This window comes from Micromonospora sp. DT68, assembly GCF_049847245.1.
In the GTDB taxonomy this organism is placed as follows: Bacteria; Actinomycetota; Actinomycetes; order Mycobacteriales; family Micromonosporaceae; genus Micromonospora; species Micromonospora profundi.
In genome coordinates this window covers 1-56,296 of the sequence record NZ_JBNCNZ010000017.1, presented here as the reverse complement: position 1 = coordinate 56,296, position 56,296 = coordinate 1, and the positions used below count along the sequence as shown (strand labels likewise).

Genomic DNA, 56,296 nt, shown 5'->3' with positions numbered 1-56,296 from the left:
AATTTTGAACTAGTGCTATCGTTGGCGTCGTGACAGAGAGCCTGGACAGCACCCGAGCGGCCGCCTGGCGTGCCTACATCGAGGCGAGCCAGCGCCTGTTCACCCAACTGGAAGACGACCTGCGGGCCGACAGCGACCTCAGCTTCGCCGACTACCACGTGCTGGTCCTGCTCTCCGAGGCCCCGGGGCAGCGACTCCGCATGGGTGAGCTGGCCGGCCGGCTGGTCTTCTCCCCCAGCCGCCTCACCTACCAGATCTCCTCCATGCAGCGCCGCGGGCTGGTCAGCAAGGAGGCGTGCCCGGACGACCGGCGCGGCAGCGAGGCCGTGCTCACCGCCGCCGGGCTGCTCGCCCTCGCCAAAGCCGCTCCTCACCACCTGGCGTCGGTGCGTACCCATCTGATGGACGACCTCGACGACGCCGAGGTCGCCTGCCTCACCCGGGTCTTCGAACGGCTCGGGCACCGCCTGCGGGCGGCCCGGTCCACCTCGACCACCCACACCACGAGTCAAGGAGCCACCGATGCCCGCGATCACCGTTGACAACGTCCTCGTCCTGCCACGCCTGCCCCGGCTCGACGAGACCACCGCCTTCCGCAAGGTCCGCACGGTGACCACAGCCCCCAGCGGCTTCGAGGGCGAGGGTTTCCCCGTCCGCCGGGCCTTCGCCGGGGTGTCGACCACCGACCTGGACCCGTTCATCCACCTCGACCAGATGGGTGAGGTCGACTACGCGCCGGGCGAGCCGAGAGGCACCTCGTGGCACCCGCACCGCGGCTTCGAGACCGTCACCTACATCATCGACGGGGTCTTCGACCACCACGACTCGCACGGTGGCGGCGGCACCATCACCAACGGCGACACCCAATGGATGACAGCCGGTAGTGGCCTGCTGCACATTGAGGCACCGCCGGAGCATCTGGTGGTCAGCGGTGGGCTGTTCCACGGCACCCAGCTCTGGGTCAACCTGCCCCGGGCGGCCAAGATGAACCCGCCGCGCTACCAGGACATCCGGGGCCGGGAGTCGGCGCTGCTCACCACGCCGGACGGCGGCGCGCTGATCCGGGTCATCGCCGGTGAGGTGGCCGGGCACCGGGGCCCGGGCACCACCTTCACGCCGATCACCATCACGCACGTCACAGTGCAGCCCGGGGCTCAGGTCGACCTGCCCTGGCAGCCCGACTTCAACGCCCTGGTGTACGTCCTCGGCGGGCGTGGCACCGTCGGCACCGATCGCCGGCCGATCCGCACCGGTCAGCTCGCCGTGCACGGGCCGGGTGACGCGCTGCGCTTCGACGCGAACGCCGAGCAGGACAGCAACACCCCGGCGCTGGACCTCTACATCATGGGCGGCAAGCCGATCCGTGAGCCGGTGGCGCAGTACGGCCCGTTCGTGATGAACACCCGGGACGAGCTGATCCAGGCGTTCGAGGACTTCCAGGCCGGCCGGCTCGGCGTGATCCCCAGCGAGCGGGTGCCGCACACCGACGGCCAGGGCTCACGGCCCTGACCCCGGTCGGCTCCTGAGTTCGGCGCTGGCGCCCGGGACATTCCGGACGCCGGCGCCACCTCAGGAGACCGCGAAGATCCCCGCGACTCCCAGGATCACCATCACCAACACCGCTACCAGCGCGCCCCCTTCGCTCTCCACCGCCGGCTCGCGGTGCTCGGTCACGGGGTTCGTCGTCTCGCGGGGCATGGTGTGGCCTCCTCGGTTGTCGCGTCAACGGATAGCGGCGCGGTCCGGTGGACCGGTCCGTCGGCCCGGCGTGCGTACGCACCACCGGGGTCCTACCGTGAGGACGTTGTCGACCTCGGGGAGGGCTGGACCGTGCCGTTGCAGGACTGGTTCCTCACCGCGCAGGAACGTGCCAACCCGGTCTCTGGGTTACCCGTCTGGACGACGGGAAACCTCGCTGAGCCGCTGATTCACGGTGCCGCGTACTTCGACAGGCTCGTCGACGAGGTACAGGCCCTGACCGCCGGTGACCATCTGTTTTTCACCGACTGGCGGGGCGACCCGGACCAACTGCTGCGCCCGGACGGTCCGACGGTGGCGCAACTCTTCGCTCAGGCCGCCCAGCGTGGCGTGGTGGTCAAGGGGCTGATCTGGCGTTCGCACCTCGACGTGCTTGCCTACAGCGAGGCGGAGAACCGCAATCTCAGCGAGGCGGTCTCCGCAGCCGGCGGCGAGGTCCTGCTGGACCAGCGTGTGCGGCGCGGCGGCTCGCACCACCAGAAGCTCGTGGTGCTGCGACACCCGGACGCCCCGGAGCGCGACATCGCCTTCGCCGGTGGCATCGACCTGTGTCACAGTCGCCGCGACGACGCTGCGCATCACGGCGATCCGCAGCCGGTGCCGATGTCGCCCCGCTACGGTTCCCGCCCGCCCTGGCACGACGTGCAGCTCGCGGTGCGCGGCCCGGTGGTCGGCGCGCTGGACACCGTGTTCCGGGAGCGCTGGACCGACCCGATGCCGCTGGACTCGGAGAACCCGATGGCGTACCTGCGGGACCGGCTGCGCGGCGTGGACCTGAGCCCTGATCCGCTGCCCGCGCAGCCGTCCGACCCGCCCGAGTGCGGGCCGCACCAGATCCAGGTGCTGCGTACCTACCCGGCCGTCCGTCCGCGCTACTCCTTCGCGCCCGACGGCGAGCGCACCGTGGCCCGGGGCTACACCAAGGCGGTACGCCGCGCCCGTCGACTCATCTACCTGGAGGACCAGTACCTCTGGTCGACAGAGGTGGCGAACCTGTTCGCTCAGGCCCTGCGGGACAACCCCGAGTTGCACCTGGTGGCAGTGGTGCCCCGGCATCCGGACGTGGACGGCAGCCTGGCGCTGCCACCGAACATGGTCGGCCGGGAGCAGGCGCTGTCGCTGTGCGAGCGCGCCGCCCCGGACCGGGTGCACGTGTTCGACGTGGAGAACCACGACGGCGGCCCGGTCTACGTGCACGCGAAGGTCTGCGTGGTCGACGACGTCTGGGCAAGCGTCGGCAGCGACAACTTCAACAGGCGGTCCTGGACGCACGACAGCGAGCTGTCCTGCGCGGTGCTCGACGACACGCGCGACCGGCGGGAGCCCACGGATCCGGCGGGCCGGGGCGACGGAGCGCGGGTCTTCGCCCGGGACCTGCGGCTGCGTCTGTGGCGCGAGCACCTCGACCGCGACCCGGACGGCGCGGACGACGCCGACCTGCTCGACCCGGAGACCGCCGTCGCGGCCGTCAGGGCCGGGGCCGACGCGCTGCAACGGTGGTACGACGACGGCCAGGTGGGCGATCGGCCGCCCGGCCGGCTGCGCCCACACCGCCCCGAGCGCCTGCCGTGGTACACCCGCGCCTGGGCGCTGCCCGTGTACCGGTTGGTCTACGACCCCGACGGCAGGCCGCTGCGGGCCAGGCTGGCCGGCACCTGGTGACCCTGCCGCGCCGGCTCGGGCATGCCGGTGCCGCCCGGGTAGACGGTGAACCCGCCGGGGTAGGCGAACGATGAGCGCGGCGAGTAGTAGCCGAAGCCGATGATCAGCGGGTTGGCCGGGCGCAGCGCGTACATGGGGTGCCCGGGCAGGAACTCCACCGACTCGATCTCGAATGGCGCGACGGGCTCCGCCACGTACGGGTAGACCGAGCTGAGGAGTTGACCGTCGCGGCAGGTGAAGTAGCGGTGATGCCCGCTGCTGATGAGGTGGCCGGTCTCCCCCACCCGGCAACGCGTCCGGACCAGCGGCGTCCCGTCGATCTCCGTCTCGGAGAACAGCGCCTCGCCGTCCGCCTCGATCCGGGTCTGGCCGGCGAACGTCGGGGCGCCGCGCGCTGTGGCGTAGTCCCGGACCACCCGGCTGGAGGCCACGTAGTGCGTCCACCAGCCGCCCGGGCTGAGCCCGCCGGGGGCGTCGACGCCGACAAGCGAGACACCGAGGTACGTCAGCGAGTAGGCGCCGAAGCCGGAGGTCTGCGTCTCGTCGTCGACGACGTACTGGTTGAGGAACACCTGGTGGTCCGGGCGCGGGCGCAGCCCGGCCGGCACCAGGGCGGCGACCGCGTCCGGGTCGGCCGGCACCCAGCTGAAGAAGAGCGTGCGGCTGTTCACGACGAGCTGGGGAGCGGCTGGATCGAGCACGGTGCCTCCGAACCGGATGTGTACACCGACGCTACGGCCAGTCCCGTCGACGGGACAACGACGGATAGACGACACTCCTGACCGGATGTCGGATTTCGTGTTGACCGCTCTCGGCGGATCGGGCGAACCGGCCGGGCAGGCAGGAACGGGACGGCCGACTCTCGGCAAGTCCCTCGATTTTCGGGGTAAGAGACATCACGACAGTGCGAACCTCTGTCCGCTTGCGCCCGATTTGTGGTCCAACACACCTTAAGTACATCAGCCTTTCGGCTGGATTTCCGGGAGCCGATCAGGCTAAGGTGAGTCCCGAACGGCCCATTCGAAGCTAAACCAAAGCGTCACGTCTTTTAGTCCGCGGACGAGGTGCAGGGAGGACCACCCATGACCGCGCCAACGATCACCGAGCAGCCGAGCACCGCCGCTGCCGAGCAGACGAGCACCACCAAGCTTGACCCGCGTGCGCTCACCGACAGCGCCGCCGATCTGCTCAACGCCATGGCCGCGCTGCCGGCCAACCACCCGTCGCGCGCCGCACTGCGCGACCGCGCGATCGAGGCCTGGCTGCCACTGGCCAACCACCTCGCCCACCGCTACAGCGGGCGGGGCGAGCCGACCGACGACCTGGCGCAGACCGCCGCCGTCGGCCTGATCAAGGCCATCGACAAGTTCGACCCGTCCCGCGGCGTCGACTTCGCCGGTTACGCCATCCCCACCATCATCGGTGAGCTGAAGCGGCACTTCCGCGACCGCACCTGGGACATCCGGGTGCCGCGTCGCCTCCAGGAGCTGCGGCTGGCCATCTCCGACGCCAACAGCTCGCTCCTGCAGACCCTCGGCCGCTCGCCGACGGTGGCCGACATCGCCGCCCACCTCAAGCTCACCGAGGAAGAGGTCCTGGAGGGCCTGGAGGGCGCCCGCGCGTACAACGCGGTGTCGCTGTCCACCCCGACCGGCGACGGCGACCGGGCCACCGAGCTGGGCGACATGCTCGGCGGTGAGGACAGCGAGTTCGAGCTGGCAGAGCTGCGGGTCGCCCTCGGCCCCGCGCTTGCCACGCTCGACGAGCGGGAGCAGAAGATCCTCACCCTGCGGTTCTACGGCAACCTGACCCAGTCGCAGATCGCCGACCAGATCGGCGTCTCGCAGATGCACGTCTCCCGGCTTCTGGCCCGGGCGCTGACCAAGCTGCGCGGCCAGCTCGACGGCACGTACTGATCGGTTCAACGCGTGAGAGAGGGCCGGGTCCGTGGACCCGGCCCTCTCTCACGTTGACCTCGGCGTACCGCCGGGTCGCTTCCCCGGAGGGCAGCGGCTCGGCCGGTGTCGTCAGCGCCCTGCCGGCTCCCGCCACATCGGCCAGAACGGAGTGCCGTCCGGCACTCGGAACGGCTCGCGGGCCCGGTAGCCGTTGCGGGCGTACAGGTCCCGGCTGCGGGGGTCGCTCGCCTCCAGGTAGGCCGGCATGTCGTTGGCGTCCAGCCAGGCGTGGTGGTGCTTCAGCAGCGCGGTGCCCAACCCGTGCCCCTGCCGGTCCGGCTCGACCGCCAGGAAGGCCAGGTGGTGGTGGTCGTCGTGGGGGTGGTTCGCCGCGAACAGTTCGTCGAGGTGCTGGAAACGGTCGGTCCACTCCCCGCAGGCGGCTGCCAGCCGGGCGTCGTAGTCCGGCGGCGGCGGAGCCGGCTCACCGACCGACGGGAACCAGACCGCGACGGCGGACCGGTCGGCGGTGCCGTACACCAGGCCGTGCCGCATCGCGTGGTCGACAAGGATCTCGAAGTCCCCGGCCAGTACGGACTCGCGCTTGTTCGCGTCCGGGACCAGCCACCTGGTCACCTTCAGTGCGGTGAACGCCCCGGCGATCCGGCCCGCCACCAGGGCGGTGTCCTCCGGCCCGAGCCGCTCGATGGACGCGCTCACCGGATCTCCGCGCCCAGCGGCGCCGGTCGCTGCTCCGCCTGCCGTGCTGCAGCGGCGGCGCTCGCCGCGCCGAGGCCGATCCGGGCATACGTGTCCGGGCGGTTGCGGCGCAGCAGCAGCGCCCACCCGATGCCCAGCGCGGCTGCCACCGGGTAGACGGCGGGCAGCATCCAGCGCAGGTTGGAGTCCGGTGCGACGCCGAGCAGGTTGGCGAAGTTCGACACGGCCAGCCAGATGATCACGGCAAGCGCGAGGGTGGCCAGGCCTGGAGCGATGGCCCGCCGCCACAGCGTCTCGTCACCGCCGGAGCGGGCGAAGTAGGCGATCACCGCCACCGAGGTCGTGGCGATCAACAGCAGCACGCCGAAGCCACCGCTGGTGCCGACCCAGAAGAACAGCTTGACCACCGGATCCCAGCCGTTGACGGCGTAGAGAACGATGACCAGCAGGCCGAGAGCGCTCTGCGCCAGCGAGGCGGCCCGGGGCGCGCCGCTGCGCGGCGAGGTACGCCCGAACACCGCCGGCAGCACCCGCTCCCGGCCCAGCGCGAACGTGTACCGGGCCGTGGTGTTGTGGAACGAGATCATCGCGGCCAGGACCGAGGTCAGGAAGAGCACCTGGCCGATGGTGACAGCGGTGTCGCCCAGCTGCGCGGCGGCCAGGTTGAAGATCAATCCGACGCTCTGCTCGCCGGCCTCCGCGACGATCCGGTCCGACCCGACCGCGACGGTCATGGTCCAGGAGGACAGCGCGTACAGGCCGGCGACGATAGCCACCGACAGGTACGTCGCCAGCGGGACCGTGCGCTTCGGGTCCTTGCTCTCCTCGCTGAAGACCACGGCGGACTCGAAACCGACGAATCCGAGGATGGCGAGCACCAGCACCGCGCCGACCCCGGGCACGAAGAGATTGTCCGGCGAGAATCCGGCGAAGTTGACCTCGCCGCCGGCCGGGTTGCCGAGCTGGCCCAGGTCGAAGATCAGGACGATGACGATCTCGGCGACCAGCAACGTCGCCAGCACCAGGCCGTTGATGTCCACCCGGAGCAGGCCGAGCAGGCCGACAAGCGCCCACGCCACAAGGGCGACGATCGACCAGTGCGGATGTCCGCCGAAGATCCGGTCGAGGACCGGCTCGGCGGCGACGCCGATGGTGCCGTAGAGCCCGACCTGGAGCGCGTTGTACGCCACGAGTGCCATCCAGGCCGCCCCCACGCCGGCCGGGCGGCCCAGGCCACGGGAGACGTAGGCGTAGAACGCACCGGCGTTCTCCACGCGGCGGGACATTGCCACGTAGCCCACCGAGAACAGGGCGAGCACCGCCGCGATCAGCAGGAAGGCCAGCGGGATGCCTGTCACGCCGATGACGCCGTACCCGGTGGTGACGACGCCGGCCACCACCGTCAGCGGCGCGGCGGCGGAGAGCACGAAGAAGATGACCGACGGGACGCCGAGGCGGCCTCGGGCGAGGGCTTCGGAGACGTTGCTGGGTCTGTCGACTGTCGATGTCGATGGCATACGACTACTCCGGATGTCGAGGGAGGTTGGGGGTTACCGGGGGGTCACGGAACGCCGCGCAGCACGGCGGCGCCGACGGCCGCTTCGGTGTGCCCGACGAGTTCCTTCAGAGGAGCCGGCAGCGCGGGGATGAGGACGCTCAACCGGTGGTGCGCACGCGGTCCGGCGCTCCACAGCACCTCGCGGGTCAGCCCGGCGGCCACGACCAGGCCGAGCAGCAGCGCGTCCGGCACGCTCGGCGGTTCCGGCCGGTCCAGCAGGGCCCGCAGCCGCGTGGCCGGCCACGCCACGGCGTTGAGGTCGATGGGCAGGTAGCTGACGGTGGTACGCAGCAGCCGGCGGCTCTCCTGGCGGCGCATCACACCCGCCCGGGCCAGCCGCTCGCCCACCGAGGTCGTAGCGGTCTGCGCCAGGAAGCTGAGCCAGGTGGTGACGGAGTGGTGCTGGGACTCGCCGATCAACTGGTCGAGCACCGTGTGCGCCAGCGCGTCCGCCGGTGGACGGCGGTCGAGGACGGCGACCTGCCCGCCGGAGATGGTGATGTGTCCATAGAGGAGCAGCTCACCGAGCAGCCCACCGGCCAGGCCGAGGCCGGTCGCCGCCGGGTGGAGCTTGGCCTTGCCACGACTGTCGTTGTGAGCGATGAGGAAGAACTCGTCAGCGATGAGCAACGGCCCTCCCCGCACGGCGTCCACAGTGTTCGCGACCGGGAAAGGATGCACCCACAGCTACCGCAATGCAACTCCCAGATTTGAAAGTTGCACTCCGTGCACTCGCGACCTGCGGATCTTGTCGTGTCAGACTCGGAGGGTGACCGCCACCCGCCCACTCCGGCCCGCCGCCAGCCCCACAGTGCGCCGTCGACGCATCGCCCGGGAACTCCGCCAGCTTCGCGAACGCGCGGGAATGACACTTGATGTGGCCGCCCGCCAACTCGACATGTCCAAGAGCAACCTCTCGCGGATCGAGAACGCGCAGATCGGCATCAAACCCCGCGATGTCCGGGCCGCACTCGCGCTCTACGCGGTCACCGGCGCGGACGCCGAGGCGCTCATCGAGATCGCCCGGGGCGCCCAGCAACGCGGCTGGTGGCAGAACTACAGCGACGTGCTGCCGGAGTGGTTCGAGTTCTACGTCGGGTTGGAGGCCGAGGCGGCGGCACTGCGCACGTACGAGGCCGAGTCGGTTCCCGGCCTGTTGCAGACCGAGGCGTACGCCCGGGCCATCTTCCGCCGCACCGCAGGCGAGGACGGCCTGGAGCGCAAGGTCGCGGCCCGGCTGCACCGGCAGGGGGTGCTGCGCCGCGACGAGCCCGTCGAACTGTCGGTGGTGCTGAACGAGGCGGTGCTGCTGCGCCCGGTCGGCGGCCCGACGGTGATGGCCGAGCAACTTACTCACATGATCCAGATCGCACAGCTACCCAACGTGACTATCCAGGTACTTCCGTTCGCGGCCGGCGGGCACCCGGCGATGAGCACCCCGTACGTGATCCTCAACTTCGCCGACGCCGCCGACGCGTCAGTGGTTTACCTGGATAACCTCACGGTTGGGCTGGCTCTGGAAGATGCCGATCATGTGGACGGGTATAGCCTTCTGCACGAGGAGCTGTGCCAGATGGCACTCGATCCGGGGGCATCGATGACCCGTCTTGAGGAGGCTTCTCGTAACTTTGCGTGACCGCATCTGCGGCACGCCGACAGACGAGAGGTACGGCGGATGACGGCGCTCGACCTGACCCGGGCGGACTGGCGCACCAGCACGCGCAGCAGTGGCAACGGAAACTGCGTGGAGGTCGCGACAGTCGACGGTCAGGTCGCCGTCCGGGACAGCAAGGACCGCTCCGGCCCGGTGCTCGCCTTCGGCCCGACGACTTGGCGCCTCTTCCTGCGGGGTCTGGACAAGGCCCACCGAGGCTGAGCCCGCCCGAGCGGGTGCGAGGGCTGCGCCCTCCGAGCCGGCGCGAGGGCTGCGCCCTTGGAGGCCGGTACGAGGGCCCGGCCCTCAGCGCCGGTGCGAGACTGGGCCGTGCTCTCCGACGTAACCCTGGACCTGCCGGTACGCCCGGCGCTGCCGGCGCTTACGGCCGCGCTCGATGCGGCCGGCGCCGCGGTCCTGGTGGCCCCGCCGGGTACCGGTAAGACCACCCTCGCCCCGCTGGCCGTGGCCGACCGGGTCGACGGCCGGGTGGTCATCGCGCAACCCCGCCGGGTGGCGGCGCGCGCCGCGGCCCGCCGGATGGCGGAGCTGCTCGGCGAGCCTGTCGGTGAGCGCGTCGGCTACGCGGTACGCGGCGAGCGCCGGGTCGGCCCTGCGACGCGGATCGAAGTGGTCACCACCGGCCTGCTGGTCCGCCGGCTGCACCACGATCCGGAGTTGCCCGGCACAGGTGCCGTGCTGCTCGACGAGTGCCACGAACGACAGCTCGACGCCGACCTCGCGCTGGCCTTCACTGTGGAGGCGCGGGCCGCTCTCCGGCCGGACCTGTGGCTCCTTGCCATGTCCGCCACCCCGGACACCGACCGGTTCGCCGCGCTGCTCGGCGGCACCGGCGCCGCCCCGGTGGTCCGTGCCGAATCGGCGCTGCATCCGGTACGGCGGATCTGGGCGCCGCCGACCCGGCCGATAGCACCGCCCGGCGCCGGGCCTGTGGACCGCGCGCTGCTCGACCACGTGGCAGCCACCGTTCGCCGGGCACTGCGCGAGCACGACGGTGACGTCCTGGTGTTCCTGCCGGGCGCCGGTGAGATCGCCGCCGTCACCGGCCGGCTCGCCGACCTGCGGGACACCGTCGCGCTGTTGCCGCTGCACGGCCGTCAACGGGCCGCCGAGCAGGACGCGGCCCTGCGACCCCAGGGCGGCGCTGCCGACGACCGGCGGCGCGTCGTGCTTGCCACCGCGCTGGCCGAGACCAGCCTCACCGTGCCGGGCGTGCGGGTGGTGGTGGACGCGGGACTGTCCCGGGTGCCGCGCATCGACCTGGCCCGCGGGCTGGGCGCGCTTGTCACCGTGCCGGTCTCCCGGGCCGCCGCCACCCAGCGCGCCGGGCGAGCAGGCCGGGAGGCACCCGGGTACGTCTACCGCTGCTGGTCGGAGGCCACCCACGAGCGTCTGCCGGCCCGACCGGAGCCGGAGATCGCCACCGCCGACCTGACCGGGTTCGCACTGGAACTGGCCGCCTGGGGCCGCCCCGATGGGGCCGGACTCGCACTGCCCGACCCGCCGCCGGCCGCCGCCATGGCGGTGGCCCGGGACACCCTGGGAACGTTGGGCGCGATCGACGCAGACGGTCGGATCACCGCGCGCGGGCGGGCCATCGCCGCTGCCGGCGCGCACCCACGGCTGGCCCGCGCGCTGCTCGACGGCGCCGGTCGGGTCGGTGCCGACCGGGCGGCCGAGGTGGTGGCCCTGCTGGCCGAGGACAGCGCGGCCGGCCCGGGCGACGACCTGGTGGCCGGCTGGCGCCGGCTGCGCGGCGGCGTCGACGCGGGTGCCACCGCCCGTTGGCGCACCGAGGTACGCCGGCTGCGCGCCGCGCTGCCCTCCGACGCCCCGCGACAGGGGCGAGCCGGCTCGGCGGGCCTCACCGACGATCTGGCCGCCGGGCTGCTTGTCGGTCTCGCGTACCCCGAGCGGTTGGCGCGGGTGCGGCGGCCGGGCGGGTCGGCGTACCTCATGACGGGCGGCACCGCCGCGGAGCTGGCGATCGGGTCGGGGTTGACCGGGTCCGACTGGCTGGCGGTGGCCGTCGCGGACCGCTCCCCCGGCGCTCCGTCGGCGCGGATCCGCCGGGCCGTCCCGCTGGACGAGGCGACAGCCCGCGAGGCCGCCGGCCCGCTGCTGTCCACGCGGCGGGAGGTCGGCTGGGCCGACGGGGACGTGGTGGCGCGGGAGGTGACCCGGTTGGGGGCGATCGAGCTGGTGGCGCGGCGGCTGGACCGTCCGGACCGGGCGGACGTGGCGGCGGCGTTGGTTGCCGGTCTGGGCCAGGAGGGGTTGGGGCTGCTGCCCTGGACGCCGGCGGCGCGGGCACTGCGCGAGCGGATGGCGTTCTGCCGGCACCACCTCGGCGACGAGTGGCCGGACGTCGGCGACGAGGCGCTGCTCGCCGCCGCGCCCACCTGGCTCGGCCCGGAGCTTGCCGCAGCCCGGCGACGCGCCGACCTCGGTCGGATAGACGTGACCTCGGCACTGCGCCGCCTGCTGCCGTGGGCGCAGGCCGCCCGGCTGGACGAGCTGGCCCCGGAGCGCATCGAGGTGCCCAGCGGTTCGCGGATCCGGCTGGACTACGCCGACCCGGCGGCGCCGGTGCTGGCGGTGAAACTCCAGGAGACGTTCGGCTGGCCTGCGGCCCCACGCGTCGCCGGTGGCCGGGTGCCGGTGCTGCTGCACCTGCTCTCCCCCGCCGGCCGGCCGGTGGCGGTCACCGCCGACCTGGCGTCGTTCTGGCGGACCGGCTATCCGCAGGTCCGCTCGGAGTTGCGGGGACGCTACCCGCGCCACCCGTGGCCGGAGGACCCGGGCACCGCGACACCCACACGGCGTGCCGCACCCCGGCGGCGCTGACTGTCGACTATTCCTCGACCACGTCGGCCACCACCACCGTGACGTTGTCCGGCGCGCCCGCGTGCAGCGCCAGGTCGATGAGCTTGCCGGCGCAGGCATCCCGGTCCGGATAGGTGGTGAGCACCTCGGCGAGGGTGTCCGGGCGGACGACGTTGGAGAGGCCGTCGCTGCACAGCAGCCACCGGTCGCCGGCGCGGGGCACCATCGTCGCGTACGACGGGTTGACGTCCTCGCCCTGCAACGCCTGGGTGACGACCGCCCGGCGTGGGTGGCTGCTGGCCTGGTCGGCGGTGATCACACCCTGGTCGACGAGCATCTGGACGAAGGTGTCGTCGCGGGTGACCTGTTTGAGCACACCCTCGCGGAACAGGTAGGCCCGCGAGTCGCCGATGTGTGCCAGGGCCAGGCAGGTGCCGGTACGGGCGAAGAGCAGGGCGGTCAGGGTGGTGCCCATGCCCTGGCGCTCCGGGTCCTCGGCGACTGCCGCCCGGATCCGGGCTGTGGCCAGCGCGATGCCGCCTTCGAGCGCGGCCACCAGAGCATCCTCGGGTGTCTCCACGTCCAGCGGAGCGACCGCGTCGATGGTGAGCGCGCTGGCCAGGTCACCGGCGGCCATTCCGCCCATGCCGTCGGCCACGGCGACGAGCCAGGTGCCGGCGTGCAGGGCGTCCTGGTTTCCGCTGCGGATCAGCCCACGGTCGCTCGTTCCCACGGAACGCAGCTTCAGGGTCATGGGTGGCAGCCTGCCAGGCGAAGGGCGCAGTTGTCTCTAGGAGATCAGGACGACGGCGCGTGGCGCGGTGAATCTCACGTCCGCGCGTCGTCGATTCGCGTCTGCCGGGCCCTCCTGCCGCCCTCGTCGAACGCGACAACCCATCCAGTCAGATCAATTGACAGGAGGTATCACCACTGGAAACATCGAGCCGATACCTGGGAGCGCTCCCAGGTTCTGCCACCACCACCTGCCTCACTCCCGTCCCGGAAGGACTCCCCCGTGACGCCACACCGACGCCGCCTCCTGCTGGCTGCGGCGACCACCCTTGCCCTCACCGGCGCGGGCGCCGGCGCGGCCTACGCCGACCCACCCCCGGATGCCCCCGAACAGATCGAAAACGGCGACTTCAGCGCCGGTGTGAGCCCCTGGTTCTCCTACGGCACCGACGCGCTCACGGTGACCGACGGCCGGCTCTGCACCACCGTCCCCGGTGGGCTGGCCAACCCGTGGGACGCCGGCATCGGCCAGGACGGCGTGCCGCTCATCGCCGGCGCCGAATACACCCTCGGCTTCGACATCTCCGCCACCCCTGGCACCGCCGTCAAGGCGGTGTTGCAGCTCGGCAGCGCCCCCTACACGACGTACGCGGCAGTGGACGCCGCCGCCACCGGCACCGCCCAGCGGTTCGAGCAGACCTTCACCGTCCCGGATGACAACCCCGGCGCTCAGCTGATCTTCCAGGTCGGCGGCAGCGCCGCGGCGCAGACCGTCTGCCTCGACGACGTGTCGCTGCGCGGCGGCGAACCCCCTGAGCCGTACGTGCCGGACACCGGGCCACGGGTACGCGTCAACCAGGTCGGCTACCTGCCCGGCGGGCCGAAGAACGCCACAGTGGTCACGGAGGCCACCGAGCCGCTGCCGTGGCAGCTGCGCTCGGCCGCCGGCGCCGTCCTGGCCAGCGGCACCACCACCGCGCGGGGCGTCGACGAGGCCTCCGGGCAGAACGTGCAGACCCTCGACTTCTCCAGCTACCGCACGCCCGGCAGCGGGCTGACCCTCACCGTGGACGGTGAGACCAGCCACCCGTTCGACATCTCCGGCACCCTCTACAACCAGCTGCGCTCCGACTCGCTGCAGTTCTTCTACGCCCAGCGCAGCGGCATCGCCATCGACGGCGACCTCATCGGCGACGAGTACGCCCGCCCCGCCGGTCACCTCGACGTGGCCCCCAACCAGGGCGACACCAACGTGCCGTGCCAGCCGGGCGTCTGCGACTACTCGCTGGACGTGCGCGGCGGCTGGTACGACGCAGGCGACCACGGCAAGTACGTGGTCAACGGCGGCATCGCCACCTACCAGCTGCTGAACACCTTCGAGCGGACCAAGACGGCGGCCACCGCGGCCGGCGGCGCCGCGCTTGCCGACAGCACGCTGCGGGTGCCTGAGCGCGGCAACGCCGCGCCCGACATCCTCGACGAGGCCCGCTGGGAGCTGGAGTTCCTGCTGCGCATGCAGGTCCCCGCCGGAAAGCCGCTCGCCGGAATGGTCCACCACAAGATCCACGACCGGAACTGGACGGGCCTGCCGCTCGCCCCGGAGGACGACCCGCAGCCGCGCGAGCTGCACGCGCCGTCGACAGCGGCCACCCTCAACCTCGCCGCCACCGCCGCCCAGTGCGCGCGGCTCTACGCCCCCTACGACGCGGCGTTCGCGGCCCGCTGCGGCACCGCCGCGAAGACGGCCTACAGCGCCGCAAAGGCACACCCCGCGGTGTACGCCAGCCCGACCGACGGTACCGGCGGCGGCGCGTACGACGACAGCAACGTCTCCGACGAGTTCTACTGGGCGGCGGCGGAGCTGTACCTCACCACCGGGGCGCAGACCTACCTGACCGACCTGACCGCCTCGCCGCACCACACCGGCGACGTGTTCGACAGCCGTGGCTTCGGCTGGCAGAGCGTCGCCGCGCTGGGCCGCCTCGACCTGGCCACAGTGCCCAACGGGCTGCCCACCGCCGACGTGACCCGGATCCGCGCCTCGGTCACCACCGCCGCCGACGCGTACCTCGCCGAGCTGCGCCGGCAGGCGTACGGGCTGCCGATGCCCGGTGACGCGAACAGCTACTTCTGGGGCGGCAACAGCAACGTCATCAACAACGCCGTGGTGCTGGCCACCGCGTTCGACCTGACCCGTGACGTCAAGTACCGCGACGGCGCCGTGCAGGCGATGGACTACATCTTCGGTCGCAACGCCCTGAACATCTCCTACGTCACCGGCTGGGGCGAGCACGCCGCCCAGAACCAGCACAGCCGGATCTTCGGCCACCAACTCGACCCGAGCATGCCGCGTCCGCCAGCTGGCTCCATCGCCGGTGGCCCGAACGCGGCCCTCCAGGACCCGTTCGTGGCGAAGTTGCTCGCCGGCTGCGAGCCGATGTTCTGCTACGTCGACGACATCAACTCGTACTCCACGAACGAGGTCGCGATCAACTGGAACTCGGCCCTGGCGTGGATCTCGTCGTTCCTCGCCGACCAGGGTGACTCCGGCGCGGTGCCGGCCACCACGTGCTCGGTGCGCTACGACAACTACGGCACCTGGCAGGGCGGCACCGGATTCACCGCGCAGTTGACCATCAAGAACACCGGCACCACGGCGGTCAACGGCTGGAGCGTGCGGTTCGCGTTCACCGGCGACCAGCGCGTCCGTGAGGCGTGGCTGGCCAAGGTCACCCAGGCCGGCGCGACGGTGACCGCGAAGAACGAGTCGCACAACGCCAAGATCGCTCCCGGCGGCACTGTGACGTTCGGCTTCAACGCGACCACCTCGGGCGGGGCCAACCCCAACCCGGGCCTGGTCACCGTCAACGGCGGGGCCTGCTCACTGAGCTGACCCTGACCTGATCGGTACGGCTGGTGGCCGCTCCCCCCGTGGCGGCCACCAGCCCCGCACCGCCAGCCCTGGCTCCTGCTGACGCGGTCGCGCCGACGTGGACGGTCCGCCAAATCCGGTGGACCTCTGCCGACGGCGTACCCGATGGTGGTGGCCATGGACGGCCACGAACTGACCGACGCCGAAAGTCGAGTGTGGGCGGCGGTGCCGGCCGGAACGCGGGCCGCGCTGGCCGGCCTGTCCGGCGCGGACCTGCGTACCCTGCTGCTGGGCGTCGCCCACGACCGCGCGGCGACCGTGCACCCGGCCGACGTGGTTCGCCGCTGGCGCGAGGACCGCTTCGTCCGCCCGGCCCGCGCCGACCCCCGTGCGCTCGCTCAGATCGAAGCGCGAATGTGGCAGCTCCTGCCGGCCGACGTCTCCGGAGTGGAGCTGTCGCCTGTCGTACCGGTGGGCACCTGCGCGGCGGTCACACCGGTCAGCCAGAACAGGATCGTCACCACCATGCGCGCCAGCGAGGTCCTGAGCGACCCCACGAACGCCCTCGCGATCGAGGCGGCCCTACGTCGCCGCCGGGGCGGCGAGGTGCACCTCGCCGCCGCCCACCGGGTGCTGCGGGCACAGGACTTCGGCGGGGACGCGTCAGCGCACTTCCGGCTCTTCGCCCTGGTGTCCAGCGCGCGCGACGCCGGCTCGGGCAGCACACAGGCACGGCTGCTGATCCGGCACCTCACCTACTGGCGGACAGTCCTCGCCGACCTGGCACCAGCGGCCGCACCCCAACTGCACATCACCGTCTTCGACGACGAGGTCATCCGGGAACGGTTGGCCGACACCGTACGACCCGCACTCGAAGGAGGCGTGGTGCCGGCGGGCGACGGGCAGATCCTCGACCAGCCCTCGGTGCCGCTCGTGGACGAGCCGGAGCGGCGACGCGGCCGGGGCTACTACACCGGTTGCGCCATACGGATCACCGTGCGGGGCGGCAGCCTGGAGATCGGTGACGGCGGCCTCACCGACTGGACCGCCCGGCTGAGCGGCGACGCCAAGGAACGCTGCCTCGTCTCCTGCCTCTCCACCGAGCGGCTCGTCGACAGCGGAGCGCGCTGAGCCGACACGACGGCAATCCACAGGCCAACGGCCGGTAAGACGCCCCCTGGGAGCGGGGCCGTGAGAGATTGATCAGTGCGAGTGAGACGCCTTCGCACCCGGGGCCGATGGTGCCCTACGAGCCCATGCCGGCGCCTGAGGACGGCGGGGCCGGCTCGGCAGACCGGGAGGAATCCCGTCGCGGTGACGGCCCCGCCCCGACCGCAACCACCACCGGGACCGCGTATCACCATCGCCGTGCACGATCAGTAGCAACGCCAACATCAGCCACACAATCGTCGCCGCCCGATTCGCGGTCAAGGCGGGCAGACCGAACGACGCGCCGACAACCACCGCGACGAGGCCGCCCGCCAACGGCGACTCCGGGCACCTCGATCTGGCGGCCAGCCACGCTGCCGTCAAGGTGACCAGCAGCAGCGTCTGCAGGACCACCCCGACGATACCGGCCACGACCAGCGCCTCAACCCATCCGTTGTCGTATGGCAGGCGCAGCCCGGCCGCGCCGACACCCGTCCACAGGTCGGTCGATGCCACCACGCCGATGATCTCGGACAGGCTGGACGAGTCCCCGACCCTGCCGGCCGTGTACAAACCCACCAAGTCCTGATCGGTGCCGCTGGCGGGGATGAGCCGGAGGAGGAAGTCCATGCCTTCCCAGCGCGGCAACATGCCCATGTCCGCCGCGACCATCAATGCCGCCCCGGCGACAGCCAATGTGGTGGTGCGGCGCCACCACCCCGTCGACAGGTCGCATAACCTGCCATACGGCGACAGGCAAGCCGACCAGCAGCGCTACCTTCGATACGCACAGCGCTCCGCCGATGGCGAGGATCAGCGACACCACTGCCAGTCGGACGGGCTGACTCCGGTACAGGTAGACGGCGGCGATGAGCGCCACCGAGTACAACAGGCCCGCTTCGGCTGGCTGGTTGAACATTCCCGAGTAGCGGCCCAACTGTTCGGCGCGGTCAGCCACGGACTCCCCATCGCCGCCGAGCCGCCATATGAGTAGGAACCGCGGTGTTCCGGCATCCCCCATGGACGCCACAGCCATGCCAACGTTGATGACCATGGCCCACACCGTCACTCGGCACACCGTCCTCAGCATCACCGCACGATCCGCGCCCAGCCCGGCCAGCATCGCCACGACGGACACCACGGCCAGCGGTAGCAGCAGATTGTCCAGTCCGGCGCTCAGGTCAGCTGGCTTGTGCAGGGTCAGATTCGGCGGCGGCAGTACCACTCCGAGAAGCGCGACTGCCACGATGCCGCCGTGGAGCGCCACCGCGACCAGGCCGGCGCCCGTAAGTCGGATCCCAACCCAGCTACCGGCGGCCAGCAACAACAGGGCTGCAAGATAAACAGCAGTCTGTTCGGTACGGATGCCCGGCGCGAGATAGGGGCCAAACGCAGCTATCGCGATAAAAGCAATGAGTGTCCGCCCCCGCCGGGTCGCAGGAGAAGTGTTGGCGATATCGGCGCGGGTCACATCAGTGTTCAACGAGTGATCTTTGAGGTGGTTGCCTAATCATCGCTGAGGCGTAGGCGCTGCTCAGAGCCTACGTGGCCGCGCCCTCCATCGTCCGACACACGGTGTTTCACCGCCGGGCTATGTGCGGCGCTGTGGCAGTAGTACCGGCGAATGGAATGTTTGGTCGCGCCCCGGCGGGCCAGTTGTCACGGTAAGTGGACTGCTGTCACGTTCCTCGGTGGTAACGGTTGCGGCTGGGATTTGGGTGGGGTCGAGCCAGGCGGTTGGGATGAATTCGGGGCCGCGCCTGAGACGCGAGATCTTGGACAGTTACCGTCCGGAAGCGGAAACTGTCCAAGATCCGCAGCGGTTCAACCTCTTCCGCCCGTGCGGCGGCCCGGGGTTGGGCGGACGAGCCCGAGCTGCACGGCAATCTCCTTGCGTGCGTCAGGAGCCTCGGCGACGCTCGGGCCATGGAGTTCTTCTGCTACCACCGCGATCGTCCCGGTTCGACACCACTGCGGAGCCGGATGGTGGAGCAGCACTGGTCGTACATGGATCGATTCGCCGCCACGATGATCGCCCGCGGTCCCACCTTCACCAGCCACGGAACTCTGACCGGCAGCGTGCACATCCTCGATCTGCCAGATCCCACCGCCGCCCGCGCCTTCGCGTTCGAGGAGCCCGGCTACCAGGCTGGCGCCTACCGCGACGTGCTGCTGCGACGATGGCGCAACTCGCTGGGTCGCCGGATGTGGGACTTCAACGCTGGCCGGCCGGACTACCACCGCTACCTGGTCCTCGGGTTCACGCTGGAAGCCGTGGCGGACGCCGTCGATCCGCCGATCCGCGACGAGCTGATCGCCAGCGGACCGCTCCTTTCCGACGACGGTTCCCTGGTGCTCGGGGCGGCAGTTCTGCTGGAGGCGCCCGACGCAGATGCCGCGCGGCAGGTCCTCTCCGCTGACCGATACACCGGGATCGAAGTGCATCAGTGGCGGTTCGGGGGGCGACCGAACTGAGACGGGTACCCGCGACAGGGCGAGGTCGCGGCGGCGGTGCGCCAGCGATCCGCGCCTGCCCCGGATTCGGCAATCGGCCCAGAGCCGGGCTGTGGTGGGCGACGGTACCGGGGCGCCGGCGTTCGCCGGACCGGTCGAGCCGGTGGCAGTTGTTGTCGCCGCTTCCACCACCCGGCCACCTGCGTACCCTGTCGCTGGCCACCCTCGCCAACACGGTCGGCACTGGGCTGTGGGTGACGGGCGTGGCGCTCTACCTCACCCGCGTCGTCGGGCTGAGTCCGACACAGGTGGGGCTCGGGCTCACCCTCGCCGGCCTGGTCGGGCTGACCGCCAGCGTGCCGCTCGGTGGGCTCGCCGACCGCCGCGACCCACGGACCCTACGGGCGGTCCTGCAACTGGCGCAGGCCGCCGTGGCTGTGGCGTACCTGATGGTGGGTTCGTTTCCGGTCTTTCTGCTGGTGGCCAGTCTGGACGCGCTGCTGGTGGCCGGCAACCTGGCGGTGCGGGCCGCGCTGGTGGCCGCCATCGCCGGCCCCAGGGGGCGGGTGCACGCCTTCGCCACGCTGCGGGCGGTGGCGAACCTGGGCATCGCGATCGGGGCGGGGCTGGCCGGGCTCGCGCTGGCCGCTGACACGCCGCTGGCGTACCAGATCCTGGTGGCCGGCAACGCGACAACCTATCTGGTGTCGGCGGCGCTGCTGATGCGACTGCCTGCCCTTGCCCCGCGACCGTCGACGGCCGCCGCCGTCGCGCGGGGACGGCCGCTGCGCGACGGGCGCTTCCTCGCGGTGAGCGGCGCATCGGCGGTCCTTGCCCTCCATCAGACGGTGCTCACGCTGGTGGTGCCGCTCTGGGCGGTGAACCTGGTCGGGGCTCCCCCGCCCGTCGTGTCGGCGGTGCTGCTGACCAACACGGTGCTCACAGTGCTGCTGGCGGTGCGGCTGAGCCGGGGCGCGGACGCCGCTGCTCCGGCCGCTCGGAAGATGCGCCGAGCCGGCCTGGTGCTGGCTCTGGCGATGCTGCTGTACGCCGCAACCGCCGGTTTGTCCACCGGTGCGGCGGTCGTGCTTCTGCTGGTCGCCACAGTCGTCTACACCGTCGGCGACCTGTGGCACGGCACCGCCGGGGCAGGGCTGGCCTACGACCTGGCGCCGCCGGGTGCGATCGGTGCCTACCAGGGTGCGGATGGGATGCTCGCCGGCCTGGCTCGTGCCGGTGCCCCGGGTCTGCTGACGCTTGTGGTGCTCCACGGCGGTGTGCGCGGCTGGCTGGCCGTCGGAGGGCTCTTCGCCGTGGTGGGCCTGGTCAGCCCCGCGTTGACACGGTGGGCATTGGCCGCCCGACCTTGGTGTAGCACCATGGCGGGCATGCCCAGTCAACAGACCATCGCCATTCGCCCCGGTGGGCCCGAGGACACCGGGGCCGTGCTGCGGCTGCTCGACGGTGCCACCGCCTGGCTTGTCGCGCGTGGCCGTACCGGTCAGTGGGGCACCGCGCCAGCGTCGACGGATCCGCGCCGGATCGCCCAGGCCGACGACTGGGCCTCGGGCGGCGGCCTCTACCTGGCGATGCTCGGCGACAGTCCGGTCGGTGCGCTGGTCGTCGGCGCCGCAAGCGACTACGTACCACCGGCCACCGAGCCGGAACTCTACGTGCGGCTGCTGGTCACCGACCGGGAGCACGCCGGCCTGGGGTTCGGGGCGCGGCTGCTTGAGCACGCGGCCGACCTGGCCCGCGCGCGTGGGCTGGGGCTGCTGCGGGTGGACTGCTACGGCGGCGACGACCGCGCGTTGGTCCGCTTCTATGAGGGCTGCGGCTTCACAGCTACCGACTCGTTCACTGTCACCCGCGAGGGGCTCGACCCGTGGCCTGGGCAGGTCCTCGTCCGCCGGCTCGACTGAGCGCCTCCGAGGTCGACCCGCCGCGCCTGCGGCAGGATTTCCCGCTCGGTGACACCGAGGCCACGACCGGCAGCAGGCTTTCCAGGGGGTACGAGCCTCGGACCCCCTGGGGCGAGCCCGATCAGCCGTTGGTCCGCAACTTCGGCAGCACCTCAGCGCCGAACGTGTCGATGAACCCGCGCTGTTCCTGCCCGACGTGGTGCAGGGCGATCTGGTCGAAGCCCAACTCCACGTACTCCTCGAGCCACCCGACGTGCCGGCCGAGGTCGGCCGAAATGTTCACCACCTCGGCGACCCGTTCGAGCGGCACGTCGGCCGAGACGACGTCGAAGTGCTCGGGGGTGTCCAGGTCCCAGCAGACCGGCGGGGCGAAGACGTTGCTACGCCACTGGTCGCACGCGATCGCCTCCGCCTGCTCCTGCTCCGGCGCCCAGGAGACGTGCACCTGGAGGTGCAGTGGCCCCCGCCCGCCGGCGCCCCGGTACGCGTCGATCATCTCGCGCAGGTGCGCCACCGGCGCGTTCACGGTGATCAGCCCGTCGGCCCACTCGGCGCACCACCGGGCGGTGGCGACGCTGACTGCCGCACCGACAAGGGCGGGCGGCTGCTCGGGGCGGGTCCACAGGCGGGCGCGGTCCACCCGGACCAGGCCGTCGTGGCTGACCTCCTCGCCGGCCAGCAGCGCGCGGATCACGTCCACGCACTCACGCAACCGGGCCGTGCGGATGTCCTTGCGCGGCCATCCGTCGCCGGTGATGTGCTCGTTGCAGGCCTCGCCGGTGCCCAGCGCTGCCCAGAACCGGCCCGGGTACATCGCGCCCAGGGTGCCGATCGCCTGCGCGATGATGGCCGGGTGATAGCGCTGGCCGGGCGCGTTGACCACGCCGAAGGGCAGGCCGGTGGCCTGCAGGGCGGCACCGAGCCAGGACCAGGCGAAGCCGGACTCGCCCTGCCGGGCGCTCCACGGCGCGAAGTGGTCGGAGCACATGGCGGCGTCGAAGCCGGCCCGTTCGGCGTGGATCACCGACTCCAGCAGGGCGCGCGGACCGATCTGTTCATGCGAGGCGTGGAAAGCGAACGACGTCATGCCGGCTCTTCCTACCCAGGCCCGCACCGCCTGATGCCTGCAAGGAGGGGCCCCCTGTTAACGCCTGGCGTTAACAGGGGCCCTTCCTTGCAGGCGGCGAGCTACTCGGCGTGCGCGCCGGCACCCGCGGAGGCCGCGCCCTCGCCCACCCAGACCGTCTTGGTGTTGCAGAACTCCCGCATGCCCAGAGCGGACAGCTCGCGGCCGTAGCCGGAGTTCTTCACGCCGCCGAACGGCAACTCCGGATAGGACGTGGTCATGCCGTTGATGAAGACGTTGCCGGCGTCCAGGTCGGTGGCGAAGCGTTCCTGCTCGGCCTTGTCCCGGGTCCAGGCGTTCGAGCCGAGCCCGAAGCTGGTGCCGTTGGCGACCTCGATGGCCTCCTCGTACGACGACACCCGGTACAGGCCGGCGACCGGGCCGAAGACCTCCTCGGACCACATCCGCATCTGCGGGGTGAGGTCGGTCACCACCGTCGGCGGGTAGAACCACCCGTCGCCGGCCGGCAGCTCCCCGCCGCAGAGGATGGTGGCGCCGTTGTCGGCCGCGTCGCGTACCTGGGCGTGCACCTCGTCTCGACCGCGCTCGCTGGCCAGCGGGCCCACGTCGGTGTCCGGCTCCATGGGGTCGCCGACGCGCAGCGCGGCCATGTTCGCGGCGAACTTCTCGGCGAACGCGTCGAAGACGTCGGTGTGCACGATGAAGCGTTTCGCGGCGATGCAGGACTGCCCGTTGTTCTGGCAGCGGGCGGTGGTGGCCACCTCGGCGGCGCGATCGACGTCGGCCGAGGGCATCACCACGAACGGGTCGCTGCCGCCGAGTTCCAGGACTGTCTTCTTCAGCTCCCGGCCGGCGATCTGGGCGATGGAACGGCCGGCGGCCTCGCTGCCGGTGAGGGTGGCGGCGCGTACCCGGGGGTCGGCGAGGATCCGCTCGACGGCCTCCGAGCCGACCAGCAGGGTGGTGAACGCCCCCTCGGGGAACCCGGCGCGGCGGAACACGTCCTCCAGCAGCAGCGCGGTCTGCGGCACGTTCGAGGCGTGCTTGAGCAGGCCGGTGTTGCCGGCCATCAGCGCCGGTGCGGCGAAGCGCATCACCTGCCAGAGCGGGAAGTTCCACGGCATCACCGCGAGTACCACGCCGATCGGCTGGTAGCGGATGAACGCCCTGGTGGCCTTGACCGCGTCGGAGTCGGCAGGCTCGTCGGCGAGGAACCCGGGCGCCTTGTCGGCGTAGAAGCGGGCGGCCGTGGCGCACTTGGTCACCTCGGCCTGCGCCGCGACGTACGTCTTGCCCATTTCCGTCGTCATGATCCGGGCGATCTCGTCCCGCTCGGCGTCCAGCAGGTCGGCGGCCGCCTTCATCCAGCGCGCACGCTCGTCGACGGTGGTCCCCCGCAGCTGCTGGTACGCCAGGTCGGTGCGCTCGATGGCCGAGTCGATCTGCTCGGTGGACATCGCCTCGTAGGTCTTGAGCACCTGTCCGGTGGCGGGGTTGGTGGTGGCGATATGGGGCATGTCGTCCTCCTGTCACTCGAACAGCGAGTGTCGTACGCCCGGCTCCTCGCGGCGGCGGGCGGCGCGACGGCGCTGGATCACGACCAGGTCGACCACGGCGACAACCGCGAAGATCGCGCAGACGACGCCGAGCCAGGCGATCCCGGCCCAGAACGCCAGCACCGCGAAGAGCACCATGATCACCAGCCCGAAGCTGGCCAGGGTGAGGCGAAGGTTCAACGCACTGTAAGCATGGCCGACCGTGCCACGGGCACGCCGGGGCTGCGATCTCGTCATACCCAACGATCTACCCTCGATCCGGGGCGTTAACCGGGCCCCGAGCGCCGCGCTGGACGGCTGGAGCCCTATAGCATCCCGACGGCCCTGCCGCCGCCACTTCGCCGCATATCCGACAGCGTGTTCCCTCCGCACCACGCCCTGCGCATAGAGTTACCGCGCTGTCGCTCTGTGCTGCGAGACGGGGGTTGTCATGCCTCGACGCTGGGTCGCCGCCCTGGCCTGCCTCGCGGCTCTCGTCGCGCTGGCCTGCGAAGGCGGCACGTCGGCGACACCCCGTCCCACAAAGAGCGCGCCGCAGTCCGGCGGGCCGGGCGGCATCGCCGCGCTCGGCGACTCGATAAGCACCGGTTTCGCCTCCTGCCTGGTGCTCACCTCCTGCGAGCGCAACTCCTGGTCGACAGGCGACGGGCTGCGGGTGCAGAGCCACTACCGGAGGCTGCTCGACCAGAACTCCGCGATCCGCGGCCGGGCGTACAACCATGCCCGGCCCGGCGCCCGCGCCGACGCCCTCGAAGGCCAAGCCCAAGCGGCGGTACGCGACCGCGTCGACTACGTCACCGTGCTGATCGGCGCGAACGACGTCTGCCGGGGCGGGGTGGACGCGATGACGCCGGTGGCGCAGTTCCGGGCCGACGTCGACAGGGGTCTGCGGGTGCTGCGGACCGGCCGACCGAAGGCGCGGGTGCTCGTGGTGAGCATTCCTGACCTGTACCGACTCTGGGAGGTCGGGCACGACGACCCGCGGGCGACCCGCGCCTGGCGGCGGGGCATCTGCCCAGCCCTACTGGCCGACGCCACGTCGACGGCGCCCGCCGACCGCGCCCGCCGGGCGGCCGTGCGAGAGCGGATCGACGCGTACAACGGGCAGTTGGTGGCGGCCTGCCGGGCGTACGGCTCGCGGTGCCGGCACGACGGCGGCGCGGTGCACAAGGTGCGGTTCACCCTGGACCTGCTCAACCCGCTGGACTGGTTCCACCCGAACGCCACGGGGCAGGGCCGGCTCGCCGAGGTGACCTGGCGGGCCTCCGGCCTGGCCAGCTGAGCCACCGGGCCGCCCCGGCCAGCGACTCACCGGTGGCGGCAACAGCGACGGGCGGGCCAACGGCCAGCGGCTCACCCTCGGCGTGGCTCCGGAACGGTGGTGCCGCGCTGCCGGTACAGCGCGCGGGAACGCTGCGCGAGGTCCTTGGTTGCAGACGAGTTGGCCCAGGTGCCGAGGACTATCGCCGCGCCCGGCACGATCTTGGCGACCATGCGCTTGGCGGCCCGGACGCCGGCCATCTGGGCGAGCCGGACGCCGAGTTGCAGCATGACCCGGCCGAGCGGGCGCTGGCCGCCGAGCCCGAACAGCGCGTCGGCGCGCTCCCGGCCGGCGGCCACCCCGAGCGCCAGCCGGGCGCTCTCGGCGACCTTGTGCACCCGTTGCAGCACGAGCAGGTCGGTGGCCCGGTCGTTGTGCAGGGGGTCGACGTCGTACGCGGCGGCGATGTGCAGCACCATCCGCGCCTGGGTCCAGGCCAGCACGCCCACGTCGAGAACAGCGCCGGGCAGCCCGGCCACCCCCGAGACCGCCCCGGAGAGGCGAGCCAGGTTGACGAACTTGCGGGCAGCCTGGTCGGCGAGGGCGTCGGCCGAGACGCCGGGGTGCTCGGCACGGGCCCGGGCGGCCCACTGCGCGGCCTCCGGCCCGAGCCGGCGCACCGCCTCCAGGGCGAGGTGCTCCGGGGCGTACTGCGGATCGTCGCGCATCCGGTCCCACAGCCGTGCCGGCGGACCTTCCGGCGCGGCCGGCGGCGCCTCCGGCGTGTCGGCGGACGGCTCGGGGGTGGGCACGGCGGGCTGACCGCCGGCGGGTGGGGTGTCGGTCACCGGGTCTCCCCAGGGGTCACGGCGGGCAGGACGATCGCTGCGGTCAGCGACGGCGGTTGGACAGCCGCGCCGCCAACCCCTTGAGCTTCTGCTGGTTGCCAGGCTTGGCCAGCTCGCGCCGACCCCGGTCCACCAGCTGCTGGCCCTTGGGGGAGCGCAGGAAAGTGCTGATCCGCTGCATCAGTGACATGACGTCCTCCTGTCGGTGGTCCCTGAGTCATGTGTACTCCGTACCCGCAACGGTTGTACCCGGGACGCGACAGGCTCAACCCCACCGTCCACAGTGGTCGGTAGGCTACTACCCGGCCGGAACGATGGCGTCGACGACCCGGTTGGCCCGCCATTCGTGCTGCTGGTAGTGCTCGGGATAGGCGGAGATCTGCACCGCCTGGGCGGCGTCGGTCAGCCGCATCTGCTGCCAACCGGGCACCTGCTGCAACGCGGCGAGGAACTGGCGGGTGGCGTACGCCGGGTCCATCAACCGGCCGATCGGGCCCCACCCGCTGCTGGAGCGCTGCTGGAACAGCCCCACCGAGTCGTGGTCCCAGCCGACACCCTGGTGCGGATAGTTCTGCGACTCGGGCAGAACCCCGCTGGCGACGTTGTAGAGGTTGCTCTCCTGCATGGCGGTGGCCACCGCGATCACCAGGCCACGCCGCGGTATGCCCATGTCGCGACCGGTCCGGACGATCACCTTGGCGTTGTCCATCTGGTCCTCGTCCAGTCCGGCGACCGGCGCCGGGTCGGTCGGCTTCGCCGTGACGACCTTGCGGGCCCGCGCTGTCGTGTCCGGGTCGGCGGTGGTCGCGGAGGGCGATGGGGTCGCGGCGGGGGTCGTCGGCGCTGCCGAACGGCCGAGACCACGGGAGGCGCTCTGCTGCTCGGCGCGCTGCGCCAGCTCCGAGCTTGCCACGTCGTCGCGGGTCGCCACGCCAGCGTCCCCCTCGCGGGTCTGCACGGCGGCGGCCAGGCCGAGGCAGCAGACCACGCCGGCGGCGAGCGCCACCTGCGCCCGGCGACGTCCGGTCAGGTCACGGGCGTACGCGCGGAGCCGACTCGCGGGGGTTGTCCGTTCGGCTGAGGTGCCATCCTCCATTTCGGCAGTGGGGCTGCTCGGGGCGTTCGGGTCGTCGAGGGTGCCGTCGTCACGCATCAGCCGAGGCTAGGCAGGAGACCTCCCCGATCACGCAGGGTGATCACGTGGTCCTCGCCACAGATTCGGGGTGCCCTGGTGGACGACTGGGGCGGCCGGACGCGCCCGGGGAACGGACCTCGCGTACCGGATGAAGCCGGTGTCGCACGCAGGCCGGCACGGGCGGTGACAGGCCCGGACATCGGTCCCGCCCGCGCCACATGATCGACTAACTCGGCCCTTGAGCCGACCCATCCATCGTCCGAAAGGCGTATTGGGATGGTTGGTCCGATCGTGCCCACCGGCAGGCAACGGATCGCCCGGCGAAGGAATGCACAAGGATGGCGGGTACGTTGCCCGAACCGGGTGCCGTCCGTCGCGTCGGCATTCCGTAGGCACATTTCAGGGAGGTCCGCACCGGTGCTCGACCCACACGAGCTCTACCAGCTCACCGACGATCTGCCCGACCTCGGGCAACCGGTCCTGATCCAGGCCCTCACCGGCTTCGTGGACGCCGGCAACGCCAGCCGGCTGGCCCGCGAGCAGCTGCTCACCTCGCTGGAGAGCAGGCCGATTGCCACCTTCGATGTCGACCAACTCTTCGACTACCGCTCCCGCCGGCCGGTGATGACCTTCGTCGAGGACCACTGGGAGAGCTTCGACGCGCCCGCGTTGGAGCTGCACCTGCTGCACGACGACGACGAGACGCCCTTCCTGCTGCTCACCGGCCCCGAACCGGATCTTCAGTGGGAGCGGTTCACCGCCGCGGTCGCCGGCCTCGCCGCCCGGCTGGACGTGCGGCTCACCGTCGGACTCAACTCGATCCCGATGGCGGTGCCGCACACCCGGCCGACCGGCGTGACCGCGCACGCCACCCGACCGGAGCTGATCGCCGGTTACGAGCCCTGGCTGCAACGGGTCCAGGTGCCCGGCAGCGTCGGTCACCTGCTGGAGTTCCGCCTCGGCGAGCAGGGCCGCGACGCGCTCGGCTTCGCCGCGCACGTGCCGCACTACGTGGCCCAGACCGAGTACCCGGCCGCCGCCGAGGTGCTGCTCACCTCGGTGTCACGCAGCACCGGGCTGCTGCTCCCCGGCGACGGGCTGCGGTCCGCCGCCGAGGTGGTCCGGGTCGAGATCGACAGGCAGGTCGCCCAGACCGAGGACGCCGCCGCCCTGGTCCAGGCCCTGGAGGAGCAGTACGACGCGTTCGCCCGCGGGCGCGGCGAGAAGAACCTGCTCGCCGCGGACGCCGGCCCGCTGCCCACCGCCGACGAGCTCGGCGCGGAGCTGGAACGGTTCCTGGCCGAGCAGACACGCCCCGGCGACACCCCGGGCGGCTGACCCGGCGACGCGGGGGTGGATGGGGCAGGCTGGGGGCATGCGTCTGGCGACCTGGAACGTGAACTCGGTGAAGGCCCGCCTGCCCCGGCTGCTGGAGTGGCTGGCCGGCACCGCCCCCGACGTCGTCTGCCTTCAGGAGACCAAGTGCCCCGACGACGCCTTCCCGGTGGCCGAGGTCGGCGAGCTGGGCTACACGGTGGCCAACCACAGCAACGGCCGGTGGAACGGGGTGGCGATCCTGTCCCGGATCGGCCTGGCCGACGTCCGGGTCGGGTTCGCGGGCGAGCCGGGCTTCCCCGAGCCGGAGGCCCGGGCCGTCTCCGCCACCTGCGACGGGGTGCGGGTCTGGTCGGTGTACGTCCCGAACGGTCGGACGCCGGACGACCCGCACTACGCGTACAAGCTGGCCTGGTTCGCGGCGCTGCGCGACGCCCTGGATGCGGAACTCGCCAGCGGCCTGCCACTTGCCGTCTGCGGGGACTTCAACGTCGCCCCGACCGACGCCGACGTCTGGGACCCGGCGGTCTTCACCCACTCCACGCATGTCACCCCGCCTGAGCGGGCGGCTCTCGCGGCCCTTCGTGACCTGGGGCTCAGCGACGTGGTGCCGACCCCGATGAAGGGGCCACACCCGTTCACCTACTGGGACTACCGGGCCGGGATGTTCCACCAGAACAAGGGCATGCGGATCGACCTGGTGTACGCGTCCGCGCCGTTCGCCCGCGCGGTCCGCTCGGCGTACGTCGACCGGGAGGCCCGCAAGGGCAAGGGCCCCTCCGACCACGCCCCGATCGTGGTCGACGCCGAGCTCGTTCCGGCGGTCGAGACGTTCTGAGCCTCGCTCCCCCGCTGGTGGCTAGGGTGGGCAGATGGCAGTCGTGAAGATCAACGCAATCGAGGTCCCCCCGGGCGCCGGGGACGAACTGGAGAAGCGGTTCGCCGCCCGCGCGGGAACCGTGGAGAACTCCCCCGGATTCCTCGGGTTCGAGCTGCTCCGGCCGGTTGCCGGCGAGACCCGCTATTTCGTGTACACGAAGTGGGAGAGCGAAGAGGCGTACCAGGCCTGGGCCGCCGGGCCGTCCCGCGCCGCCCACGCCACCACACCCGGCGAGAAGCCCAAGCCGCCGGTCGCCAGTGGCGCGAGCCTCCTGGAGTTCGAGGTGGCGCTGCACGTTCCGCAGCCCTGACCTTCGCGCGGGTGCACGGAGATCGAGGTGTCCGGCGTGACGGGATGCCGCAGTTTCCGTGCACCCCGCGTCAGGGCTTGCGGGACGACTGCATGGTGGCGAACGCGATCACGTTGTCGGCGTAGCCGGTCCGGCCGCCGATGAACTGGCCGCCACAGGTGATCAGTCGCAGCCCGGCGGGGCCGTCGTGGCCGTAGATGCGTTCGGCGGGCAGCCTGTCCTTCGGGAAGTGCTCGACGGTGTCGACTTTGAAGACCACCACCGACCGGTCCGCGCGGGCGACCTCGATCAGGTCCCCGGGCTTGAGTTTGCCCAGGTCGTAGAAGACCGACGGGCCGCTCTTGGTGTCCACGTGCCCGACGATCACGGCGGGGCCGGGCTCGCCCGGGGTCGGGCCGCGGTCGTACCAGCCGGTCTCGTTGTGCCGTTCCAACGGCGGTACGGCGATCGAGCCGTCGCGGGCCTGCCCGACGGGCGCCACCGGCGCGGCCACCTTGATCGCCGGCACCGTGAGGCGCACCGGGCGGCTGGCCGACAACCCGACCGTCTCACTGCGGGCGGGACGGTCACCGCCGGCCGGAGCCCAGTCGAGGGGGCCGACCGACCGGCCCAACCCTGCCCCGGTGGCGAACACGCCGGCCAGCACCAGCACCACGGCCAGGGGCACCGACCAGGGGCTGCGCCCGGACGGACGGCTGCGCCGGGGCGCGACGGCCGTGGCCGGGCGCGCGGCCACGGACGGCCGACCCGGGGAAGCCGACGGATCGGCGGAGGCCCGCTCGACGGACGACCGCTCGGCAGCGGACCGCGTACCAGCGGACGGCCGCTCGGCAGACGGGCCCGAACCGGCGGGCGGTCGGGAGCCGGCGGGCGGCGGTGTGGGGCGGAAGATCTCCATGGCGGGCTCAGCGGCGGACAGCGCCACGGACGGTACGCGGTCGACGCAGGGCCAGCACCGCGACGATCAGTCCGGTGATGGTGAGCGCCGCGCCGCCGGGCAGCAGCAGTTTGCCGGTCATGCCGCCGGAGCCACCGCCGAAGCCGGTGGCCGGCCCTCGGCTCGGGTGTTCCGGCACCTTCTTGACCACCTGGAGCATCGTCGAGGCGGTCTCGCCGTCGCGGCACTCAAGCTTGACCCGGTAGTTGCCGGGGCGGGTGCGCTCGCGCACCATCGGTGCGGCGGTGAGGACGCCACGCTGCGGTTGGACGCCGATCGCGCCGAAGGCGTCGGAGACGACAGTGGCGCCCACCGAGTTGTCCCGGCAACTGGCCCGGATGCCGACGAGGTAGCCGGGCTGCACGGTGCTGGGGGTCACCTCGACGAACACGTCGACCGGAGGCGGCGGCTGGGGCGCGGACACCGGCAGGCCAGCCGGCTGGGACGCGTCCGGCCCGGGAGCGGCGTACGCGGGGGCGGCGGCCAGCAGGGGGCCGGCGAGCACTGTCACCACGGCCAGGGTCACGCCGCCACGGGTCACTGTCACGATGCCCCCTCTCGACGCGGTAGGACCGCGCCGGGCAGCGGACCGCCCGGCCTGCCGTACCAGATGGATCCTCTCATTCCCGGTCGCACATCACATCCGATCCGCCGACGGCGTCGCGTACCCTCGGGTGGTTGTGACCGCCACCGACAATGATCCCGCCGCCGTTGCGCCAGTGGGCCACATCCGCACCTTCCACCCCCGTCGTGGCCGGATGAGCGGCCGGCAGACCGACGCGCTCGACCGGCTCTGGTCCCGTTACGGCCTGGACGTGTCGGACGCGCCCGTCGACCTCGCGAAACTGTTCGGCCGTCGGGCACCGGTGGTGCTGGAGATCGGCTCGGGCATGGGGGACAGCACCGCCGCGATGGCCGCCGCTGACCCGGGTCGAGATTATCTGGCGGTCGAGGTGCACACGCCGGGAATCGCGAACCTGCTCGACCTTGTGGAACGCGGTGACCTGGGCAATGTGCGGGTCGCGCGGGGCGATGCGTTGGACCTGGTCAGGGGCCTGCCCGAGGGTGCGCTGGCGGCCGTGCACGTCTATTTCCCGGACCCGTGGCCCAAGGCGCGCCACCACAAGCGGCGGATCATCCAGCCGGCGCACGTGGCACTGCTGCGCTCGCGTCTGGCGGCCGGCGGCACGCTGCACTGCGCGACCGACTGGGCCGAGTACGCCGAGGCGATGCGGGAGACCCTGGACGCCGACCCGGAGCTGGTGGACGCGTACGGCGGTTTCGCGCCTCGCCCGGCCCACCGGCCGGTGACGAAGTTCGAGCGGCGGGCGATCACCGCCGGACGGCCGGTCGCCGACCTGATCTACCGGCGTCGGTGAAACGGAGGCCGGTTGGCGCCGGAGGCCATGATCCAGGCACCATGGACGGGATATGACGCTCACCGCCGCGCTGCCGCCTAGCGCCGACCCCGACACCCTCTTCGACGCGTTCGCCGGTTGGGCGAAGGAGCGCGGCCTCGACCTCTATCCCCATCAGGAGGAGGCGGTCATCGAGATCGTCTCCGGCGCCAACCTGATCATGAACACGCCCACCGGCTCGGGTAAGAGCCTGGTGGCGATCGCCGCGCACTTCGCCGCCCTCGCCGACAGCCGGACGACCTTCTACACAGCGCCCATCAAGGCGCTGGTGTCGGAGAAGTTCTTCGCGCTGTGCGAGGTCTTCGGCGCCGAGAACGTCGGCATGCTCACCGGCGACGCCAGCGTCAACGCCGACGCCCCGATCATCTGCTGCACCGCGGAGATCCTTGCCAATCTGGCGCTGCGCGAGGGCGACCGGGCCGACGTCGGCCAGGTGATCATGGACGAGTTCCACTTCTACGCCGAGCCCGACCGGGGCTGGGCGTGGCAGGTGCCGATCATCGAGCTGCCGCAGGCGCAGTTCGTCCTGATGTCGGCCACCCTGGGGGACACCACCCGGTTCGTCGACGACCTGACCCGGCGTACCGGGCGGCCGACCGCCGTCGTCCGCTCGGCCGAGCGGCCGGTCCCGCTGATCTTCTCGTACGCGATGACGCCGCTGCACGAGACGCTCGAAGAACTGCTGGAGACCAAGCAGGCCCCGGTGTACGTCGTGCACTTCACCCAGGCCGCCGCGCTGGAACGCGCCCAGGCGCTGATGAGCGTCAACGTCTGCACCCGCGCCGAGAAGGACATGATCGCGAGCGCGATCGGTGGTTTCCGGTTCACCTCGGGCTTCGGCAAGACGCTGTCCCGGCTGGTCCGGCACGGCATCGGCGTACACCACGCCGGCATGCTGCCCAAGTACCGCCGGCTCGTGGAGACCCTCGCCCAGGCCGGCCTACTCAAGGTCATCTGCGGCACCGACACCCTCGGCGTCGGCATCAACGTGCCGATCCGCACCGTGCTGTTCACCGGCCTGTCCAAGTACGACGGGGTGCGCACCCGGCTGCTCAAGAACCGGGAGTTCCACCAGATCGCCGGGCGGGCCGGTCGGGCCGGCTACGACACCATCGGCCGCGTCGTGGTGCAGGCGCCCGAGCACGTCATCGACAACGAGAAGGCCCTCGCGAAGGCCGGCGACGACCCGAAGAAGCGCCGCAAGGTGGTCCGCAAGAAGCCGCCGGAGGGCTCGATCGGCTGGGGTCAGCCCACCTTCGACCGGCTGGTCGAGGCCGAGCCGGAACCGCTGACGTCCAGCTTCCAGGTCAGCCACTCGATGCTGCTCAACGTCATCGGCCGCCCCGGGGACGCGTTCACCGCCATGCGGCACCTGCTCACCGACAACCACGAGGAGCCCGCCGCCCAGCGCCGGCACATCCGACGGGCCATCGCCATCTACCGGGCCCTGCGCGCCGGTGGGGTGGTCGAGGAACTGCCCGAGCCGGACGAGACGGGCCGGCGGATCCGGCTCACCGTCGACCTCCAGCTCGACTTCGCCCTCAACCAGCCGCTCTCCCCCCTCGCCCTGGCCACCATCGAGTTGCTCGACGCCGAGTCCCCGTCGTACGCCCTGGACGTGCTCAGCGTCATCGAGTCGATCCTCGACGACCCCCGGCAGATCCTCTCCGCGCAGCAGTTCAAGGCGCGCGGCGAGGCGGTGGCAGCCATGAAGGCCGAGGGCATCGAATACGAGGCCCGCCTCGAACTGCTCGACGAGGTGACCTACCCCAAGCCGCTCGCCGAACTGCTCGGGGCCGCGTACGAGATGTACCGGCAGGGGCACCCCTGGGTCGCCGACCACGAACTCTCCCCCAAGGCCGTCGTCCGCGACATGTACGAGCGGGCCATGACCTTCACCGAGTACGTCCAGTTCTACGGGCTGACCCGCTCGGAGGGGCTCGTCCTGCGCTACCTGGCCGACGCGTACAAGACGCTGCGCCAGACCGTCCCCGAGGACGCCAAGACCGAGGAGCTGATCGACCTCATCGAGTGGCTCGGCGAACTGGTGCGCCAGGTCGACTCCAGCCTGATCGACGAGTGGGAGCGGCTGCGCAACCCGTCGGACGTGGCCGAGGTGGCCCAGGCGCACGCCTCCCTGACCGACCGGCCACCTGCGGTGACCCGCAACGCGCGGGCCTTCCGGGTGCTGGTGCGCAACGCGCTGTTCCGCCGCGTCGAGCTGGCCGCGCTGCGCCGCTGGGATCTGCTCGCCGAACTGGACGCCGGCGACGGCTGGGACTACGACGCGTGGGCCGACGCGCTGGGGCCGTACTTCGAGGCGTACGACTCGATCGGTACCGGGCCGGACGCCCGGGGACCGGCGCTGCTGATGATCGAGCAGGGCCGGGAGAAGTGGACGGTCCGGCAGATCTTCGACGACCCCGACGGCGACCACGACTGGGGTATCAGCGCCGAGGTCGACCTGGTGGCGTCCGACGAGGTCGGCGCGGCGGTCGTCCGGATCACCGACGTCGGCCAGCTCTGACGTCCGCCGTCACCGGGTACCGGCGGTGGCCTTGATCCGGCGTACGGCCTCGGCGGCGCCCTGATTCCACGGGGTGCCGTGGCCGGGGAGGATCCAGGTGGCCCGCAGGTCCTCGATGCGGGCGAGCGAGGCGAGCGCCAGCGCCGGGTCGTCGGTGAACGGCGCCGGCTGCGGACCCGGCTGGCCGGTCAGCACGTGACGGGTGGTGAGCGCGTCGCCGACGAACACGGCGTCGGCGATCGGCACGTGCACGGCGATGCTGCCCGGCGAGTGACCGGGCATGCCGATGATGCGGGGAGCGCCGGGCAAATCGAGCACCTGCCCGTCCTGCACGGCGACCACCTCGGTGAGGTAGGTCGTGCGCAGCCCGCCCTTGCGGCCCGCGTACCAGATGAAGCCTGCCGTCGCTCCGATCTTGAGGGTCCCGAAGGGCGCCTTGGACTTGACCTCGCCGCGGGCGCGGGCGGCGTCCGCTTCGTGCACGTAGACCGGTACGCCGTGGTCGCGCCGGAGCCGTTCGGCGAAACCGATGTGGTCGGTGTCGCCGTGGGTGAGGATCAGACCCTTGACGTCGGCGAGCGAGCGGCCCATGGCGGACAGCTCCGCGACCAGGTCGGACCAGTGGCCGGCGAGGCCGGCGTCCACGACGGTCACGCCCTCCTCGGTGTCGATCAGGTAGGCGGCGACGATGTCGTTGCCGATGCGGTGCAGGTGTGGTCCGAGCTTCATGGCTTCCTCCAGGTGTGGCGTCCCGCTCTGATGGCTACGATACATAGCCATCATGCCTAAGCGCCATAGCTATCATGGTGACGGTCGTCGCCAACCCGGAAGGACCACCCATGCCCACCCCCGACCGGACGTCCCTCGCCGACATCGTCACGGCTGCCCGCGAGATCCTGGAGGCCGAAGGACTGCCCCGCCTGACCATGCAGGCGGTCGCCGAACGGGTCGGCGTACGCGCCCCCTCGCTGTACAAGCGGGTCCGCAACCGTGACGACCTGATCCGGCTCGTCGCCGAGGCGATCGTCCGCGACTTCGGTGAACGGCTCAGCGCCGTCGCCGGCAGCGGCGATCCGGGCCGGGACCTCGCCGAACTGGCCCGCGCCTTCCGCGCGTTCGCCCACGCCCAACCGGCCGGCTACGACCTGATGTTCAGCAACGGCCCCGCCGAGACCCGCCCCAGCCTCGAAAGCCTGACCCTGGCCAGCGCACCAGCGCTCCGCGTCGCCGCCGACCTCGCCGGACCCGAGCACGCGCTGGCGGGCGCCCGCATGCTCACCGCCTGGGCCAACGGCTTCGTCAGCATGGAACTCGCCGGCGCCTTCAACCTCGGCGGCGATCTCGACGAGGCGTTCGAGTTCGGCATCGACCGCCTGATCGCAGCCCTGGCCAACCTGCCCCGACCGACATGACACAGCGGCCCTCCGACCGTCGGCCGACCTCACCCGCGGGGCGGCGCCGTCGAAGCGCGCACGACGACCTCGGTGGGCAGGATCAGCGTCGTACGGGTGAGGGCCGGCCGCAGCAGCATGCGGACGGCCTCGGCACCCTTACGGGCGTGCGGCTGCCGCACTGTGGTCAGGGCCGGCGTGGCGGCTGCCGCCTCCGGTACGTCGTCGAACCCGACGACGGAGAGCCGGTCGGGAACCCCGATGCCACGGCGGGTCGCCTCGGCGACGACGCCGAGCGCCAGCCTGTCGCTCATCGCCAGGATCGCCGTGGGCGGCTCGGCGAGATCCAGCAGAGGTGCCGCCGCGGCGGCGCCGTCGGCCTCCTCGACCCCACGGGCCGCCACGACGACGACCCGGCCACCGTCGGCGAGTACGGGCGCGAGGGTGTCCCGGTAGCCGTCGAGGCGGGCACGGTTGGCGACGTACCCGGTGGGGGCGTCGAGACCGGCGGACACCACGGTCGTCTCCGAGCGCCGGGCCAGGGCGAAGCTGATCACGCCGATGCGGCGGTGGCCCAGGTCGACCAGGTGGGCCGCCGCGGATCGGGCGGCGGCCCGGTCGTCGATGCCGACGTACGGCTCCCCCGGCGCCACCGGGGCGTCGAGCCCGACGACCGGCAGGCGGCGGGCGCGCAGCAGCTCGCGCCGCTCGGGCTCCAGCGGGTCGCAGAAGGCGACGAAGCCGTCCACCAGAGCGTTGGGAACGATGTCCGGGAGGCCCGGTTCGGCGCGGGGGACGAGCACCAGCGAGGAGCCGTGCTCGCCGCATATGCGGGCCACACCAGCCGTTGTCAGTCGGGCCGCCGGGTCCTCGAAGAGGTACTGCAGGGGCTCGTGGATGATCAGCCCGACGGCGCCGGTCCGGCCACGGCGAAACGTGTTCGACAGCGGGTCGGGCCCCGGGTAGCCGAGGGCCTGTGCGGCGTCGAGGATCCGGTCGCGCAGCTCGCGACTGAGCTGGTCGGGCCTGTTGAACGCATTGCTCACAGTGGCCTGACTGACGCCTACCGCCTTCGCGACGTCTCGCATCCGCGGGGGTGGAACGTTGCTCATCTCGGAGACTCCACTGCGTTGAGCCGACTCTCTGATACGTATAAGTTAGCCCCATGGGCGTCGATGTGGCGGACGGCGTGCGCGGCCGGACGAGCAGCGACTGGCTCGTCCCCGCGTCCGCGTTCGCGGTCAACGGCGCACTCTACGGCAGCCTGCTCACCCGCTATCCCGAGATCGCCGACCGGGTGTCCGCAAGCGAGACCCAGTTCGGCGTGGTGCTCTTCGCGGCGGCGATCGGTGGGCTGCTCGGGTCGCTTGTCGCTCCCCTGCTCGCCCGCGCGGTCGGTGAACGATCGGCCACCCTGCTCGCCGGCGCGGGCTATGCGCTGCTTGCCGTGGGCGTGGCGTGGGCACCGCAACTGACCCTGCTCGGCGGGGCACTGCTCCTGCTGGGCGTGCTCGACGGCGCGCACGACGTGGCGATGAACGCCTTCGCGGTCCGGGTGCAGCAGCACCGCGCCACGACGCTGATGGGACGGATGCACGCCACCTGGTCGCTCTCCCTGGCTGCGGCGGGCGTGCTGGGCACCATCGCCGCCGGGCTCCGGGTGCCGGTGGCCCTGCACGTCGGCATCGCCGCCGCGGTCGCACTTGTCGTCCAGGTGGCGATCGCCCTCAGCCGCAGAGGCGTGGTGGCCGGCGGCCCACCGGCACCGGCATCGACCAGCAAACCGGCGCAGCCGCCACGGTCGAGAGGTCGACTGCGGTACGTACTGCCGGTGTTGGGGCTGGCGGCGGTGGCCGCGAGCTACGTCGAGAGCCCCGGGCAGGAGTGGACCGGTCTCCTGCTCAGCCGCGGCTTCGACGCGACACCGCAGGTGGCGGCGGCGGCCCCGGTGCTCTTCGGCGCCGGCCTGCTCGCCTCCCGCCTGCTCCTGGACGCGGCGGTGGCGCGCATCGGTCAGGCGACCGTCGCCACGATCAGCGGCGCCACCATGATGGCGGCGGTCGGCACCGGTCTGCTGTGCACGCTGGCGGACGCGCCGGCGTGGTGGGCGCTGGCCGCTGTGGCAGTCGCCGGCTTCGGAGCCGGCCCGGCGTTCCCCCTGCTGTTCGGCGCGGCGGACCACCTGAGCGTGCGGCACGGCATCGCCCCGGCCCGCACGGCGTCAATGGTGTCGGCGCTGTCCCGCGTCGGCGCGATCTCGGCACCGATCGTGGTGGGGCCGCTTACCGACGCGTTCGGCATGGGGATGGTCTTCGCGATCATGGCGGTCGGTGCCGCACTGGTGCTGGGCGCGCTGCCCCGGGCGGTCCGAGGTAACACCTACGCCGATCCGAGCCGGGCGTACCCGAGCTAATGCAGACGCGGCCCGGACCCGGATGCGACGTACGTGAACGGACAACCTCGATGTCCGGTCCACGTGAAGGTGGCACTAATCGTCGCGCTTGAGCAGTAGCGGTGCCAACTAGGTGCGGACGGCGGAAGCGTTTCCGTCCAGGTTTAGTTGGCACCTTCTTGAGCGGGGTGGCCGAGCGCGGCGACGTCGTCCTCGTCGAGCTTGATCACCACCGATGCCTGGGTCAGTGGACTTGGCCGGGATGCTAGGGCCGGCGGTGTGCAAAGAGGATCGCTCCTGGAAGGCTCTCGTCGAGGCCGAGCAGCATCTGGGCCTTTACCGTGAATCCGGCATCGCGCAGCCAGGTCGCCATCCGGTCCGGCTGACGGCGGTGCACGTAGACCTTCATCGGATGACCGCCGTAGCCTTCCGTCTTCAGCTGTGACCCATCTCCGACGTGAAAGCCGAGCAACAGAGGTCCATCGGGACGCAGCACCCGCCGAAAGTGGCCAAGAACCGCCGGGATCTCGTCGTCGGGGATGTGGATCAACGACCAGAAGGCGAGCAGAGCAGTGATCGAGGCGTCAGCGAGTTGTAGGTCCGTCATCGAACCCACCTCGAACCGCAGGTCGGGGTGCTCCCGCCGAGCGATGTCGATCATCGCGGGTGCCAAATCGACGCCGAAGGCATCGACGCCCAGCTTATGCAGGTGGGCAGTGACATGGCCTGGTCCGCAGCCCACGTCCGCCACCGGGCCACCGCCGGCGGCATGGACCAGGTCGGCGAACAACGCCAACGCCGCGAGCAGATAGGGCTCCCCGGCCAAGGCCACCCGTGTGTAGTCGGAGTAGCTGTCGGCGACCGTGTCGTAGGAGATCCGGATGTCTGCCAACCAGCCGTCCGCTCGCCTGCTCCGTGACCCAGAAGTGCCGCCGCCTTCCAACCGCGTTCCGGCATCCGTCATCGTTCGGCTCCTCCTCATGTGGTGCGGACGCGTAGGTCTCGGAAGCCGCGCACGCTACCAGTCTCCAAGCCAACTTCGGTGAACTGAGCACCCACCTTCGAGGTTTTGACACCGCCCTGGCCGTCACCAGCTACAACGAGACAGACGCCAGATGTCGGAGACCGGAGACCAGTGCCAACACAATCCGGACGGTGCCACCACTGGTGCCAACAACCGTGGACGGTGCCAGCTTCAAGTGGACCGGACACTCGAAGCGTCAGATCCCTGTGGGCAATGTCAGGGGTGTCGATTAGAATGTATGTACTAATCAAGGCTCCTGACCTGGGAGGACGCCCGTGACCGCGCCCGCCTCCACACCCCTCACGCCCTACGCCACTCTGCTCGGCTTCACCCGCTACGTCGACCGCACCGGCCCCACCAAGGCGACCTTCGTGGGTGGCCTGCGCAAGCAGCGCGCCAGCCGCTCCGGCTTCAACCCGCACGGCCAGTTCGTCAAGGCGCTCAAGGCCGACATCGCCTTCCACACCGGCGGCACGCACCTGACCGGGGTTGTCGACGTGGTCAAGCCACGCTGGCGCCCGCTCTACCAGGCCCTGGTGCCCGGTGCCACTGCCTGGCTGCACTCCCTCGGCGACCCAGCCGCCATCGACCTCGCGCAGACGCGCGACGCCCTGGCCATGCTGGGCGACCTTCCCGTCAAGATCAACCCCCATTTCGGCGTACGCCACAACGACGGCCGCGCCGAAGCGGTCCGCCTGCACTTCGACGAGGCACCACCGAGCGAGGAATCAGTGCTCGCGACCCTGCACCTGATGGCCCGACACATGGACGCCGTTCTCCCGCACGCCGAGCCCGTCCTTGTCGACGTCCGGCGCGGCCAAGCCCACCGCATGCCCACCGACGCCAAGCCCGAACAGATCGAACGCTGGCTGGCCGGCGAAGCCGCCGCCTTCCGCGCCATCTGGTCCACCGCCGCCTGACACCACCGACCCGCGCGACCCGCAATCGCCAAGATCCGCGCAACTTCAGGGATCCTGCTGCCTCCCGTCGTCGGGAGGCAGCAAGTCCGGCGAAGTTGCGCGGATCTTGGTCTGGCCGTTGCCGATGGAGGTTATCCACAGGGACTGACCAGGGGCATGTCCGCCGGTCAAGGTGTCATCATGCCTGTTCCCCCACGACGGCCGGCAGCCTTGCAGGGCCGCGTCTTTCGCGGCTCCCGGATCGTCGCCCAAGGTCTGCTGACCCGCACGGAGTTGCGGAGTGCTGCCTGGCGTCCCCTGTTCCGGGATGTCTACGCGGACGCACAGATGCCCCTCACGCACCACATCCGTTGTGCGGCGGCGGCCCGGTGGGTGCTGCCACCGGGCGTGCTGATCGCAGGCCGCAGCGCAGCGGCGCTCTACGGCGCGACGTCGGTTGCCGACCATGAGCCTCTCGACGTGCTCGTGCCCATTGGGCAGCGGTTCGGGCCGGTCTCGGGGCTGACCGTGCACACCGGTGCGATCAGCGCCAGCGATGTCGGGGTCCATTCCGGCGTCGCGCTGACCACGCCGACACGCACCTGCTGGGACCTGGCCCAGTGGCTCCCCACCGAAGAGGCGGTGGCCGTCGTCGATCGCATCGCCGGCCTACGCCTGGTGACGCTCCCCCGGTTGCGTACGGACGCCAGGGCGCGAGTCGGCAGTCGAGGCTGGAAACGGATGCTGCGGGTGACCGAGTTGGCCGACGCCGGCGCGGAGTCGGCCCAGGAATCCCGACTCCGGGTGCGGATCGTGCTCGCCGGGCTTCCAGCGCCTGTCACCCAGTTCGTGGTCGAGCGCGACGGCCGGTTCGTGGCCCGCCTTGACCTGGCCTGGCCGCACCTGAAGGTCGCCGTCGAGTACGACGGCCTGTGGCACCACGATCCGGAACAGTTCCACCGCGACCGGCGCCGCCTCAACCGTCTGCTGGGTGAGGACTGGCTCGTCCTGCACATCACCGCCAAGCGGTTCCGGGAGGACTTCGACGGCTTCCTTGCCGAACTCCGCGCCGCCCTGCGCACCCGCAGTCGCTGACCCATGGACACGCCAAGATCCGCGCAACTTCTCGGATCCTGCTGTCTCACCAACTCGTGAGGCAGCACTTTCCCCGAAGTTGCGCGGATCTTGGGCCAGCAGGGCGGGGCGGGGCGGGGGTTACGCGGCGGGGAGGTACTTGGCCAGGTCGTCGAGGATCTTGTTGGCGGCGCCGACACCGATGCCGGTCATCCAGATCTCGTCGGAGACCGGGTACGCCTTGCCGGCCTTGACGGCGCTGAGGCCCTTCCAGAGGGTGCCGCCACCGACCTTGGCCTGCTCCGCGGCAGCCTTCTCGCCGTACGCGGTCACGAAGATGACGTCACCGTCGACCTCGTTGATCCGCTCGGGGCTGACCAGGTCGAAGCGCTTGTCCTCCTTGTTGGCGAGCATCTGCCGCTCGGGCCGGCTGAGGCCGGTGTCGCCGATGACGATGCCGGAGAAGGAGTCGGGGCCGTACACCCGGATGTTGCCCGGGATGAACCGCACGATGGACACCTTGCGGGCGGCGGGGTCGCCGAGGGTCGCGCCGAAGTCCTTGGCCCGCTTCTCGTACGTGGCGAGGAGGTCCTTGGCCTGCTGCTCACGGCCGAGCGCCTTGCCGTCGAGGAGGAAGTTCTCCTTCCAGGTGATGCCCACCTTCTCGGTGAAGACGGTGGGGGCGATGGCGGCCAACTCGTCGTAGAACTTCTCCTGGCGGAACTTGCTGCCCAGGATGAGGTCCGGCTTCAGCGCGTTGATCGCCTCCAGGTCGGGCTCGGTGAGGACCCCGACCTCCTTGATGCCGGCGAGCTTGTCCTCGCCGAAGTAGGTCGGCCAACTCCTGGCCTCACCGGCGGTGGCGGCGCCGATCGGTGTTACGCCCAACGACAACGCTGTGTCGATCTTGTCGGTGTCGAGCACCACGACGCGCTTGGGTTCCGCCGGGACCTTTGTGGTGCCCATGGCGTGGGTGATCTCCCGGGTCTCCGCGGTGGTGGAGTTGGCGACCGGGTCGCTCTCACCGCAGGCGGTGAGTCCGACGCCGATGGCGACGGCCGCGGCGAGAGCGGCGACGAGACGACGACGCATCAGAGTCCTTTCGAGGGGTACGAGACGGCGAGCGGCTTGACCGCGTCGCCAGCGGGTCGGGCGTCCGGCGTGGACGCACCCGACAGATCAGGGTCGCCAGCGACGGCCGGCACGGGCGCACCGGACGAAGCGCCAGCGGGCGGAGCGCCGGCCGGAGCGGCAGCGGCAGGAGCGGCGGCGGCCGAAGCGGCGAGCGGGGCGGCGGTGCCGCCGGTGTGTGCTGGCACTACCAGGGGTGCCCCGGTGACCGGGCAGGGTACGACCACGCAGGCCAGCCCGAAGACGTCACGGACCAGGTCGACCGTGAGGATCTCCCGGGGCGGTCCGACGGCCACCACCGCGCCGTCGCGCATCGCGACCAGGTGGTCGGCGTAGCGGGCGGCCTGGTTGAGGTCGTGCAGTACGGCGACCACGGTGCGGCCACGCTCGACGCGCAGCCGGTGCAGCAGGTCCAGCACCTCGACCTGGTGTGCCAGGTCGAGGAAGGTGGTGGGTTCGTCCAGCAGGAGGGCGTCGGTGTCCTGGGCGAGGGTCATGGCTATCCAGACCCGCTGCCGCTGGCCGCCGGAGAGGCTGTCCACCGGGCGGTCCGCCAGGTCCGCCACGTCGGCCAGGGCCATCGCCTCGTCGACCGCCGCGCCGTCCTGCGACGACCACTGCCGCCACCACCGCTGGTACGGCTGCCGGCCCCGCCCGACCAGGTCGGCAACTGTGACGCCCTCAGGCACGAGCGGGCTCTGCGGCAGCACGCCGAGCCGGCGGGCGACCTCCCGGGTGGGCAGGTCGCGGATCGCCGTGCCGTCCAGCAGCACCGCGCCGCGTCGCGGGGTGAGCAGCCGGGCCATTGTGCGCAGCAGGGTGGACTTGCCGCACGCGTTGGGCCCGACGATGACTGTGAACGCGTCGGTGGGCAGGTCCAGGTTGAGCCCGTCGAGCACGGTCCGCTCGTCGTAGCCGGCGACCAGGTCGCGGGTGGAGAGCATCGCACCACTCCTTCGAGGCGTCACGGTCTGTTGCGGCGGCACGGTGCTGTGCGACGTCACCGTGCTGGACGACGTCGCGGGCGCTTGCGGCGGCACGGGCTTCTGCGGCGTCACGAGGGCCGCCGCCGTCCACGCAGCAGCAGGAAGATCAGGTACGGGCCGCCGATCGCGGCGGTCAGCACACCGGCCGGCAGTTGGGTGGGCGCGAACAGCCGACGGCCGGCGAGGTCGGCCAGCACCAGCAGCAACGCGCCGAGCAGGGCGGCGCACACCAGCGGCGGCCGTTCGGCGCGTACCAGCCGGCGGGCCAGTTGGGGGGCGACGAGCGCTACGAAGTCGACGGCACCGACCTGGGCGGTGACCATCGCGGCGACGAGCACGCCGGTGCTGGCGAGCCCGATCCGGCGGGCCACCGGGCGCAGCCCGACGCCTCGTGCGGTGTCGTCGTCCAGGGCGGTGCTGTTGAGCGCCCAGCCGGCCCAGGCCAGCACGGGCAGCAGCACCAGCAGGGTGCCGGCGATCCAGGCGGCCTCGGTCCAGCCCTTGCCGGCGAGGGTGCCGATCAGCCAGATCTGCGCGCGCAGCCCGTCGATCGGATCGGCGGTCAGCATGACCACCTCGATCAGCGCCCGGAAGGCGAACGCCACAGCCACCCCGGCGAGCACGAACCGCTGGGCGGCAAGCCCGTGCCGGGCGCCGAGGGCGAACAGCAGGGCTGCCGCGACCAGGCCACCGACGAGCGCGCTGGGTGCTACGAGGACCGCGGCGGCCCCGCTGGTCAGCGCCACTGTCGCGGCGAGGCCGGCGCCCTGGGTGATGCCGATGACGTCGGGGCTCGCGAGGGGGTTGCGGGCCACGCTCTGGATGAGCGTGCCGGCCACGCCGAAGGCCGCGCCGGCCACCGCGGCCAGCAGGATCCGGGGCAACCGAAGATCAAGAACAACGAGGTCGTACGGGGTGCCGGCGCCGGAGAGCGAGCGGATGACGTCGCCCGCGGCGACGTACGGGGTGCCCAGGGACAGGCTCAGCAGCATGGCCAGCAGGAGCAGGACTGTCAGCGCGACGGCGACAAGCACCGCGCGGCGGCGCACCTGGAGGCTGACCGGGCCGATCCGCAGCAGCGACCGCCCGGGCAGCAGCGCGCCACGGGCGCCAGCCGGACCAGAGGAGTCAGCCGGACCGGAAGAGTCAGCCGGGCGGTGGGTGGTGGCGGTCACGCGGTCACCACCCGGGCGCGACGGACCAGGAAGGCCAGCAGCGGCGCGCCGATCAGGGCGGTGACGATTCCGGCCGGTATCTCGCCGGGTGGGGCGACGAGCCGGCCGACGACGTCGGCGCTGAGCAGCAGCGCCGGCCCGAGCAGGGCGGACACGGCGAGCGTCCAGCGGTGGTCCGCGCCGACCAGGGCACGTGCCAGGTGCGGCACGGCGAGCCCGACGAAGGCGATCGGTCCGGCCGCCGCCACCGCCGCCCCGGTCAGCAGCACGGCGGCCAGGCCACCGCCGAGGCGGACCAGGCCGATGCGGTGGCCGAGGCCACGGGCCACGTCGTCGCCGAGGGCCAGCGCGTCCAGTCCACGGGCGACGACGGCGGCCAGCACGAGCCCGACGACGACGAAGGGCAGCAGTTGGGCGGTGACGGTCAGGTCGCGGCCGGCGAGTCCGCCGACCACCCAGAACCGGTACTCCTCGAAGGTGCGGGCGTCGATGCTGAGCAGCGCGTACACCCCGGAGGCGAGACTGGCGTCGAGCGCTGCGCCGACGAGTGCGAGGGTGACCGGACTCGCGCCTTCGCGGGCGCGGGCGGCGATGGCGAAGACCAGCACGCCGGCGAGGAGCGCCCCGGCGATGCCGAACCAGACGTACCCGGCGAGCGTTCCGACTCCGAAGACGGAGATGGCGAGGACCACGCCGAACGACGCGCCGGCGCTGATGCCGAGGATGCGCGGCTCGGCGAGGGGGTTGCGGGTCAGCGCCTGGAACAGCACGCCGGCCATGGCGAGTGCGAGGCCGACGGCGAGCCCGAGGGCGGTACGCGGCATCCGCAGCTCGCGGACGATTACTGTGGCGTCGCCGCTGTCCGGCGCGACGAGGGCGTGCCACACCTGGTCGACGCCGAGTTGCCGGCTGCCGAGCGCGAAGCTGGCCAGTACGGCGAGCAGCAGCACGAGCGCGGCTCCGGCGGTGACTGCCACCCTACGGCCGGTACGGGTGCCGGACCGGCTGCGGGCCATGGCCGGCCGGCTGGCGAGGGTGGTCACGATTCTCCTGCACGTTTCGCGCTTAGGTTCGCCTTACCTTAGCTGAGCGGCTGAGGGGTGCCTAACTGGTACCTGTCGATCCGAAAAGGGCTGACCAGGGCGGACGCCCGCGCGGGAGGACTGGCGCGCCTAGGGTGGGCTCATGCGATTCGACCAGCACACGGTCGTACTCCTGGTCCGGCCGGCGGAGGTCCCCGAGCTGCCGCTGGACGCGGCCGACCGGTTGCGGGACGCCCACCTGGCCCACCAGGCCGGCCTCGTGGAGCAGGGCCTCGTGCTCGCGGCCGGCCCGTTCCTGGCCGGCGACGACGAGCGGTTGCGGGGCTTCGTCGTGCTCTCCATCGGCCCGGACGAGGCCCGCGAGCTGTTCCACAACGATCCGGCGGTACGGGCCGGCCTGCTGGCCGTGCGGGTGATGAGCTGGATGGTGCCGGAGGGCAACGTACGGTTCGAGAGCGTGCCGATGCCCGTGTCGATGCTGGAGGCGGCATCCGGCGACTGAGCGCGCCACCGACGCTCAGACGGGCCGGCCGGATCAGGCGACCGGGGCCACCCGCAGGGCGTCCACCGGCCCGACGATCATCCGCAGCGACGGGAAGTGGTCGCGCAGGACGGCCTGGCACCGCTCGCACGGCGCGACGACCTCGCGGCCCCGGTCGGCGACCGTGACGATCGTCTCCAACTCGGTGACGCCCTGCGTCGCGGCAGTGCCGATGACGACAAGCTCGGCACAGGTCCCGCCGGTCTCGTGGTGGACGTTCACGCCTGTGAAGACCCGCCCGTCGGCGGTACGCGCCGCGGACGCGACGGTGTGGCGCTGGCTGCGGCAACGCAGCTTGGCGACCGCCGAGGCGGCCTGCACCAGCGCACGGTCGGTGTCCCGCAGCTCCATCCCGGCCCCCAGCGCTCGACGTCGGCCGCCAACTCTAGACGGCGGCATGCCGGCCCGACCCGGCCCACCGGGCGACCGGTAACCCGGGGGCGCTGCGCCGCCGCGCTGCCTATTCTTGGGCACGACATGCAGAATCAAGCCGCCGCCGCCGCGACCGATCCGGTCCGCGAGCTGCACCGCCGCCTCACTCCCCTGATGTTCCGCGACCAGCGCCGGCTCCAGCGACGCCTGGACGGTGCCCGCAAGCTGCGTGACCCGCAGCGCCGGGAGGCTGCCCTGGCGGAGATCACCGCCGAGGTGGCAAGGGCCGAGCAGCGACTCGCCGCCCGGCGCGCGGCGGTGCCGGTGATCACGTACCCGGCGGGGTTGCCGGTCAGTGAGCGCAAGGACGACATCGCCGCCGCGATCCGCGATCACCAGGTGGTGATCGTGGCCGGCGAGACCGGCTCCGGCAAGACGACCCAGCTGCCGAAGATCTGCCTGGAGTTGGGGCGTGGCGTGCACGGCCTCATCGGGCACACCCAGCCCCGACGGCTGGCGGCCCGGACGGTGGCCGACCGCATCGCCGACGAGTTGGGCACCGAGCTGGGTGACGTGGTCGGTTACAAGGTGCGCTTCACCGACCAGGTAAGCGAGCGCAGCCTGGTCAAGCTCATGACCGACGGCATCCTGCTGGCCGAGTTGCAGACCGACCGGATGCTGCGCCAGTACGACACGTTGATCATCGACGAGGCGCACGAGCGCAGCCTCAACATCGACTTCATCCTCGGGTACCTGCGGGAGCTGCTGCCCCGGCGACCCGACCTCAAGGTGATCATCACCTCGGCCACCATCGAGACCGACCGTTTCGCCAGGCACTTCGCCGGGCCGCCCACCGCCGACGAACCGGAGGGCGTACCCGCGCCGGTGGTGGAGGTGTCGGGGCGTACCTACCCGGTCGAGGTGCGCTACCGGCCGCTCGTCGAGGTGGCCGAGGGCGAGGAGGACGGCGACGGGGACGAGGAGAACGTCCGCGACCAGATCCAGGCGATCGGCGACGCCGTCGAGGAGCTGGCCGCCGAGGGGCCGGGCGACATCCTGGTCTTCCTCAGCGGCGAACGGGAGATCCGGGACACCGCCGACGCCCTGAGCAAACTGGTGCAGAAGAAACGGTCGCTGCTCGGCACCGAGATCCTTCCCCTGTACGCGCGGCTCTCCAGCGCCGAGCAGCACCGCGTCTTCGCAGCGCACACATCGCGGCGCGTGGTGCTGGCGACCAACGTCGCGGAGACCTCGCTGACAGTGCCCGGCATCAAGTACGTGGTGGACCCGGGCACGGCGCGGATCTCCCGCTACTCCAGCCGGCTCAAGGTGCAGCGGCTGCCCATCGAGCCGGTCTCCCAGGCGTCGGCCAACCAGCGCAAGGGGCGCTGCGGGCGCACCTCGGACGGCATCTGCATCCGCCTCTACGACGAGCAGGATTTCCTGTCGCGGCCGGAGTTCACCGACCCGGAGATCCTGCGCACCAACCTCGCGTCGGTCATCCTCCAGATGACCGCGATCGGGCTCGGCGACCTGGCCGCGTTCCCGTTCATCGACCCGCCGGACAAGCGCAACATCACCGACGGCGTCAACCTGTTGCACGAGTTGGGCGCCCTGGACCCGACCGAGGCCGACCCGGCGAAGCGGCTCACCGCGCTGGGCCGGCGGCTGGCGCAGCTGCCTGTCGATCCGCGACTGGCCCGGATGGTGGTCGAGGGCGAGCGCAACGGCTGCGCCGCCGAGGTCCTGGTGATCACCGCCGCGCTGTCCATCCAGGACCCGCGCGAGCGGCCGGCGGAGAAGCAGGCCCAGGCCGACCAGGCGCACGCCCGGTTCGCCGACAAGGAGTCGGACTTCGTCGCGTACCTCAACCTGTGGCGTTATCTGCGGGAGCAGCAGCGGACGCTGTCGTCAAGCGCGTTCCGTCGGATGTGCAAGGCGGAGTACCTGAACTACCTGCGGGTCCGCGAGTGGCAGGACATCGTCAGTCAACTGCGCCAGGTGCTGCGTACCCCGGCCGAGGGCGAGCGGCGCGGCGGACGGCCGGCGCGGGACACCTCGGGCGAGGCGGACGCCGGCCGGAATCGGCACGCGACCGACCTGCCGGAGGAGATCGACACCCCGAAGGTGCACCAGTCGCTGCTGCCCGGCCTGCTGTCGCACATCGGCCTGAAAGACGCCCAGAAGCACGAGTATCTCGGCGCGCGGGGCGCGAAGTTCGCGCTCTTTCCCGGTTCGGCGCTGTTCAAGAAGCCGCCGCGCTGGGTGATGGCCGCCGAGCTGGTGGAGACGTCGCGGCTGTGGGGTCGGATCGCCGGCCGGGTCGAACCGGAGTGGGTCGAGCCGCTCGCGCAGCACCTGGTCAAGCGCAGCTACAGCGAGCCGCACTGGGAGAAGAAGCAGGCCGCGGTGATGGCCTACGAGAAGGTCACCCTGTACGGCATCCCGCTCGTCACCTCCCGCAAGGTCAACTTCGGGCGGATCGACCCGGCGCTGAGCCGGGAGCTGTTCATCAGGCACGCCCTCGTCGAGGGCGACTGGCAGACCCACCACCATTTCTGGGCCGACAACAAGCGCCTGCTCGGCGAGATCGAGGAGTTGGAGAGCCGCGCCCGACGCCGGGACATCCTTGTCGACGACGAGACCATCTTCGGCTTCTACGACCAGCGGATCCCGGCCGACGTGGTCTCCGGCCGGCACTTCGACACGTGGTGGAAGAAGACCCGTCGGGAGCAGCCCGACCTGCTCACGTTCACCCGCGATCTGCTGGTGAACGACGGCAAGGCGGGGGTGGACGAGGGCGACTATCCGGACGAGTGGCAGGCCGACGGCGTGACCCTGCCGCTGACCTACCGGTTCGAGCCGGGCACCTCCACCGATGGCGTCACAGTGGACATCCCGCTGCCGCTGCTCAACCAGGTGCCGGCGGAGAGCTTCGACTGGCAGGTGCCGGGGCTGCGCGAGGAGCTTGTCATCGCGCTGATCCGCGCGCTGCCCAAGCCGATCCGCCGCAACTTCGTGCCGGTGCCGGACTTCGCGCGGGCCGCGCTTGCCGCGATCACTCCGGGCGAGGAGCCGTTGCTGGACGCGCTCACCCGCCAGCTGCGCCGGATGACAGGGGTGACGGTGCCCCGCGACGCCTGGGAGCCGGCGAAGCTGCCCGCCCACCTGCGTGTCACGTTCCGGGTGCTCGGCGACGACGAGAAGCCGGTCGCCGAGGGCAAGGATCTGCCGGCGCTGCAACGTCAACTCCGCCAGGAGGTACGCCAGGTGGTGGCCGCCGCCGCACCGGAGGTGGCCCGTACCGGGCTGCGCGAGTGGAGCATCGGCACACTGCCACGGACCATCGAGCAGGTCCGCGCCGGCTACGCGGTGACCGCGTATCCGGCGCTCGTCGACGAGGGCGCCACGGTCGGGGTGCGGGTGTTCGACTCCCCCGCCGAGGCGGAGGCGGCGCAGTGGGCGGGCACCCGGCGGCTGCTACGGCTCACGGTGCCCTCCCCGGCCCGGTTCCTCCAGGGCCGGTTGAGCAACGAGGCGAAGCTGGCGCTGAGCCGCAACCCGCACGGCGGTGTGCAGCAACTGATCGAGGACGCGGCGGGCGCGGCCATCGACCGGCTGATCGGCGACGCCGGCGGGCCGGCGTGGGATGCCGAGGGCTTCGCCGCGTTGCGCGAGAAGGTCCGGGCCGACCTGGTCGACACGGTGGTCGAGGTGATGGACCGGGTGCGCAAGGTCCTCGCCGCCGCGTACGCCGTCGAGCAGCGGCTCGGCGCCACCCGCAACCTCGCAGTGGTGGCGGCGTTGGCGGACATCCGCAAACAGCTCGCCGGCCTGGTGCACGCCGGTTTCATCACCGAGACGGGGTACGCCCGCCTGCCCGACCTGCTGCGCTACCTGACCGCCATCGAGCGCCGGATGGACCGCCTCGGCGGCAACCCGCAGCGCGACCGTCAGCAGCAGGACCGGATCGCTGTGGTGCAGAAGGAGTACGACGATCTGCTCGCCGCGCTGCCGCCCGCCCGCCGGCAGGAGGCGGCGGTCCGGCAGATCCGCTGGATGATCGAGGAGTTGCGGGTGAACGTCTTCGCGCAGGCGCTGGGCACCCCGTACCCGGTCTCGGAGCAGCGGATCTACCGGGCCATGGACGACGCCGAGGGCCGTTGACCGGCGCGGGTCAGCGGGGGTCGACGCCCGGCGGCAGGTCGTCGCGGTCGATAGCGGACTGGATGTAGTCGAGCAGGATGCGGCGCAACTCCCGGCCGGCGTGGGTGGGCACCACGTCCCGGCGGCGGGCCACCGCGATGGTCCGCCGCACCCCGGGCGGGGCCAGTGGCGTGATCCGCACCCCGGGGCGGCGGGCCAGCACGATGCCCGGCACCAAAGCGATGCCGAGCCCGGCCTCGACGAAGCTGAGGACGGCGTCCATCTCGCCGCCGTCGACGGCGAAGGTCGGCTCGAAGCCGGCCTCGCGGCACGCCTGGATGGTGGCGTCGCGCAGGTCGTAGCCCTCCCGGAACATCACCATCGGCTGGTCGCGCAGGTCGGTGATGTGCAGCTCGCCGGTCGCCGAGGCGGTCGGTACCTCGTGCACCGAGGCCACCACGAGGCTCTCCCGCAGGATGGGGTCGACGCGCAGGCCCGGGTCGGCGCCCTGGGCCGGCATGATGATCAGCGCCAGGTCGAGGTCGCCGCGGAGCAGGTCGCGGACCAGGTCCTGGGAGCCGCCCTCCTCGACGCGCAGGTCGACTGTGGGGTGGGCGTCCCGGAACCGGCGCAGCACCGGTGGGGCGAGCGAGGTGGCCAGGCTCGGGGTTGCGCCGAGCCGCACGCGGCCCCGCCGGAGCCCGACCAGCTCCTGCACCTCGCGGGTGGCGGTCTCGACGTCGGCGAGGATGCGGGTCGCCAGCGGCAGCAGCACCTCACCGGCCGCGGTCAGCGTGATGTTTCCCCTTACCCGTTCGAAGAGGGGGGCTCCGAGGTCGGTTTCCAGAGCGTGAATTTGCTTACTGAGAGAAGGCTGAGTGATGCCGACGAGGTCGGCGGCTTGGGTGAAATGTCGTACTTCGGCCACCGCGACGAAGTACCGGAGCTGATGGAGCTGCATCTACATAGCTTACGGCTATCAACACTGCGAGTTCGATGCATTGGACGACTGATTGAAGTGCTCCTAGCGTCGGTCACGTGGTCATGACGAAAACTCGGTCGCCCATCCGCACGAACGTCGGTCTCAAGGCCGTCATGGCGGTGACGGGCATTGTGCTGGTGCTGTTCCTTGTCGCGCACATGCTCGGGAACCTGAAGGTCTTCGCGGGGGCAACCTCGTTCGACGGCTACGCGCACTGGCTGCGCGACATCGGCAAGCCGCTGCTGCCCGGTGTGTGGTTCCTGTGGATCATGCGCATCGGGCTGGTGGTGGCCGCCGTCGGTCACATCTGGGCCGCGACGGTGCTGGCGCTGCGGGCCCGCGCCGCCCGCCCGGTGCGCTACGCCCACCGCAAGAAGGTCCGGGGCAGCTACGCCGCCCGCACGATGCGGTGGGGCGGGGTGATCATCCTGCTCTTCGTGATCTACCACCTCCTCGACCTGACCACCGGCACGCTCAACCCGGTCGGCGACCCCACCAAGCCGTTCGGCAACGTCGTCGCCGACTTCGCGCCGGAGCGCTGGTACGTCACGCTCTTCTACACCCTGGCGATCGTCGCGCTGGGCTTCCACCTGCGCCACGGTGCGTTCAGCGCGTTCCGCAGCCTCGGCCAGCAGACGCCGCGAGGTGAGCGTCGGGCGCGCACCGCCGCGCTGGTCTTCGCCGTGGCGCTCTGCGCCGGATACCTGGTGGTCCCGTTCGCCGTACTCACCGGATTGGTGTCCTGACATGGAACTCTTCACCGAGGGCGACCCGATCGCCGACACCAGGGCTCCCGACGGCCCCATCGACAAGCGCTGGGAGACCCGCCGCTTCGAGGCCAAGCTTGTCAACCCGGCCAACCGCCGCAAGATGACGGTGATCGTGGTCGGCACCGGACTGGCCGGCGGATCCGCCGCCGCCACGCTGGCCGAGCAGGGCTACCACGTCAAGTCCTACTGCTACCAGGACAGCCCGCGCCGCGCGCACTCGATCGCGGCGCAGGGCGGCATCAACGCCGCGAAGAACTACCGCAACGACGGCGACTCGGTGCACCGGCTGTTCTACGACACCGTCAAGGGCGGCGACTTCCGCTCCCGCGAGTCGAACGTGCACCGGCTCGCCGAGGTGTCGGTAAACATCATCGACCAGTGCGTCGCCCAGGGCGTGCCGTTCGCCCGCGAGTACGGCGGCCTGCTGGACACCCGCTCCTTCGGTGGCGCCCAGGTGCAGCGCACCTTCTACGCCCGGGGCCAGACGGGCCAGCAGCTGCTGCTCGGCGCGTACCAGGCCCTGGAGCGGCAGATCGGCCTGGGCAACGTGGAGATGAACGCCCGGCACGAGATGCTGGAGCTTGTCGTCATCGACGGCAAGGCCCGGGGCATCGTCGTCCGGGACATGGTCACCGGCGAGATCACCACCGAGATGGCCGACGCCGTCGTGCTCGCCTCCGGCGGTTACGGCAACGTCTTCTACCTCTCCACGAACGCCAAGGGCTGCAACGTCACCGCCACCTGGCGGGCGCACCGCAAGGGCGCGTACTTCGCCAACCCCTGCTACACGCAGATCCACCCGACCTGCATCCCGGTCTCCGGCGACCACCAGTCGAAGCTGACCCTGATGAGCGAGTCGCTGCGCAACGACGGCCGGGTGTGGGTGCCGAAGACAAAGGGCGACGAGCGCAACCCCCGGGACATCCCCGAGAACGAGCGGGACTACTACCTGGAGCGGATCTACCCCTCCTTCGGCAACCTGGTCCCCCGCGACATCGCCTCCCGGGCCGCCAAGAACGTCTGCGACGAGGGCCGGGGCGTGGGGCCGACAAAGCTCGGCGTCTACCTCGACTTCGCCGACGCGATCAACCGCCTGGGCCGCAAGGCCATCGAGGCCAAGTACGGCAACCTCTTCGAGATGTACGAGCGGATCACCGGCGAGGACCCGTACGAGGTGCCGATGCGGATCTACCCCGCCGTGCACTACACGATGGGCGGCCTCTGGGTCGACTACGATCTCCAGTCGAGCATCCCGGGCCTGTTCGTGATCGGCGAGGCGAACTTCTCCGACCACGGCGCGAACCGGCTCGGCGCGTCCGCGCTGATGCAGGGCCTCGCCGACGGCTACTTCGTGCTGCCCACCACGCTCGCCAACTACCTGGCCTCGGGGCCGCTGGAGAAGGTCGACGCCAGCCACCCGGCGGCGGTCGAGGCGCGCACCGACGTCGAGGACCGCATCCAGCGGCTGCTGGGGGTCAACGGCGACCGGACGGTGGACTCGTTCCACCGGGAGCTGGGCCAGATCATGTGGGAGCACTGCGGCATGGAGCGCAGTGAGGCCGGCCTGCGCAAGGCGATCGACGAGATCCGCGCCCTGCGCGAGCAGTTCTGGCAGCGGGTAAAGGTGTCCGGCACCGGCGAGGAGTTCAACCAGTCGCTGGAGAAGGCCGGCCGTGTCGCCGACTTCTTCGAGCTGGCCGAGCTGATGTGCATCGACGCCCTGCACCGCGAGGAGTCCTGCGGCGGCCACTTCCGGGCCGAGCACCAGACGCCCGACGGTGAGGCGCAGCGCGACGACGACCGGTTCGCGTACGTGGCGGCCTGGGAGTTCACCGCCACCGGCGAGCCGTCGGTGCTGCACAAGGAAGACCTGAAGTTCGAATACGTCCACCCCACGCAGCGGAGCTACAAGTGAACCTGACCCTGCGCATCTGGCGCCAGAAGGGCCCTGAGGACAAGGGTCGGATGGTCACCTACCCGGTCAACGACGTGTCCCCGGACATGTCGTTCCTGGAGATGCTCGACGTCCTCAACGAGCGGTTGATCCTCGACGGCGAGGACCCGGTGGCGTTCGACCACGACTGTCGCGAGGGCATCTGCGGCATGTGCGGTCTGATGATCAACGGTGACGCGCACGGACCGCAGCGCGGTACCACTGCCTGTCAGCTGCACATGCGGCAGTTCTCCGACGGCGAGACGATCGACATCGAGCCGTGGCGGGCGAGCGCCTTCCCGGTCATCAAGGACCTGGTGGTCAACCGGGACGCCTTCGACAAGATCATCGCTGCTGGTGGCTACGTCACCGCGCCGACCGGCAGCGCGCCCGAGGCGCACTCCACGCCGGTGGCCAAGGCCAACGCGGACGCCGCCTTCGAGTCGGCCGCCTGCATCGGCTGCGGCGCCTGCGTGGCGGCCTGCCCGAACGGCTCCGGCATGCTCTTCACCGCCGCCAAGCTCACCCAGCTCTCGCTGCTGCCGCAGGGCCAGCCGGAGCGCTACACCCGCGTCATCGGCATGGTCGACGCGCACGACGAGGCCGGCTTCGGCGGCTGCACCAACGCCGGCGAGTGCACTGTGGTCTGCCCGAAGGGCATTCCGCTGAACACGATCGGCCGGCTCAACCGCGACTACCTCGCCGCCACCGCGAAGGGCGCCGGCAACACCCCCGGCTCCTGAAGCTCCACCGCGCCGACCAGGCCGCCGTACCTTCCCGGGTACGGCGGCCTGTGCGTCTGCACGGGGTCGGTCGACTGCCCTGTACGGGGTCAGCCGGCGCGACGCAGCCGTCCCAGCATGCCGCCGAGATCCTGGACGAACAGTTCGTGACGGAAGTAGTGGCCGCCCGGGACCTCCCGCCACTCGTGCGGGATGCCGGCCTGGGCCAGCGCGCCGCGGAACTCGCGTTGGCCCGCCAGGACCTGGGTCTCGTTGACGGTGTCGAACCAGTTGACCGGGTCGGGTGAGGTGCCGGCGGCCAGGAAGATGCGCTTGTTGCGGTAGCTCTCGATGCGCTGCACCGGGTTGTCGGCGCTGACCCGGGCCTCGTCCCACAGGGGTGCGCCGTAGACGGTGCCGCCGCCGAGGTCGAGGGCGGCCGATGTGGCGTTTGCCCAGTGCACGACGAGCCCGAAGTCGCGGCGCAGGCTGGCCGGCCCCGAGTGGGAACTCACCGAGCAGAAATGGCCGTAGTACTTCGCGGCGTACTTGAGAGCGCCGAAGCCGCCCATCGAGAAGCCGGCCACGGCGCGGCCGTTGTACTCGGCGAAGGTCCGGAAGTTGGCATCGATCCAGGGCAGCAACTGGGCGATGTGGAACGTCTCCCAGTTGCGGGGCCCGGTGTTGCTGGTGACCGGGTTGGAATACCAGCCGGTGGAGGCGTCCGGCATGACGACGATGATGTCCCGGCCGGCGGTGAGGTTGATGATGTTGTCCTGCATGTGGAAGGTGCGGAAGTCGGCGTTGCCGCCGTGCAGCAGGTAGAGCACCGGGTATCGCTTGCCGCTGGTGTGGTAGCCGTCCGGCAGCAGCACGTTGACAGCGGGGTCCCACTCGATGGCGTCGGTGGCGAACCGGTAGTACTGCAACCGGCCGCCGTTCTCGTTGCGGGCCACGATGCGCAGGCCGTACCCGTTGCCTGCGGCGCTTGCCAAGGTCGGCGCTGAGAAGGCACCGGCGAGGGCGCCGGCCGCGGCAACGCCGGCGGCGCCGGTGAGGAGTCGTCGCCTGCTCACGGGGTGGTGGTCCATGGATCCTCCTGGCGGTCTGTCGGGATTAGAGGGTGGTTTCGCCGTTGAGGCCGAAGTAGTCGTGCCATTTGGTGCTGGGGGCGAAGGTGGTGCCGGTGGAGAGG

Annotated in this window: 51 protein-coding genes; 26 read left to right on the top strand and 25 right to left on the bottom strand. The window is 71.5% G+C overall.

Going from position 1 to position 56,296, the window contains the following annotated elements:
• Positions 1 to 29 precede the first annotated feature (29 nt).
• Both ACPXB1_RS25175 and ACPXB1_RS25170 read left to right on the top strand, forming a co-directional pair.
• Positions 30 to 542 (top strand): MarR family winged helix-turn-helix transcriptional regulator, encoded by a 513-nt coding sequence (locus ACPXB1_RS25175; protein ID WP_355595674.1) that lies wholly within the window; start codon positions 30 to 32, stop codon positions 540 to 542.
• Positions 523 to 1,509 carry a pirin family protein gene (locus tag ACPXB1_RS25170; RefSeq protein ID WP_355595676.1) on the top strand — a complete coding sequence of 329 codons (987 nt, stop codon included), beginning with the start codon at positions 523 to 525 and terminating at the stop codon, positions 1,507 to 1,509. The genes ACPXB1_RS25175 and ACPXB1_RS25170 overlap by 20 nt, the downstream gene beginning before the upstream one ends.
• A 60-nt stretch (positions 1,510 to 1,569) precedes the next feature.
• Here ACPXB1_RS25170 and ACPXB1_RS25165 read toward each other — a convergent pair whose 3' ends face one another.
• On the bottom strand, positions 1,570 to 1,698 hold the full coding sequence (locus tag ACPXB1_RS25165; RefSeq protein WP_355595678.1) for a hypothetical protein: 129 nt from the start codon (positions 1,696 to 1,698) through the stop codon (positions 1,570 to 1,572).
• Positions 1,699 to 1,830: 132 nt separating this feature from the next.
• On the opposite strand from ACPXB1_RS25165, the gene ACPXB1_RS25160 reads away from it, so the two are divergent.
• A complete protein-coding gene (locus ACPXB1_RS25160) occupies positions 1,831 to 3,420 on the top strand; it encodes a phospholipase D family protein (RefSeq protein WP_355595680.1) in 1,590 nt (529 codons plus the stop codon).
• Here ACPXB1_RS25160 and ACPXB1_RS25155 read toward each other — a convergent pair.
• Entirely contained in the window at positions 3,369 to 4,121 is a 753-nt protein-coding gene (locus ACPXB1_RS25155; protein ID WP_355595682.1) for a hypothetical protein, read from the bottom strand. The two genes, ACPXB1_RS25160 and ACPXB1_RS25155, sit on opposite strands and share 52 nt — an antisense overlap.
• 381 nt (positions 4,122 to 4,502) lie before the next feature.
• On the opposite strand from ACPXB1_RS25155, the gene ACPXB1_RS25150 reads away from it, so the two are divergent.
• Complete coding sequence (locus tag ACPXB1_RS25150; RefSeq protein WP_355595684.1) at positions 4,503 to 5,336, top strand: SigB/SigF/SigG family RNA polymerase sigma factor; 834 nt, start codon at positions 4,503 to 4,505, stop codon at positions 5,334 to 5,336.
• Between the two features lie 111 nt (positions 5,337 to 5,447).
• Here the strand turns inward: ACPXB1_RS25150 and ACPXB1_RS25145 are convergent, their stop codons facing one another.
• The 3 genes from ACPXB1_RS25145 to ACPXB1_RS25135 are packed head-to-tail and all read right to left on the bottom strand — an operon-like array spanning position 5,448 to position 8,226.
• Positions 5,448 to 6,038: a GNAT family N-acetyltransferase gene (locus tag ACPXB1_RS25145; RefSeq protein WP_425735870.1), complete on the bottom strand. Its 591-nt coding sequence runs from the start codon at positions 6,036 to 6,038 to the stop codon at positions 5,448 to 5,450.
• A complete protein-coding gene (locus ACPXB1_RS25140) occupies positions 6,035 to 7,555 on the bottom strand; it encodes an APC family permease (RefSeq protein WP_355595688.1) in 1,521 nt (506 codons plus the stop codon). Before ACPXB1_RS25140 ends, ACPXB1_RS25145 begins: the two co-directional genes overlap by 4 nt.
• Before the next feature lie 44 nt (positions 7,556 to 7,599).
• On the bottom strand, positions 7,600 to 8,226 hold the full coding sequence (locus ACPXB1_RS25135) for a GOLPH3/VPS74 family protein (RefSeq protein ID WP_355595690.1): 627 nt from the start codon (positions 8,224 to 8,226) through the stop codon (positions 7,600 to 7,602).
• A gap of 181 nt (positions 8,227 to 8,407) precedes the next feature.
• On the opposite strand from ACPXB1_RS25135, the gene ACPXB1_RS25130 reads away from it, so the two are divergent.
• The 3 genes from ACPXB1_RS25130 to hrpB all read left to right on the top strand — a co-directional run bounded on the left by ACPXB1_RS25130 (position 8,408) and on the right by hrpB (position 12,118).
• Positions 8,408 to 9,232, top strand: a complete 825-nt coding sequence (locus ACPXB1_RS25130; RefSeq protein WP_355595768.1) for a helix-turn-helix domain-containing protein — start codon at positions 8,408 to 8,410, stop codon at positions 9,230 to 9,232.
• A 39-nt stretch (positions 9,233 to 9,271) separates the two neighbouring features.
• The gene (locus tag ACPXB1_RS25125) at positions 9,272 to 9,472 is read left to right on the top strand and encodes a DUF397 domain-containing protein (protein WP_355595692.1); all 201 of its coding nucleotides are present in this window, start codon (positions 9,272 to 9,274) and stop codon (positions 9,470 to 9,472) included.
• Between the two features lie 108 nt (positions 9,473 to 9,580).
• Complete coding sequence (gene hrpB / locus ACPXB1_RS25120) at positions 9,581 to 12,118, top strand: ATP-dependent helicase HrpB (protein WP_355595694.1); 2,538 nt, start codon at positions 9,581 to 9,583, stop codon at positions 12,116 to 12,118.
• Positions 12,119 to 12,125: 7 nt separating this feature from the next.
• Here hrpB and ACPXB1_RS25115 read toward each other — a convergent pair whose 3' ends face one another.
• A complete protein-coding gene (locus tag ACPXB1_RS25115; protein ID WP_355595696.1) occupies positions 12,126 to 12,851 on the bottom strand; it encodes a PP2C family protein-serine/threonine phosphatase in 726 nt (241 codons plus the stop codon).
• Between the two features lie 261 nt (positions 12,852 to 13,112).
• On the opposite strand from ACPXB1_RS25115, the gene ACPXB1_RS25110 reads away from it, so the two are divergent.
• Together ACPXB1_RS25110 and ACPXB1_RS25105 are read left to right on the top strand one after the other, a co-directional pair.
• Entirely contained in the window at positions 13,113 to 15,722 is a 2,610-nt protein-coding gene (locus ACPXB1_RS25110; protein WP_425735869.1) for a glycoside hydrolase family 9 protein, read from the top strand.
• A 156-nt stretch (positions 15,723 to 15,878) separates the two neighbouring features.
• Positions 15,879 to 16,832: a hypothetical protein gene (locus ACPXB1_RS25105; RefSeq protein WP_425735868.1), complete on the top strand. Its 954-nt coding sequence runs from the start codon at positions 15,879 to 15,881 to the stop codon at positions 16,830 to 16,832.
• Between the two features lie 460 nt (positions 16,833 to 17,292).
• Here the strand turns inward: ACPXB1_RS25105 and ACPXB1_RS25100 are convergent, their stop codons facing one another.
• Positions 17,293 to 18,333, bottom strand: coding sequence for a hypothetical protein (locus ACPXB1_RS25100; protein ID WP_425735867.1), 1,041 nt, complete (start codon positions 18,331 to 18,333; stop codon positions 17,293 to 17,295).
• Positions 18,334 to 18,776: 443 nt separating this feature from the next.
• On the opposite strand from ACPXB1_RS25100, the gene ACPXB1_RS25095 reads away from it, so the two are divergent.
• Positions 18,777 to 19,325 carry a YciI family protein gene (locus ACPXB1_RS25095; RefSeq protein ID WP_355595702.1) on the top strand — a complete coding sequence of 183 codons (549 nt, stop codon included), beginning with the start codon at positions 18,777 to 18,779 and terminating at the stop codon, positions 19,323 to 19,325.
• Positions 19,326 to 19,477: 152 nt separating this feature from the next.
• Positions 19,478 to 21,226 (top strand): MFS transporter, encoded by a 1,749-nt coding sequence (locus ACPXB1_RS25090; RefSeq protein ID WP_425735866.1) that lies wholly within the window; start codon positions 19,478 to 19,480, stop codon positions 21,224 to 21,226.
• 121 nt (positions 21,227 to 21,347) lie between these two features.
• Here ACPXB1_RS25090 and ACPXB1_RS25085 read toward each other — a convergent pair whose 3' ends face one another.
• The 3 genes from ACPXB1_RS25085 to ACPXB1_RS25075 form a co-directional block, all read right to left on the bottom strand.
• Positions 21,348 to 22,313: a TIGR03885 family FMN-dependent LLM class oxidoreductase gene (locus ACPXB1_RS25085; RefSeq protein WP_355595706.1), complete on the bottom strand. Its 966-nt coding sequence runs from the start codon at positions 22,311 to 22,313 to the stop codon at positions 21,348 to 21,350.
• 101 nt (positions 22,314 to 22,414) lie between these two features.
• Positions 22,415 to 23,830 (bottom strand): NADP-dependent succinic semialdehyde dehydrogenase, encoded by a 1,416-nt coding sequence (locus ACPXB1_RS25080; protein WP_355631568.1) that lies wholly within the window; start codon positions 23,828 to 23,830, stop codon positions 22,415 to 22,417.
• 12 nt (positions 23,831 to 23,842) lie between these two features.
• Positions 23,843 to 24,106 carry a DUF6343 family protein gene (locus tag ACPXB1_RS25075; protein ID WP_053653412.1) on the bottom strand — a complete coding sequence of 88 codons (264 nt, stop codon included), beginning with the start codon at positions 24,104 to 24,106 and terminating at the stop codon, positions 23,843 to 23,845.
• Positions 24,107 to 24,299: 193 nt separating this feature from the next.
• Between ACPXB1_RS25075 and ACPXB1_RS25070 the strand changes: the two genes are divergently transcribed.
• Positions 24,300 to 25,151 (top strand): GDSL-type esterase/lipase family protein, encoded by an 852-nt coding sequence (locus ACPXB1_RS25070; protein ID WP_355595710.1) that lies wholly within the window; start codon positions 24,300 to 24,302, stop codon positions 25,149 to 25,151.
• Positions 25,152 to 25,222: 71 nt separating this feature from the next.
• On the opposite strand, the gene ACPXB1_RS25065 is transcribed toward ACPXB1_RS25070, so the two are convergent.
• The 3 genes from ACPXB1_RS25065 to ACPXB1_RS25055 form a co-directional block, all read right to left on the bottom strand.
• Positions 25,223 to 25,978, bottom strand: a complete 756-nt coding sequence (locus tag ACPXB1_RS25065) for an EcsC family protein (protein WP_355631571.1) — start codon at positions 25,976 to 25,978, stop codon at positions 25,223 to 25,225.
• A gap of 43 nt (positions 25,979 to 26,021) precedes the next feature.
• On the bottom strand, positions 26,022 to 26,168 hold the full coding sequence (locus ACPXB1_RS25060; RefSeq protein WP_355595714.1) for a hypothetical protein: 147 nt from the start codon (positions 26,166 to 26,168) through the stop codon (positions 26,022 to 26,024).
• A 108-nt stretch (positions 26,169 to 26,276) separates the two neighbouring features.
• Positions 26,277 to 27,131 (bottom strand): peptidase M23, encoded by an 855-nt coding sequence (locus ACPXB1_RS25055; RefSeq protein ID WP_425735865.1) that lies wholly within the window; start codon positions 27,129 to 27,131, stop codon positions 26,277 to 26,279.
• A gap of 399 nt (positions 27,132 to 27,530) precedes the next feature.
• Here ACPXB1_RS25055 and ACPXB1_RS25050 point away from each other — a divergent pair, with 399 nt between their 5' ends.
• From ACPXB1_RS25050 to ACPXB1_RS25040, 3 genes are read left to right on the top strand one after another with little or no spacing between them, the layout of a single operon-like run.
• Positions 27,531 to 28,451: a proteasome assembly chaperone family protein gene (locus tag ACPXB1_RS25050; RefSeq protein ID WP_355595718.1), complete on the top strand. Its 921-nt coding sequence runs from the start codon at positions 27,531 to 27,533 to the stop codon at positions 28,449 to 28,451.
• A gap of 37 nt (positions 28,452 to 28,488) precedes the next feature.
• Positions 28,489 to 29,286 carry an exodeoxyribonuclease III gene (locus ACPXB1_RS25045; protein WP_355595720.1) on the top strand — a complete coding sequence of 266 codons (798 nt, stop codon included), beginning with the start codon at positions 28,489 to 28,491 and terminating at the stop codon, positions 29,284 to 29,286.
• A gap of 34 nt (positions 29,287 to 29,320) precedes the next feature.
• A complete protein-coding gene (locus ACPXB1_RS25040; RefSeq protein ID WP_355595722.1) occupies positions 29,321 to 29,638 on the top strand; it encodes an antibiotic biosynthesis monooxygenase family protein in 318 nt (105 codons plus the stop codon).
• A gap of 70 nt (positions 29,639 to 29,708) precedes the next feature.
• Here the strand turns inward: ACPXB1_RS25040 and ACPXB1_RS25035 are convergent, their stop codons facing one another.
• Complete coding sequence (locus ACPXB1_RS25035; protein WP_355595769.1) at positions 29,709 to 30,374, bottom strand: class F sortase; 666 nt, start codon at positions 30,372 to 30,374, stop codon at positions 29,709 to 29,711.
• Between the two features lie 169 nt (positions 30,375 to 30,543).
• Positions 30,544 to 31,125, bottom strand: coding sequence for a hypothetical protein (locus ACPXB1_RS25030; protein WP_355595771.1), 582 nt, complete (start codon positions 31,123 to 31,125; stop codon positions 30,544 to 30,546).
• A gap of 130 nt (positions 31,126 to 31,255) precedes the next feature.
• Between ACPXB1_RS25030 and trmB the strand changes: the two genes are divergently transcribed.
• Both trmB and ACPXB1_RS25020 read left to right on the top strand, forming a co-directional pair.
• Positions 31,256 to 31,954, top strand: a complete 699-nt coding sequence (gene trmB / locus ACPXB1_RS25025) for a tRNA (guanosine(46)-N7)-methyltransferase TrmB (RefSeq protein ID WP_425735864.1) — start codon at positions 31,256 to 31,258, stop codon at positions 31,952 to 31,954.
• Between the two features lie 52 nt (positions 31,955 to 32,006).
• A complete protein-coding gene (locus ACPXB1_RS25020; RefSeq protein ID WP_355595724.1) occupies positions 32,007 to 34,520 on the top strand; it encodes a DEAD/DEAH box helicase in 2,514 nt (837 codons plus the stop codon).
• Between the two features lie 9 nt (positions 34,521 to 34,529).
• Here ACPXB1_RS25020 and ACPXB1_RS25015 read toward each other — a convergent pair whose 3' ends face one another.
• Positions 34,530 to 35,249, bottom strand: a complete 720-nt coding sequence (locus tag ACPXB1_RS25015) for an MBL fold metallo-hydrolase (protein WP_425735863.1) — start codon at positions 35,247 to 35,249, stop codon at positions 34,530 to 34,532.
• A gap of 110 nt (positions 35,250 to 35,359) precedes the next feature.
• Here ACPXB1_RS25015 and ACPXB1_RS25010 point away from each other — a divergent pair, with 110 nt between their 5' ends.
• Positions 35,360 to 35,932, top strand: a complete 573-nt coding sequence (locus ACPXB1_RS25010; RefSeq protein WP_355595728.1) for a TetR/AcrR family transcriptional regulator — start codon at positions 35,360 to 35,362, stop codon at positions 35,930 to 35,932.
• Positions 35,933 to 35,961: 29 nt separating this feature from the next.
• Here ACPXB1_RS25010 and ACPXB1_RS25005 read toward each other — a convergent pair whose 3' ends face one another.
• Positions 35,962 to 37,023: a LacI family DNA-binding transcriptional regulator gene (locus ACPXB1_RS25005; protein ID WP_425735862.1), complete on the bottom strand. Its 1,062-nt coding sequence runs from the start codon at positions 37,021 to 37,023 to the stop codon at positions 35,962 to 35,964.
• A 53-nt stretch (positions 37,024 to 37,076) separates the two neighbouring features.
• On the opposite strand from ACPXB1_RS25005, the gene ACPXB1_RS25000 reads away from it, so the two are divergent.
• Positions 37,077 to 38,324 carry an MFS transporter gene (locus ACPXB1_RS25000; protein ID WP_425735861.1) on the top strand — a complete coding sequence of 416 codons (1,248 nt, stop codon included), beginning with the start codon at positions 37,077 to 37,079 and terminating at the stop codon, positions 38,322 to 38,324.
• A 244-nt stretch (positions 38,325 to 38,568) separates the two neighbouring features.
• Here ACPXB1_RS25000 and ACPXB1_RS24995 read toward each other — a convergent pair whose 3' ends face one another.
• Positions 38,569 to 39,267, bottom strand: a complete 699-nt coding sequence (locus ACPXB1_RS24995; RefSeq protein ID WP_425735860.1) for a class I SAM-dependent methyltransferase — start codon at positions 39,265 to 39,267, stop codon at positions 38,569 to 38,571.
• A gap of 335 nt (positions 39,268 to 39,602) precedes the next feature.
• Between ACPXB1_RS24995 and ACPXB1_RS24990 the strand changes: the two genes are divergently transcribed.
• Positions 39,603 to 40,247: a hypothetical protein gene (locus ACPXB1_RS24990; RefSeq protein WP_053653390.1), complete on the top strand. Its 645-nt coding sequence runs from the start codon at positions 39,603 to 39,605 to the stop codon at positions 40,245 to 40,247.
• Positions 40,248 to 40,427: 180 nt separating this feature from the next.
• Positions 40,428 to 41,321: a hypothetical protein gene (locus ACPXB1_RS24985; protein WP_355595736.1), complete on the top strand. Its 894-nt coding sequence runs from the start codon at positions 40,428 to 40,430 to the stop codon at positions 41,319 to 41,321.
• 120 nt (positions 41,322 to 41,441) lie between these two features.
• Here ACPXB1_RS24985 and ACPXB1_RS24980 read toward each other — a convergent pair whose 3' ends face one another.
• The 4 genes from ACPXB1_RS24980 to ACPXB1_RS24965 form a co-directional block, all read right to left on the bottom strand.
• Positions 41,442 to 42,392: an ABC transporter substrate-binding protein gene (locus ACPXB1_RS24980; RefSeq protein WP_355631585.1), complete on the bottom strand. Its 951-nt coding sequence runs from the start codon at positions 42,390 to 42,392 to the stop codon at positions 41,442 to 41,444.
• Entirely contained in the window at positions 42,392 to 43,375 is a 984-nt protein-coding gene (locus tag ACPXB1_RS24975) for an ABC transporter ATP-binding protein (RefSeq protein WP_425735859.1), read from the bottom strand. Before ACPXB1_RS24975 ends, ACPXB1_RS24980 begins: the two co-directional genes overlap by 1 nt.
• Before the next feature lie 110 nt (positions 43,376 to 43,485).
• Entirely contained in the window at positions 43,486 to 44,592 is a 1,107-nt protein-coding gene (locus tag ACPXB1_RS24970; protein ID WP_425735858.1) for a FecCD family ABC transporter permease, read from the bottom strand.
• On the bottom strand, positions 44,589 to 45,635 hold the full coding sequence (locus ACPXB1_RS24965) for a FecCD family ABC transporter permease (RefSeq protein WP_167945062.1): 1,047 nt from the start codon (positions 45,633 to 45,635) through the stop codon (positions 44,589 to 44,591). Before ACPXB1_RS24965 ends, ACPXB1_RS24970 begins: the two co-directional genes overlap by 4 nt.
• 142 nt (positions 45,636 to 45,777) lie before the next feature.
• Between ACPXB1_RS24965 and ACPXB1_RS24960 the strand changes: the two genes are divergently transcribed.
• A complete protein-coding gene (locus tag ACPXB1_RS24960) occupies positions 45,778 to 46,137 on the top strand; it encodes a YciI family protein (protein ID WP_167945064.1) in 360 nt (119 codons plus the stop codon).
• A 33-nt stretch (positions 46,138 to 46,170) separates the two neighbouring features.
• On the opposite strand, the gene ACPXB1_RS24955 is transcribed toward ACPXB1_RS24960, so the two are convergent.
• Positions 46,171 to 46,527 carry a cytidine deaminase gene (locus tag ACPXB1_RS24955; protein ID WP_167945065.1) on the bottom strand — a complete coding sequence of 119 codons (357 nt, stop codon included), beginning with the start codon at positions 46,525 to 46,527 and terminating at the stop codon, positions 46,171 to 46,173.
• A 126-nt stretch (positions 46,528 to 46,653) separates the two neighbouring features.
• On the opposite strand from ACPXB1_RS24955, the gene hrpA reads away from it, so the two are divergent.
• Positions 46,654 to 50,715 carry an ATP-dependent RNA helicase HrpA gene (gene hrpA, locus ACPXB1_RS24950; protein ID WP_355595749.1) on the top strand — a complete coding sequence of 1,354 codons (4,062 nt, stop codon included), beginning with the start codon at positions 46,654 to 46,656 and terminating at the stop codon, positions 50,713 to 50,715.
• Between the two features lie 10 nt (positions 50,716 to 50,725).
• Here hrpA and ACPXB1_RS24945 read toward each other — a convergent pair whose 3' ends face one another.
• Positions 50,726 to 51,655: a LysR family transcriptional regulator gene (locus ACPXB1_RS24945; RefSeq protein ID WP_355595751.1), complete on the bottom strand. Its 930-nt coding sequence runs from the start codon at positions 51,653 to 51,655 to the stop codon at positions 50,726 to 50,728.
• An 83-nt stretch (positions 51,656 to 51,738) separates the two neighbouring features.
• Between ACPXB1_RS24945 and ACPXB1_RS24940 the strand changes: the two genes are divergently transcribed.
• Genes ACPXB1_RS24940 through ACPXB1_RS24930 form a run of 3 tightly spaced genes read left to right on the top strand, consistent with a single transcriptional unit; the run spans position 51,739 to position 55,122 of the window.
• Positions 51,739 to 52,422: a succinate dehydrogenase cytochrome b subunit gene (locus ACPXB1_RS24940; protein ID WP_355595753.1), complete on the top strand. Its 684-nt coding sequence runs from the start codon at positions 51,739 to 51,741 to the stop codon at positions 52,420 to 52,422.
• Position 52,423: 1 nt separating this feature from the next.
• Positions 52,424 to 54,361 (top strand): fumarate reductase/succinate dehydrogenase flavoprotein subunit, encoded by a 1,938-nt coding sequence (locus tag ACPXB1_RS24935; protein ID WP_355595755.1) that lies wholly within the window; start codon positions 52,424 to 52,426, stop codon positions 54,359 to 54,361.
• Positions 54,358 to 55,122, top strand: coding sequence for a succinate dehydrogenase/fumarate reductase iron-sulfur subunit (locus ACPXB1_RS24930; RefSeq protein ID WP_355595757.1), 765 nt, complete (start codon positions 54,358 to 54,360; stop codon positions 55,120 to 55,122). The genes ACPXB1_RS24935 and ACPXB1_RS24930 overlap by 4 nt, the downstream gene beginning before the upstream one ends.
• Positions 55,123 to 55,211: 89 nt before the next feature.
• Here the strand turns inward: ACPXB1_RS24930 and ACPXB1_RS24925 are convergent, their stop codons facing one another.
• A complete protein-coding gene (locus tag ACPXB1_RS24925) occupies positions 55,212 to 56,192 on the bottom strand; it encodes an alpha/beta hydrolase (RefSeq protein WP_425735857.1) in 981 nt (326 codons plus the stop codon).
• Between the last annotated feature and the right edge of the window lie 104 nt (positions 56,193 to 56,296).

Bases quoted from the DNA above. Each gene is read 5' to 3' on its own strand.
- ACPXB1_RS25150 (WP_355595684.1), top strand. From the start codon at position 4,503: ATGACCGCGCCAACGATCACCGAGCAGCCGAGCACCGCCGCTGCCGAG.
- ACPXB1_RS25010 (WP_355595728.1), top strand. From the start codon at position 35,360: ATGCCCACCCCCGACCGGACGTCCCTCGCCGACATCGTCACGGCTGCC.
- ACPXB1_RS25020 (WP_355595724.1), top strand. From the start codon at position 32,007: ATGACGCTCACCGCCGCGCTGCCGCCTAGCGCCGACCCCGACACCCTC.
- ACPXB1_RS24995 (WP_425735860.1), bottom strand. From the start codon at position 39,267: ATGACGGATGCCGGAACGCGGTTGGAAGGCGGCGGCACTTCTGGGTCA.
- ACPXB1_RS25140 (WP_355595688.1), bottom strand. From the start codon at position 7,555: ATGCCATCGACATCGACAGTCGACAGACCCAGCAACGTCTCCGAAGCC.
- ACPXB1_RS24935 (WP_355595755.1), top strand. From the start codon at position 52,424: ATGGAACTCTTCACCGAGGGCGACCCGATCGCCGACACCAGGGCTCCC.
- ACPXB1_RS25005 (WP_425735862.1), bottom strand. From the start codon at position 37,023: ATGAGCAACGTTCCACCCCCGCGGATGCGAGACGTCGCGAAGGCGGTA.
- ACPXB1_RS25055 (WP_425735865.1), bottom strand. From the start codon at position 27,131: ATGCGTGACGACGGCACCCTCGACGACCCGAACGCCCCGAGCAGCCCC.
- ACPXB1_RS25105 (WP_425735868.1), top strand. From the start codon at position 15,879: ATGGACGGCCACGAACTGACCGACGCCGAAAGTCGAGTGTGGGCGGCG.
- ACPXB1_RS25040 (WP_355595722.1), top strand. From the start codon at position 29,321: ATGGCAGTCGTGAAGATCAACGCAATCGAGGTCCCCCCGGGCGCCGGG.
- ACPXB1_RS25070 (WP_355595710.1), top strand. From the start codon at position 24,300: ATGCCTCGACGCTGGGTCGCCGCCCTGGCCTGCCTCGCGGCTCTCGTC.
- ACPXB1_RS25125 (WP_355595692.1), top strand. From the start codon at position 9,272: ATGACGGCGCTCGACCTGACCCGGGCGGACTGGCGCACCAGCACGCGC.
- ACPXB1_RS25015 (WP_425735863.1), bottom strand. From the start codon at position 35,249: ATGAAGCTCGGACCACACCTGCACCGCATCGGCAACGACATCGTCGCC.
- ACPXB1_RS24975 (WP_425735859.1), bottom strand. From the start codon at position 43,375: ATGCTCTCCACCCGCGACCTGGTCGCCGGCTACGACGAGCGGACCGTG.
- ACPXB1_RS25170 (WP_355595676.1), top strand. From the start codon at position 523: ATGCCCGCGATCACCGTTGACAACGTCCTCGTCCTGCCACGCCTGCCC.
- hrpA (WP_355595749.1), top strand. From the start codon at position 46,654: ATGCAGAATCAAGCCGCCGCCGCCGCGACCGATCCGGTCCGCGAGCTG.
- ACPXB1_RS25080 (WP_355631568.1), bottom strand. From the start codon at position 23,830: ATGCCCCATATCGCCACCACCAACCCCGCCACCGGACAGGTGCTCAAG.
- ACPXB1_RS25060 (WP_355595714.1), bottom strand. From the start codon at position 26,168: ATGTCACTGATGCAGCGGATCAGCACTTTCCTGCGCTCCCCCAAGGGC.
- ACPXB1_RS25115 (WP_355595696.1), bottom strand. From the start codon at position 12,851: ATGACCCTGAAGCTGCGTTCCGTGGGAACGAGCGACCGTGGGCTGATC.
- ACPXB1_RS24940 (WP_355595753.1), top strand. From the start codon at position 51,739: ATGACGAAAACTCGGTCGCCCATCCGCACGAACGTCGGTCTCAAGGCC.
- ACPXB1_RS24960 (WP_167945064.1), top strand. From the start codon at position 45,778: ATGCGATTCGACCAGCACACGGTCGTACTCCTGGTCCGGCCGGCGGAG.
- ACPXB1_RS24985 (WP_355595736.1), top strand. From the start codon at position 40,428: ATGCCTGTTCCCCCACGACGGCCGGCAGCCTTGCAGGGCCGCGTCTTT.
- ACPXB1_RS25085 (WP_355595706.1), bottom strand. From the start codon at position 22,313: ATGACGTCGTTCGCTTTCCACGCCTCGCATGAACAGATCGGTCCGCGC.
- ACPXB1_RS25165 (WP_355595678.1), bottom strand. From the start codon at position 1,698: ATGCCCCGCGAGACGACGAACCCCGTGACCGAGCACCGCGAGCCGGCG.
- ACPXB1_RS25045 (WP_355595720.1), top strand. From the start codon at position 28,489: ATGCGTCTGGCGACCTGGAACGTGAACTCGGTGAAGGCCCGCCTGCCC.
- ACPXB1_RS25095 (WP_355595702.1), top strand. From the start codon at position 18,777: ATGGAGTTCTTCTGCTACCACCGCGATCGTCCCGGTTCGACACCACTG.
- ACPXB1_RS24980 (WP_355631585.1), bottom strand. From the start codon at position 42,392: ATGCGTCGTCGTCTCGTCGCCGCTCTCGCCGCGGCCGTCGCCATCGGC.
- ACPXB1_RS25075 (WP_053653412.1), bottom strand. From the start codon at position 24,106: ATGACGAGATCGCAGCCCCGGCGTGCCCGTGGCACGGTCGGCCATGCT.
- ACPXB1_RS24955 (WP_167945065.1), bottom strand. From the start codon at position 46,527: ATGGAGCTGCGGGACACCGACCGTGCGCTGGTGCAGGCCGCCTCGGCG.
- ACPXB1_RS24945 (WP_355595751.1), bottom strand. From the start codon at position 51,655: ATGCAGCTCCATCAGCTCCGGTACTTCGTCGCGGTGGCCGAAGTACGA.
- ACPXB1_RS24925 (WP_425735857.1), bottom strand. From the start codon at position 56,192: ATGGACCACCACCCCGTGAGCAGGCGACGACTCCTCACCGGCGCCGCC.
- ACPXB1_RS25000 (WP_425735861.1), top strand. From the start codon at position 37,077: ATGGGCGTCGATGTGGCGGACGGCGTGCGCGGCCGGACGAGCAGCGAC.